General features: G+C 56.5%; 51 protein-coding genes, 4 tRNA genes and 1 CRISPR repeat array (1 of these 56 running past the window's edge). Of the genes, 27 read left to right on the forward strand and 28 right to left on the reverse strand.

Going from position 1 to position 57,671, the window contains the following annotated elements; translation table 11 throughout:
- Positions 1–5 precede the first annotated feature (5 nt).
- A CRISPR array of direct repeats spans positions 6–400; the repeat unit is 29 nt; unit sequence GTGTTCCCCGCGCCAGCGGGGATAAACCG.
- A gap of 36 nt (positions 401–436) precedes the next feature.
- The 5 genes from DXX3274_RS03785 to DXX3274_RS03805 all read right to left on the reverse strand — a co-directional run bounded on the left by DXX3274_RS03785 (position 437) and on the right by DXX3274_RS03805 (position 4,359).
- Complete coding sequence (locus DXX3274_RS03785; protein WP_042858648.1) at positions 437–862, reverse strand: GNAT family N-acetyltransferase; 426 nt, start codon at positions 860–862, stop codon at positions 437–439.
- A 13-nt stretch (positions 863–875) separates the two neighbouring features.
- Positions 876–1,634 carry an amino acid ABC transporter ATP-binding protein gene (locus DXX3274_RS03790; RefSeq protein WP_042858649.1) on the reverse strand — a complete coding sequence of 253 codons (759 nt, stop codon included), beginning with the start codon at positions 1,632–1,634 and terminating at the stop codon, positions 876–878.
- A complete protein-coding gene (locus DXX3274_RS03795) occupies positions 1,627–2,364 on the reverse strand; it encodes an amino acid ABC transporter permease (protein WP_042858650.1) in 738 nt (245 codons plus the stop codon). Before DXX3274_RS03795 ends, DXX3274_RS03790 begins: the two co-directional genes overlap by 8 nt.
- Positions 2,365–2,380: 16 nt before the next feature.
- The gene (locus DXX3274_RS03800; RefSeq protein ID WP_042858651.1) at positions 2,381–3,214 is read right to left on the reverse strand and encodes a transporter substrate-binding domain-containing protein; all 834 of its coding nucleotides are present in this window, start codon (positions 3,212–3,214) and stop codon (positions 2,381–2,383) included.
- Positions 3,215–3,396: 182 nt separating this feature from the next.
- Entirely contained in the window at positions 3,397–4,359 is a 963-nt protein-coding gene (locus tag DXX3274_RS03805) for a glutathione S-transferase family protein (RefSeq protein WP_042858652.1), read from the reverse strand.
- A gap of 388 nt (positions 4,360–4,747) precedes the next feature.
- On the opposite strand from DXX3274_RS03805, the gene deoC reads away from it, so the two are divergent.
- The 4 genes from deoC (at position 4,748) to deoD (ending at position 9,275) form a co-directional block, all read left to right on the forward strand.
- On the forward strand, positions 4,748–5,527 hold the full coding sequence (gene deoC / locus DXX3274_RS03810) for a deoxyribose-phosphate aldolase (protein ID WP_042858654.1): 780 nt from the start codon (positions 4,748–4,750) through the stop codon (positions 5,525–5,527).
- A 62-nt stretch (positions 5,528–5,589) separates the two neighbouring features.
- Positions 5,590–6,966, forward strand: coding sequence for a thymidine phosphorylase (gene deoA, locus DXX3274_RS03815; protein WP_050569932.1), 1,377 nt, complete (start codon positions 5,590–5,592; stop codon positions 6,964–6,966).
- A gap of 238 nt (positions 6,967–7,204) precedes the next feature.
- On the forward strand, positions 7,205–8,428 hold the full coding sequence (gene deoB / locus DXX3274_RS03820) for a phosphopentomutase (RefSeq protein WP_042858656.1): 1,224 nt from the start codon (positions 7,205–7,207) through the stop codon (positions 8,426–8,428).
- A gap of 121 nt (positions 8,429–8,549) precedes the next feature.
- On the forward strand, positions 8,550–9,275 hold the full coding sequence (deoD, locus tag DXX3274_RS03825) for a purine-nucleoside phosphorylase (protein ID WP_038662374.1): 726 nt from the start codon (positions 8,550–8,552) through the stop codon (positions 9,273–9,275).
- A 72-nt stretch (positions 9,276–9,347) separates the two neighbouring features.
- On the opposite strand, the gene DXX3274_RS03830 is transcribed toward deoD, so the two are convergent.
- The 6 genes from DXX3274_RS03830 to DXX3274_RS03855 all read right to left on the reverse strand — a co-directional run bounded on the left by DXX3274_RS03830 (position 9,348) and on the right by DXX3274_RS03855 (position 16,095).
- Positions 9,348–11,030, reverse strand: coding sequence for an ABC transporter ATP-binding protein/permease (locus DXX3274_RS03830; protein WP_042858659.1), 1,683 nt, complete (start codon positions 11,028–11,030; stop codon positions 9,348–9,350).
- A gap of 34 nt (positions 11,031–11,064) precedes the next feature.
- Positions 11,065–13,533 carry a TonB-dependent siderophore receptor gene (locus DXX3274_RS03835; RefSeq protein WP_050569803.1) on the reverse strand — a complete coding sequence of 823 codons (2,469 nt, stop codon included), beginning with the start codon at positions 13,531–13,533 and terminating at the stop codon, positions 11,065–11,067.
- A gap of 92 nt (positions 13,534–13,625) precedes the next feature.
- Complete coding sequence (locus DXX3274_RS03840) at positions 13,626–14,609, reverse strand: FecR domain-containing protein (RefSeq protein WP_042858661.1); 984 nt, start codon at positions 14,607–14,609, stop codon at positions 13,626–13,628.
- Positions 14,606–15,145, reverse strand: a complete 540-nt coding sequence (locus tag DXX3274_RS03845) for a sigma-70 family RNA polymerase sigma factor (RefSeq protein WP_042858662.1) — start codon at positions 15,143–15,145, stop codon at positions 14,606–14,608. The genes DXX3274_RS03840 and DXX3274_RS03845 overlap by 4 nt, the downstream gene beginning before the upstream one ends.
- 118 nt (positions 15,146–15,263) lie before the next feature.
- Positions 15,264–15,707, reverse strand: coding sequence for a ribosomal protein S18-alanine N-acetyltransferase (rimI, locus tag DXX3274_RS03850; protein WP_042858663.1), 444 nt, complete (start codon positions 15,705–15,707; stop codon positions 15,264–15,266).
- A complete protein-coding gene (locus tag DXX3274_RS03855; protein WP_042858664.1) occupies positions 15,676–16,095 on the reverse strand; it encodes a DNA polymerase III subunit psi in 420 nt (139 codons plus the stop codon). Before DXX3274_RS03855 ends, rimI begins: the two co-directional genes overlap by 32 nt.
- A 162-nt stretch (positions 16,096–16,257) precedes the next feature.
- On the opposite strand from DXX3274_RS03855, the gene rsmC reads away from it, so the two are divergent.
- On the forward strand, positions 16,258–17,286 hold the full coding sequence (rsmC, locus tag DXX3274_RS03860) for a 16S rRNA (guanine(1207)-N(2))-methyltransferase RsmC (RefSeq protein ID WP_042858666.1): 1,029 nt from the start codon (positions 16,258–16,260) through the stop codon (positions 17,284–17,286).
- Between the two features lie 37 nt (positions 17,287–17,323).
- Here rsmC and DXX3274_RS03865 read toward each other — a convergent pair whose 3' ends face one another.
- Complete coding sequence (locus DXX3274_RS03865) at positions 17,324–18,319, reverse strand: aldo/keto reductase (RefSeq protein ID WP_042858667.1); 996 nt, start codon at positions 18,317–18,319, stop codon at positions 17,324–17,326.
- A gap of 112 nt (positions 18,320–18,431) precedes the next feature.
- On the opposite strand from DXX3274_RS03865, the gene DXX3274_RS03870 reads away from it, so the two are divergent.
- The 4 genes from DXX3274_RS03870 (at position 18,432) to DXX3274_RS03885 (ending at position 19,845) form a co-directional block, all read left to right on the forward strand.
- Positions 18,432–19,334 (forward strand): LysR family transcriptional regulator, encoded by a 903-nt coding sequence (locus DXX3274_RS03870; protein ID WP_042858669.1) that lies wholly within the window; start codon positions 18,432–18,434, stop codon positions 19,332–19,334.
- Positions 19,335–19,450: 116 nt separating this feature from the next.
- Positions 19,451–19,536 (forward strand) — tRNA-Leu (locus DXX3274_RS03875).
- A 32-nt stretch (positions 19,537–19,568) separates the two neighbouring features.
- Positions 19,569–19,654, forward strand: a tRNA-Leu gene (locus tag DXX3274_RS03880).
- 105 nt (positions 19,655–19,759) lie between these two features.
- Positions 19,760–19,845 (forward strand) — tRNA-Leu (locus DXX3274_RS03885).
- A 117-nt stretch (positions 19,846–19,962) separates the two neighbouring features.
- Here the strand turns inward: DXX3274_RS03885 and DXX3274_RS03890 are convergent.
- Both DXX3274_RS03890 and DXX3274_RS03895 read right to left on the reverse strand, forming a co-directional pair.
- Positions 19,963–20,247, reverse strand: a complete 285-nt coding sequence (locus DXX3274_RS03890) for a DUF1435 domain-containing protein (protein WP_013316348.1) — start codon at positions 20,245–20,247, stop codon at positions 19,963–19,965.
- Positions 20,248–20,375: 128 nt separating this feature from the next.
- Positions 20,376–21,269, reverse strand: coding sequence for a LysR family transcriptional regulator (locus DXX3274_RS03895; RefSeq protein WP_042858671.1), 894 nt, complete (start codon positions 21,267–21,269; stop codon positions 20,376–20,378).
- A 111-nt stretch (positions 21,270–21,380) separates the two neighbouring features.
- Here DXX3274_RS03895 and budA point away from each other — a divergent pair, with 111 nt between their 5' ends.
- Both budA and alsS read left to right on the forward strand, forming a co-directional pair.
- Complete coding sequence (gene budA / locus DXX3274_RS03900) at positions 21,381–22,169, forward strand: acetolactate decarboxylase (RefSeq protein WP_084478686.1); 789 nt, start codon at positions 21,381–21,383, stop codon at positions 22,167–22,169.
- Between the two features lie 55 nt (positions 22,170–22,224).
- Positions 22,225–23,904 (forward strand): acetolactate synthase AlsS, encoded by a 1,680-nt coding sequence (gene alsS, locus DXX3274_RS03905; protein WP_042858673.1) that lies wholly within the window; start codon positions 22,225–22,227, stop codon positions 23,902–23,904.
- 324 nt (positions 23,905–24,228) lie between these two features.
- Here the strand turns inward: alsS and fucO are convergent, their stop codons facing one another.
- Positions 24,229–25,380, reverse strand: a complete 1,152-nt coding sequence (fucO, locus tag DXX3274_RS03915; protein ID WP_042858675.1) for a lactaldehyde reductase — start codon at positions 25,378–25,380, stop codon at positions 24,229–24,231.
- 652 nt (positions 25,381–26,032) lie between these two features.
- Between fucO and gcvT the strand changes: the two genes are divergently transcribed.
- The 4 genes from gcvT to DXX3274_RS03935 all read left to right on the forward strand — a co-directional run bounded on the left by gcvT (position 26,033) and on the right by DXX3274_RS03935 (position 31,422).
- Entirely contained in the window at positions 26,033–27,133 is a 1,101-nt protein-coding gene (gcvT, locus tag DXX3274_RS03920) for a glycine cleavage system aminomethyltransferase GcvT (RefSeq protein WP_042858676.1), read from the forward strand.
- A 31-nt stretch (positions 27,134–27,164) separates the two neighbouring features.
- On the forward strand, positions 27,165–27,572 hold the full coding sequence (gcvH, locus tag DXX3274_RS03925; RefSeq protein WP_042858677.1) for a glycine cleavage system protein GcvH: 408 nt from the start codon (positions 27,165–27,167) through the stop codon (positions 27,570–27,572).
- A gap of 153 nt (positions 27,573–27,725) precedes the next feature.
- Entirely contained in the window at positions 27,726–30,599 is a 2,874-nt protein-coding gene (gene gcvP, locus DXX3274_RS03930; protein WP_042858678.1) for an aminomethyl-transferring glycine dehydrogenase, read from the forward strand.
- A 172-nt stretch (positions 30,600–30,771) separates the two neighbouring features.
- A complete protein-coding gene (locus DXX3274_RS03935; RefSeq protein ID WP_042858680.1) occupies positions 30,772–31,422 on the forward strand; it encodes a LysE family translocator in 651 nt (216 codons plus the stop codon).
- A gap of 70 nt (positions 31,423–31,492) precedes the next feature.
- Here DXX3274_RS03935 and DXX3274_RS03940 read toward each other — a convergent pair whose 3' ends face one another.
- Entirely contained in the window at positions 31,493–32,101 is a 609-nt protein-coding gene (locus DXX3274_RS03940) for an HD family hydrolase (RefSeq protein WP_038662323.1), read from the reverse strand.
- Positions 32,102–32,311: 210 nt separating this feature from the next.
- Here DXX3274_RS03940 and DXX3274_RS03945 point away from each other — a divergent pair, with 210 nt between their 5' ends.
- The gene (locus DXX3274_RS03945; RefSeq protein ID WP_042858681.1) at positions 32,312–32,962 is read left to right on the forward strand and encodes a hemolysin III family protein; all 651 of its coding nucleotides are present in this window, start codon (positions 32,312–32,314) and stop codon (positions 32,960–32,962) included.
- A gap of 73 nt (positions 32,963–33,035) precedes the next feature.
- Here the strand turns inward: DXX3274_RS03945 and ygfZ are convergent, their stop codons facing one another.
- Positions 33,036–34,016: a tRNA-modifying protein YgfZ gene (gene ygfZ / locus DXX3274_RS03950; RefSeq protein WP_042858682.1), complete on the reverse strand. Its 981-nt coding sequence runs from the start codon at positions 34,014–34,016 to the stop codon at positions 33,036–33,038.
- 311 nt (positions 34,017–34,327) lie between these two features.
- On the opposite strand from ygfZ, the gene sdhE reads away from it, so the two are divergent.
- Together sdhE and DXX3274_RS03960 are read left to right on the forward strand one after the other, a co-directional pair.
- Positions 34,328–34,594 (forward strand): FAD assembly factor SdhE, encoded by a 267-nt coding sequence (gene sdhE, locus DXX3274_RS03955; RefSeq protein WP_023637600.1) that lies wholly within the window; start codon positions 34,328–34,330, stop codon positions 34,592–34,594.
- A complete protein-coding gene (locus DXX3274_RS03960) occupies positions 34,575–35,006 on the forward strand; it encodes a protein YgfX (protein ID WP_042858684.1) in 432 nt (143 codons plus the stop codon). Before sdhE ends, DXX3274_RS03960 begins: the two co-directional genes overlap by 20 nt.
- Positions 35,007–35,096: 90 nt before the next feature.
- On the opposite strand, the gene fldB is transcribed toward DXX3274_RS03960, so the two are convergent.
- Complete coding sequence (gene fldB / locus DXX3274_RS03965; protein WP_042858685.1) at positions 35,097–35,615, reverse strand: flavodoxin FldB; 519 nt, start codon at positions 35,613–35,615, stop codon at positions 35,097–35,099.
- A gap of 126 nt (positions 35,616–35,741) precedes the next feature.
- The gene (locus DXX3274_RS03970) at positions 35,742–37,067 is read right to left on the reverse strand and encodes an MFS transporter (RefSeq protein ID WP_042858686.1); all 1,326 of its coding nucleotides are present in this window, start codon (positions 37,065–37,067) and stop codon (positions 35,742–35,744) included.
- Positions 37,068–37,329: 262 nt separating this feature from the next.
- On the opposite strand from DXX3274_RS03970, the gene xerD reads away from it, so the two are divergent.
- The 5 genes from xerD (at position 37,330) to lysS (ending at position 43,582) form a co-directional block, all read left to right on the forward strand.
- Entirely contained in the window at positions 37,330–38,229 is a 900-nt protein-coding gene (gene xerD / locus DXX3274_RS03975; RefSeq protein ID WP_038917846.1) for a site-specific tyrosine recombinase XerD, read from the forward strand.
- A gap of 88 nt (positions 38,230–38,317) precedes the next feature.
- A complete protein-coding gene (gene dsbC / locus DXX3274_RS03980) occupies positions 38,318–39,034 on the forward strand; it encodes a bifunctional protein-disulfide isomerase/oxidoreductase DsbC (protein ID WP_042858687.1) in 717 nt (238 codons plus the stop codon).
- A 23-nt stretch (positions 39,035–39,057) separates the two neighbouring features.
- On the forward strand, positions 39,058–40,788 hold the full coding sequence (gene recJ / locus DXX3274_RS03985) for a single-stranded-DNA-specific exonuclease RecJ (RefSeq protein ID WP_042858688.1): 1,731 nt from the start codon (positions 39,058–39,060) through the stop codon (positions 40,786–40,788).
- A gap of 169 nt (positions 40,789–40,957) precedes the next feature.
- A protein-coding gene (prfB, locus tag DXX3274_RS03990; RefSeq protein WP_152495219.1) for a peptide chain release factor 2 occupies positions 40,958–42,056 on the forward strand; the annotation gives its coding sequence in 2 pieces (ribosomal slippage) (positions 40,958–41,032 and positions 41,034–42,056; 1,098 coding nt in all).
- Positions 42,057–42,064: 8 nt separating this feature from the next.
- The gene (gene lysS / locus DXX3274_RS03995) at positions 42,065–43,582 is read left to right on the forward strand and encodes a lysine--tRNA ligase (RefSeq protein ID WP_042858690.1); all 1,518 of its coding nucleotides are present in this window, start codon (positions 42,065–42,067) and stop codon (positions 43,580–43,582) included.
- 83 nt (positions 43,583–43,665) lie between these two features.
- Here lysS and DXX3274_RS04000 read toward each other — a convergent pair whose 3' ends face one another.
- From DXX3274_RS04000 to DXX3274_RS24375, 4 genes are all read right to left on the reverse strand, one after another.
- Positions 43,666–44,727 carry a ferritin-like protein gene (locus DXX3274_RS04000; RefSeq protein ID WP_238556078.1) on the reverse strand — a complete coding sequence of 354 codons (1,062 nt, stop codon included), beginning with the start codon at positions 44,725–44,727 and terminating at the stop codon, positions 43,666–43,668.
- Between the two features lie 10 nt (positions 44,728–44,737).
- The gene (locus DXX3274_RS04005; protein WP_042858692.1) at positions 44,738–46,333 is read right to left on the reverse strand and encodes a GMC oxidoreductase; all 1,596 of its coding nucleotides are present in this window, start codon (positions 46,331–46,333) and stop codon (positions 44,738–44,740) included.
- 10 nt (positions 46,334–46,343) lie between these two features.
- Positions 46,344–46,808, reverse strand: coding sequence for a hypothetical protein (locus DXX3274_RS04010; protein ID WP_042858693.1), 465 nt, complete (start codon positions 46,806–46,808; stop codon positions 46,344–46,346).
- 214 nt (positions 46,809–47,022) lie between these two features.
- Entirely contained in the window at positions 47,023–47,226 is a 204-nt protein-coding gene (locus tag DXX3274_RS24375) for an alkaline phosphatase family protein (protein WP_084478688.1), read from the reverse strand.
- A gap of 451 nt (positions 47,227–47,677) precedes the next feature.
- On the opposite strand from DXX3274_RS24375, the gene DXX3274_RS04015 reads away from it, so the two are divergent.
- From DXX3274_RS04015 to DXX3274_RS04025, 3 genes are all read left to right on the forward strand, one after another.
- Positions 47,678–48,439 (forward strand): AraC family transcriptional regulator, encoded by a 762-nt coding sequence (locus DXX3274_RS04015; RefSeq protein WP_238556079.1) that lies wholly within the window; start codon positions 47,678–47,680, stop codon positions 48,437–48,439.
- A gap of 168 nt (positions 48,440–48,607) precedes the next feature.
- Positions 48,608–49,279: a LysE family translocator gene (locus DXX3274_RS04020; RefSeq protein WP_042858696.1), complete on the forward strand. Its 672-nt coding sequence runs from the start codon at positions 48,608–48,610 to the stop codon at positions 49,277–49,279.
- A gap of 85 nt (positions 49,280–49,364) precedes the next feature.
- Positions 49,365–49,438, forward strand: a tRNA-Gly gene (locus DXX3274_RS04025).
- Between the two features lie 239 nt (positions 49,439–49,677).
- Here DXX3274_RS04025 and DXX3274_RS04030 read toward each other — a convergent pair.
- From DXX3274_RS04030 to DXX3274_RS04050, 5 genes are all read right to left on the reverse strand, one after another.
- Positions 49,678–50,967, reverse strand: a complete 1,290-nt coding sequence (locus DXX3274_RS04030; RefSeq protein WP_042861861.1) for an anaerobic C4-dicarboxylate transporter family protein — start codon at positions 50,965–50,967, stop codon at positions 49,678–49,680.
- A 113-nt stretch (positions 50,968–51,080) separates the two neighbouring features.
- The gene (locus DXX3274_RS04035) at positions 51,081–51,962 is read right to left on the reverse strand and encodes a fumarylacetoacetate hydrolase family protein (protein WP_050569804.1); all 882 of its coding nucleotides are present in this window, start codon (positions 51,960–51,962) and stop codon (positions 51,081–51,083) included.
- A gap of 100 nt (positions 51,963–52,062) precedes the next feature.
- On the reverse strand, positions 52,063–53,457 hold the full coding sequence (locus DXX3274_RS04040) for an MFS transporter (RefSeq protein WP_042858697.1): 1,395 nt from the start codon (positions 53,455–53,457) through the stop codon (positions 52,063–52,065).
- 266 nt (positions 53,458–53,723) lie between these two features.
- Positions 53,724–54,653: a dihydrodipicolinate synthase family protein gene (locus DXX3274_RS04045; protein WP_042858698.1), complete on the reverse strand. Its 930-nt coding sequence runs from the start codon at positions 54,651–54,653 to the stop codon at positions 53,724–53,726.
- Between the two features lie 248 nt (positions 54,654–54,901).
- Positions 54,902–55,936 (reverse strand): LacI family DNA-binding transcriptional regulator, encoded by a 1,035-nt coding sequence (locus tag DXX3274_RS04050; RefSeq protein WP_042858699.1) that lies wholly within the window; start codon positions 55,934–55,936, stop codon positions 54,902–54,904.
- A gap of 504 nt (positions 55,937–56,440) precedes the next feature.
- Here DXX3274_RS04050 and DXX3274_RS04055 point away from each other — a divergent pair.
- Positions 56,441–57,671, forward strand: partial view of an MFS transporter gene (locus DXX3274_RS04055; RefSeq protein ID WP_042858700.1) — the 5' portion only. Its footprint extends 167 nt past the window's final position; 1,231 of the gene's 1,398 nt are visible here — the first part of the coding sequence; the start codon lies at positions 56,441–56,443; its stop codon lies off the right edge, out of view.

Raw genomic sequence — 57,671 nt, forward strand, 5'->3', positions numbered from 1 at the left:
CATATGTGTTCCCCGCGCCAGCGGGGATAAACCGGGACGGCCAGGACCATTGATTTCGTACTCGGCGTGTTCCCCGCGCCAGCGGGGATAAACCGGCCACGGTGGATATGGCGTTTAATGCTGTTTCGTGTTCCCCGCGCCAGCGGGGATAAACCGGTTTCTATATCAAAACAAGCTCCGGTAAAGCAGTTTTCCCCGCGCCAGCGGGGATAAACCGCTCGAAGGCGAAATCAAGTGGAACAGCTTCTAGTGTTCCCCGCGCCAGCGGGGATAAACCGTCGATGGTAAAAAACACGATGAGTGATATCGGGTGTTCCCCGCGCCAGCGGGGATAAACCGACATCGGCGCGATGTTGCAGGCCCAGACAGTGGTGTTCCCCGCGCCAGCGGGGATAAACCAGATCGGCAGACTGGAGAAAAGAAGGCTGGTGCAGCATTAAATAAATGCCATTGCTGCCAGTTCCGCCAGGGTTTCGTCACGGTATTTGGCCATGCCGGTTTTCATTTTCCTGAAACCGAAATGTTCATAAAGGCCGACCGTGTCGGGGTGGGTGTATAAGATGATGTTGCATTGCGCTACGGTATCAATCAGTGACTGGATAATCACCCTGCCCAGCCCTTGCCCGTGGTAGCGTTTGTCCAGCGCGACATTGTATATGGCCGCCTGGCAAACGCCGTCAGAGAGAGTACGACCTACGCCGATAAGGGTATTCTGATCGAACAGGAACACGACAGAAAAACTGTTCTTGAAGATCTTTTCCTGCACGGCGGCGGCGTCTTCGCTTAAACCGTAAAATGCCAGCAGATCGGCAACACTCTGCCAGGGGATATTATTGGTGGTGGTTTCTATTCTAATCGTCATCGGGAAGCTCGTGTCAGATCGAATATTCCGGTTCATAACGCTTATAATAGCGTGACAGAAATTCTCTGGTTCTTTCCATTTTCGGGTGTTCGAAAACCTGCTGTGCTGTGCCATCCTCAATGACTTTTCCTTTATCCAGAAACAGGACGCGATTGGCGACTTGACGTACAAAGTCCATTTCATGAGAGACGATAAGCATGGTATTCCCCTCGCGCGCGGCTTGCCTGATGACATCCAGTACTTCATCAATCAGTTCGGGATCCAGGGCGGAGGTCGGTTCGTCTAGCAGTAGCAGTTGCGGTTCCATCGCCAGTGCTCTGGCGATCCCCACCCGCTGTTGCTGTCCACCTGATAGCTGCCTGGGATAATAATCCACCCTGTCGGGTAACCCGACTTTTTTTAGCTGCTGGTAGGCTATCTTCCTTGCCTTTTCTTTGGGGTATTTTTTGACGATCAATAACCCTTCCATGACATTTTCCAGTGCAGTTTTGTGTTGAAACAAACTGAACTGTTGGAAAACCATTGCGGTATTTTTTCGTAGTCTGATTATATCCCGGCGACGAGGATGAGTAAGGTTGAAGGCGGTGCCATCAATCGTAATTTCCCCGGACTCGGGTTGTTCTAATAGATTAATACAACGGAGCAGTGTTGATTTCCCCGCTCCGGAAGAACCAATGATGGCCACAACGTCACCTTTTTGTATTGTCAACGAGATATCATCCAAAATAATGTTGTGGTGAAATTTTTTCGACAAATGGTTAATTTCAAACATGACGTTTTTTCTCTGGTTTTATCAGTGGTGTATCCGGTACGGTGACCCTTTTTTCGATTACCCCAATGGTTTTCTCAATAATAATGGTTAATGCCCAATAAATAAGCGCAAGGGAAATATACACCTCGAAATAGCGATAACTACTGCTGGCGAGGATTTTCCCCCTGGCTGTTAACTCTATCACTGAGCAAACAAACGCCAGTGATGTGCCTTTCAACAGGCTAATCAATGTATTGCCAAGAGTGGGTAACGCGACGACAAACGCTTCCGGAATGGTAACCCGCCATAATACCTGAAGCGGCGTCATGCCCAGAGATTGTGCTGCTTCTATCTGTTTTTTATCTACCGATAAGATGGCGGCACGGATACTTTCTGAGTTATAAGCCGCTTCATTGAGTGAAAATGCCAGCAGAACAAATAAGATCGAGGGGATGCTGTTAACGGTATAATCCGTCTGATGGTAGTAATTATAATATTTCAGTAAAATGGGAAGACCATAGTAAGAGAGATACAGCTGAACAATCAGTGGTGTTCCACGGATAAAAGAGACAAATATGCTGGCGAGCTGATCAAGGAAAAATATTTTTTTGATGCGGATAGATGCAATGATGAATCCCAGTATTACCCCTATAATCATGGAAATGGCTGTGATAGCCAGCGTTACTGGCAAATACTCCAGTAACGCCGGGATGAGAGTGAAGACAAGATTTATATCAAATATGTTCGGCATTCAACATTATTCCTTTTTACTTCGGTGCGTAGTCCCCGTCAAAATATTTAATGCTTATTTTTGACAAGGTTCCGTCGGCACTTAATTTTTTTATTTGAGTGTTGATATCGTTTGTTATTTTTTCACCTTCGGCATTTTTTGAAATCAGAAAGTAACTATAAGGGCTGCCGATTAAACTACTGTCTTCTTTACTCAGTGGCGTTACCTTCAATTTTAGATGGTATTCTCTGATATATTGCTCCAGCATGGATTTATCAATCAAGACAAAATCCGCCTTTCCGCTTTCCAGATTTTGCAATACAGTTAACTGTTCCGCTTCTGTGTACTGTAATTTCACCGGGTTGTCTTTATGTTGAAGATTTAGTTTCTCCAATGCCGTGGTGAAGTTAACCCCTGGGTTGACCTCCGTGGTTTTCCCCAGCAGGTCGTTAAAGTTTTGGATGTTATTGTTCTTTTCATTCGTGGCGATAACAAATTGGTTTTCGAAAATAGGCTGAGAAAATAAGTATTTTTCTTTTCTTTCCTTATTCTCTGCGAAGTTGTTGGCGCCAAGCTGAAAACGCCCGGCATCCAGCCCCGCCAGAATGGATGTAAATTCAGTGGTGACAAAAGAAATTTTATATTGCGGCAGATTTTCAAAGATGGCTTTAGCGACGTCAATATCATATCCGGCAAGCTGATTGTTTTTGTCGAAATAGGTAAATGGGCGCGGGTCGGCACTGGTGGCGATAACAATAGTCTGTTCTGTGGCGGCCTGCGCTTTATTCATTACGCTATAACCAGCGGTAACGGTTACCATCCCCAGAAGAAAGTAAGTGGAGAGCGTTTGCTGTGTGTTGCGCGTTTTCATTTTTATTTTCCTGTCAATGGGCATTATAAATAAATGTAGATATCAGTTTCCGGCGATTTGTCTGGTTGCTGTGTTATAAGGTGATAATAATCCTTGAACCTGGAAGGGCCAGCGCCTTGCACTATTCAACACGTAAACGTTTTTTCCTGTCGCGCGAATTGCTTTGGGTATAAGTATGAATATCAAGCCCGGTGGTGGGGAGTGTGCCAAATTGACACATCAGGCCCTTTCGCCAATATCTGATAGGGGTTGAAACTGGTGTCGCCCAGATGATAACCACGCTTAATGGCTTCAAAATCAGTGGTATCGCCAAATCCTGGCGTTTGGTATAAATCGCGTGCGTAACCCCATAGGTTGGGGAAATCGATCAAGCGGTTGCGGTTGGCACGAAAGACGCTGTAATAAGCCACATCAAATCGCGCCAGTGTAACGTATAAACGAATATCGGAATCGGTAATGTTGTCACCAAACACATAACGTTGTGTAGATAAACGCGCTTCCAACTCGTCCAGACGTTGAAACAACGTATGCCAGGCTTGTTCATACGCGCTCTGGGAATGGGCAAATCCTGCTTTATAGACACCATTATTGACGTCGTGGAACAGCCTTTCATTAAATGCATCGATATCTTCGCGTAATGCTTCTGGGTAAAGATCCGGTGCGTCCGGTTTATGGAATTCTTTGAAGGCGACTTCAAAATAATGTGTTAGTTTAAAATAGTCATTATTCACTACAATGCCTTTTTTTATATCTACGATAGTCGGTACAGTAGCGCGGCCGGTGTAATTCTTATCACTTTTGGCATAAATTTCTGGTAAATAACGAATGCCTAATACTGGATCAACGCCGCCTTCATCTAATGAAAATTCCCAACCCTGTTCGGTTCTGACAGGATTAGCCGCACCAAGGCTGATCACCTCTTCCAGACCCAGCAATTTTCTGACAATGACCGCACGATGCGCCCAGGGGCAAACGGCAGCCCATAATAAACGATAACGATCTTTTTCTACCGGTAATTCTCCTGGGTTATTGCCGAACGGAGTAGTGAAACGATTTTTTTGCCGGACAAACGCACCATTCTGTGAAATTTCATGGGCCTCTTCAGAGGTGGCAATACGTCCTTTTTCCACCAGGGTTGTGCTCATAATATATATCCTTGTTAATGATGTTTTAAAATAACGTAAAGGTTGCTTCTATAACTTGATTATTTATTTTTTATTATGCGCTTGACGAAAATTAAAGTTAAATGAGGAAAGTGGATATGCTTAGTCTAAATAAGACCAACATAATTCAGGTTGCAGTGGTATCGCACTCTCGCCTTCACGCTGCATTGAATAAGAGCGAGACACGAACTTTTGAGTCGCGGGTGCATGCACTCGCCGTATTGTCCCTTTTTGTGTGATAATATTCACATTGATGGTGATTTATGTGTGTAAGATTTCTTTTTGGTGTGAATAAAATCACATAACAGAGTGCGTTATCAGGGTGAAATGCCCGGAAGCGCAATAGTGTGGCTGAGAGCGGGAGTGTTGTATGAGTGATTTGACTGCGGCGGCGCAACGCGCGCTGGGACTGATGGATTTAACCACCCTGAATGACGACGATACCGATGAGAAGGTGATTGCCCTGTGTCGTCAGGCGAACAGCCCGGCGGGAAAAACCGCCGCCATTTGTATCTACCCGCGTTTTGTGCCGTTGGCGCGCAAGGTGCTGCGCGAGCAAGGCACGCCGGATGTCCGCATCGCTACCGTGACCAATTTCCCGCACGGCAACGACGACATTGACATTGCGCTGGCGGAAACCAATGCGGCTATCGCTTACGGCGCCGACGACGTGGACGTGGTGTTCCCCTATCGGGCGCTGATGGCCGGCAACCGTCAGGTCGGTTTCGAGTTGGTGAAAGCCTGTAAGGCGGCCTGTGCCGCGGCGGGCGTGCTGCTGAAAGTGATTATTGAAACCGGCGAGCTGAAAAGCGATGAACTGATTCGCGAAGCCAGCGAGATTGCCATCGACGCCGGGGCGGATTTCATCAAAACCTCTACCGGCAAAGTGGCGGTGAATGCCACGCTGCATTCCGCCGAAGTGATGCTGAGCGTGATCCGCGATAAGGGCGTGGGCGAGCGCGTCGGTTTTAAACCGGCCGGCGGCGTGCGCACGGCGGAAGATGCCGCGCATTATCTGCAACTTGCCGACACTATCATGGGCGACGGCTGGGCGGACGCCCGCCATTTCCGATTCGGCGCGTCCGGCTTGCTCGGTAGCCTGTTGACCACGCTGGGCCACGCCGCCGGGCAGGCGCGCAGCGGCTACTGATGCGGTTCGCGCCTGACGGGCGCGATACATCGGTACTCATGGATTATGCAGGAGAACGCACCTTGTTTCTGATTCAGGAAATTATCCGCAAAAAACGCGACGGACATCCGCTCAGTGCGGAGGAAATTCGCTTTTTCATCAACGGTGTGCGCGATAACACCGTGTCGGAAGGGCAGATCGCCGCGCTGGCGATGACCATCTTCTTTCACGATATGAACATGGATGAACGGGTGGCGCTGACGCTGGCGATGCGCGATTCCGGCACGGTGCTGGACTGGTCAGGGCTGAACCTGAACGGCCCGCTGGTGGACAAGCACTCGACCGGCGGCGTCGGCGATGTCACCTCGCTGATGCTGGGGCCGATGGTGGCGGCCTGCGGCGGCTATGTGCCGATGATTTCCGGCCGCGGTCTGGGCCACACCGGCGGTACGCTGGACAAGCTGGAGTCGATTCCGGGGCTGGACATCTTCCCGGAGGATGACGTCTTCCGGCAGATCATCCGTCAGGTTGGGGTGGCGATTATCGGGCAGACCAATTCTCTGGCGCCGGCGGACAAGCGTTTTTACGCCACCCGCGATATCACCGCCACGGTCGATTCCATCCCGCTGATCACCGCCTCGATTCTGGCGAAAAAGCTGGCGGAAGGGCTGGACGCGCTGGTGATGGACGTCAAAGTCGGCTCCGGCGCGTTTATGCCGACCTATGAACAGTCGGAGCAACTGGCGCAGGCGATTGTCGGCGTGGCCAATAATGCCGGTTGTCGCACCAGCGCGCTGTTGACCGACATGAGTCAGGTGCTGGCTTCCAGCGCCGGTAACGCGCTGGAAGTGCGCGAAGCGGTGCGCTTTCTGACCGGCGAACAGCGTAACCCGCGTTTGTTCGAGGTGACGATGGCGCTGTGCGAATCCATGCTGCTGGCGGGTCATCTGGCGCGCGATGCCGCCGAGGCACGGGCGAAATTACAGTCGGTGCTGGACAACGGCCGGGCGGCGGAAGTCTTTGGCCGTATGGTGTCGGCCCAGCACGGCCCGGCGGATTTTGTCGAACATTACGATCGCTATCTGTCGCCGGCCACGCTCAGTAAACCGGTATTCGCCGAGCGCGACGGCTTTGTCAGCGCGATGGATGCGCGTGCGTTGGGTATGGTGGTGGTGGCGTTGGGTGGTGGTCGACGTCAGGCCAGTGATATCATTGATCACAGTGTTGGGCTGAGCGACATGGTCAGTCTGGGTGATCGGGTGGATGCGCAGCGTCCGCTGGCGGTTGTCCACGCCAGAACCGAGTCGGACTGGCAACTGGCCGCGCAGGCGCTGCGCGAGGCGATTCGCCTTGATGATCAACCGCCTGCGCCTTGTCCGTTGATTTATCGTCGTCTGGACGCTGCGGACATCTATACCCAAAATAATTCGAGTTGCAGGACAAAACGTATTGCGTTTTGAACAACGCGAAGCGTTGGCCCTTCAGGGCAAGGCTCATGTGAGCCTTGTAACGCGGCAAGTGAGTGAATCCCGATGAGCTTACTCAGGTAAGTGATTCGGGTGAACGAACGCAGCCAACACACCTGCAACTTGAAGTATGACGGGTATAACCGCATTGTCGCCGCCCGGCCTTACGTACACCGATGCTTTACGTTTTACGTATAAGCTGTGCCTTACGCACGACGCAGGAGATAACAACATGAAACGTGCATTTATTATGGTTCTCGACTCGTTCGGGATTGGCAGCGCCGCTGATGCCGAACGGTTTGGCGACGCAGGTTCAGATACGCTGGGCCATATCGCACAAGCCTGCGCACAAGGCAAGGCCGATGTCGGCCGACAAGGGCCGCTGCGGCTGCCGAACCTGAGCCGTCTGGGGCTGGGTAAGGCGGCGGAAGGTTCCACCGGGCAGTTCCCGCCGGGACTGGATGAACAGGCCGATATCATCGGCGCGTACGCGTATGCCAGCGAAATTTCCTCCGGCAAGGACACGCCGTCCGGCCACTGGGAAATCGCCGGGGTGCCGGTGCTGTTCGACTGGGGCTATTTCCTTGACGAACACAACAGTTTCCCGCAGGCGCTGCTGGACCGACTGGTCGAACGCGCCGGGCTGCCGGGTTATCTCGGCAACTGCCATTCCTCCGGCACCGTGATCCTCGACCAGCTCGGCGAGGAACACATGAAAACCGGCAAACCGATTTTCTATACCTCGGCGGACTCGGTATTTCAGATCGCCTGCCATGAAGAAACCTTCGGGCTGGAGAAACTGTACGAGCTGTGTGAAATCGCCCGCGAAGAGCTGACCGACGGCGGTTACAACATCGGCCGGGTGATCGCTCGTCCGTTCGTCGGCGACAAAGCGGGTCAGTTCCAGCGCACCGGCAACCGCCACGATCTGGCGGTCGAGCCGCCGGCACCGACCATGCTGAAAAAGCTGGTGGATGAGAAAAATGGCACCGTGGTGTCAGTGGGTAAAATCGCCGATATCTACGCCAACGTCGGCATCACCAAAAAGGTGAAAGCCACCGGCATTGATGCGCTGTTTGACGCCACCTTGAAAGAGATGGAGCAGGCGGGCGACGACACCATCGTGTTCACCAATTTTGTCGATTTCGACTCGTCCTACGGCCACCGCCGTGATGTGCCAGGCTATGCGGCGGCGCTGGAGCTGTTTGACCGCCGCCTGCCGGAGATGCTGGCGCGCGTGACGGGCGACGATATCCTGATCCTGACCGCCGACCACGGCTGCGACCCGAGCTGGCCGGGCACCGACCACACCCGTGAACACGTGCCGGTGCTGATTTACGGGCCGGGCGTAGCGCCGGGCGACCGCGGTCATCGCACTACGTTTGCTGATATCGGCCAGACGGTCGCCCGCTACTTCGGGCTGTCGCCGATGGATTACGGCACGCCGATGTTGTGATAGGCCGATGTTGTGATAGGTCAATGCGGTTACAGGTCAATGCTGTGACACGGACCGGCGACGGACGCTATAATTTATCATCATCATGATTTCACACTGAATTTAAGAAGGAAGAAAAAGGATGGCTACGCCACATATCAATGCAGAAATGGGTGACTTCGCGGACGTGGTGCTGATGCCGGGTGACCCGCTGCGCGCCAAATACATCGCGGAAACCTTTCTGGAAAATGCGGTGGAAGTGAACAATGTGCGCGGCATGCTGGGTTTCACCGGCACTTACAAAGGTCGCCGCATCTCCGTAATGGGCCACGGCATGGGTATTCCGTCCTGTTCCATTTACACCAAAGAGCTGATCACCGAATACGGCGTGAAGAAAATTATCCGCGTCGGCTCCTGCGGCGCGGTGCGTGCCGACGTGAAACTGCGTGACGTGGTGATCGGCATGGGCGCCTGCACCGATTCCAAAGTGAACCGGATGCGCTTTAAAGATCACGACTTCTCGGCGATTGCCGATTTCGATCTGCTGCGTCATGCGGTGGACGCAGCCAAAGCGCGCGGCATCAACGCCCGCGTCGGCAACCTGTTCTCCGCCGATCTGTTCTACACCCCGGACCCGCAGATGTTCGACGTGATGGAAAAATACGGCATTCTGGGCGTGGAAATGGAAGCGGCCGGTATCTACGGCGTGGCGGCGGAGTTTGGCGCTAAAGCGCTGGCTATCTGCACCGTGTCCGACCATATCCGTACCCACGAGCAGACCACTGCGGCCGAGCGTCAGACCACCTTCAACGAGATGATCGAGATCGCGCTCGAATCGGTGCTGCTGGGCGATAAAGCAGACGCCTAATCCCTCTGGCGGCCCGATATTCTTCGGGCCGCTTTCTTGGGTTTATTTCCTTCCGATATTTTTTCCTGTCGCTCAGGCTGCGTTCGCCCGCCCGGCTGTCGTCGTGGTCAGCGTGGTATCGAACAGCTCCGCCAGCACCGTTTGATGCGTCACCGCCAGCACGATGGCGTGCGGCAACTGATGACGCAATTCCCGCATTAGCAGATACGCGCTGTCATCGTCCAACTGGCTGGTGGCTTCATCCAGACACAACAACGCCGGTTTTTGTAACAAGGCGCGCGCCAGCGACAGCCGCTGTTGCTCGCCGCCGGACAGACGCATCGACCAGGGGTGCTCGCAGTCCAGCAACGGGACGAGATGAGGTAACTGCACCTGTTGCAGTACAGCCTGCAACTGATCATCGTGCGGCGTGTGCGGCGACGGATAGCTCAACAGCTGACGTAGCGTTCCCTGCGGCAGATAGGGTTTTTGCGGCAAGAACAGCACTTCGCCGGCGGGGTGGATCACCGGTCCGGCGCTGAACGGCCATAACCCGGCCAGCGCCCGCAGCAGGGTGGTTTTGCCGCTGCCGCTCGCGCCCTGCAACTGGCACCAGTTGGCCGGTTGCAGGCATAGCGACACCGGCTCCAGTAAGGCATGCCCTTGTGGATCGCGCAGTTGCAGGCGATCGGCGATAAGCGCCTCGCCCCGGCGCTGCGGCGTCGGGCAGGGCGGCAACTGCTGCAACTGTTGTTGCAGTTCCCACAATCGGCCGACGGTAGCCGACCAGCGTGCCAGTTCCCGGTAGCTGTCGATGAACCAGCCAAAGGCGTCCAGCACGTAGCCAAAGGCGGCGCGCGCCTGCATGATGGCGCCCAGCGAGATCTGTTGCAGCAGGTAGAGCGGCAGCACCGCGAACACCGGAATAATCAGGCTCAGGCGGAAGTAGCTGGTGGTGAAGCTTTCCAGCCGAAACTCGCGTCCCATCAGTTGAAAGGCGTTGGCGACGATAGCGCCGAAGTGCCGTTGCATCCGCTGGCGTTCCGCCGTTTGTCCCTGATAAAACGCGATTTGCTCGCTGTGGTCGTGGATACGCAACAGCGTGCCGCGATAGCCGGCTTCCACCTGTTGTAGCCGGGCATTGACGCGGTGCAGCGGCGCGCCGAGCCAGTGTGTGACAGCGCTGCCGAAAAGCGCATACCCCAGCGCAATCCAGACCAGATACCCCGGCACGGTCAGGCGCCAGTCGCCCAGCGTGATGGTCTGCACGCCGGAGATTTGCCACAGGATGGCAAGGAAGGAGAACAACCGGGCGGTGTTTTTCAGCAACGACAGCAGCAGCGTCAGGCTCTGTTCCGTCAGCAGGCGGATATCCTCGGCGATGCGCTGGTCGGGGTGATCCGGGGCGCCGTCGGGCATCAACTGTAGCCGATAGTGCGCGTGGCGCTGCAACCATTGCTGTTCGAACTGCCGCGTCATCTGTTCGCGCCAGCGTAGCATCAGCAGTTTTTTCAGCCAGTTGCCGCACACCACCACGGCGACAAACAGCGCGGTGTAGCCGAGATAGCTCAGCGCCAGCGCGCGGATCGACGCATGGCGGAAGTAGTCGGCCAGCGCATCGTAGAAGGCTTTGCTCCAGTTGTTGTACTGTACGCTGATCCACACTACCGACAGCGTCAGACCGATAACCGCAAACAACAGCAGCCATAACCATAACGCGCCGCGGCTTAGCCACAGCGGCGCGGCTAGCTGGCAGAAACGCCGCAGGCTGGTCATGGCTCCCTCCGGCGCCAACGGTTTATCGCCGCCATCAGAAGGCCCATTTGGCGGTTAGCATCACATTGCGCGGGTCGCCGTAGAAGTTGTTGCCGCCGCGATGACGGTTCGACACGTTCACGTAGTACACCTTGTCGGTCAGGTTATACCCGGCCAGGTTGAAGCTGAGATGCGAGTTGTACTGGTAGTTCACGTTAGCGTTGAGCAGCGTATAACCTCCCTGCGTCACCCCCCGGCTGGTGGTGGTGTCGGTTTGCGCGGTCAGCCCGGCGCCTACCGTCCATTGATTCAGGCTGCCGGGCAACTGATAGCTGGTGTAGAGCTTGAACTGATGCTGCGGCGTATTGAGGCTGTAGCGGCGCCCCTGCGTGCTCTCGTCGGATTTCAGGTATTTGCTGTTGGTCAGCGTATAGCCGGCGGACAACTGCCAGCCCGTCGCCAGTTTGCCGGCCGCTTCCAGTTCCATTCCCTGGCTTTCCACCTTGCCGTCGGCGCGGTAACAGGTGGTGGAAACCTGACAGTCGATATCTTCGACTGCCCGATTTTCCTGCACGATGCGGAATAGCGCTGCCGAGGTGTTCAGCGCGCCGTCGAAGAATTCGCCTTTCACCCCGGTCTCGTAGTTTTTCCCGGTGACGGCGGGCAGCAGATTGCCGCGGTTGTCGATATTTTCCTGTGGCTTGTAGATATCGGCGTAGCTCAGATACCAGGTGTAGTGATCGGCGAAGTCCCACAGCAGGCCGCCGTACGGCGTCCATTGTTCGTTGGCTTTAAAGTGGGTCTGGGTGGCGGAGCCGCTGCTGAGATTACGCAAATTGTTGGTATAGCTGAAGTTGCTGTAGCGGGTGCCGACAATCAGCTTCCAGTCGTCCGCCAGCGTAAAGCGGGCGGTGGTGAACAGGCCGCGCTGGTAGAGATCGTAGGTGTAATTGTTGCTGTAGGCGGGCCAGGCGGGTTCCGCCAGTGCGTCGGGGTTCCAGTCATACACGTTCACGACGTTGGTGTTGATCACCCGGCCGAACAGGTTGTCGAAGTTTTCTTTCTGGTAATCGCCGCCCACCACCAGCTCATGGCGACGTCCGAGCAGTTCGAACGGCCCGTTGAGCGTCAGGTTATAGCTCCATTGATCGGCCTGATTATCCCGCGCCAGCATGTTGTTGAGTCGCCCGGTGCCGCTGCTGCCGACGCCGCTGGTGCCGTTGCCGAAAATACCGGTAAAGCGCCCGACGGCGGTGGAGTGGGTATAGTTGAGCGCGCTTTTCAGCGTCCAGTCGCTGCTGAAGCGGTGTTCCAGTTCGGCGAACGCGTTGATTTTCTCGAAGGTGATCCGGTTCCAGCTGGCGCCCAGAAAGGTAGATCGCGGCAGGTTCAGGCTGGCGTAATCAGTGGACATCGGTACGCCATAGAGATCCGGCACGGTGCGGGTTTTCTGCCAGTTGACGCCGGTGGTGACGGTGGTGTCGCTGGTGAGATCATAGGCCAGCGTACCGTACATGACATGGCGTTCGCTGTGTACCTCGTTGACAAAGCTGTCTTTTTTCTGGGTGACGCCGACAAAACGGCCGCGCAGCGAACCGTCGCTATTGAGTGGGCCGGACACATCCGCTTCCTGACGGTAATGATCCCAACTACCTGCGCTGGTGCTGAGCGTGCTGCGAAAATCGTAGGTGGGTTTCTTGCGCACCAGATTGACGGTGCCGCCCGGCTCGCCGTTGCCCTGCAACAGCCCGGACGCGCCGCGCAGAATTTCCAGTCGATCGTAGATCGCCAGATCGGGCGACTCGCTGGAGGATTCCGCCGAGCCCATGCCCGATACGCTGTTCTGGAACGAGCTGCCGGAGCCGTCTTCCTGCACGTTATCCATCATGAAGCCACGGGACTGGAAGCGGGTCTGATACGAACTCTCTTTCACCACGGTGACGCCGGTGGATACGGCCATCGCGTCTTCCAGCGAAGTCATGTGCTGGTCGTCCATCTGCTGGCGGGTGACCACGCTGACCGATTGCGGCGTTTCGCGCGGCGAAAGCGTCATCCGGGTGGCGGTGCTCAGATTGCGGGTGGTGTAGGCGCCGGTGTCTTCGGTCGGGCCGTTCAGGCTGGGTTGGCGGATAACGTACATTTCCTCGCCGTCCGCCGGCTTTCTCAACACGTAGCTGCCATCCGCCTGGCGCGATGCCGTCAGTCCGCTGCCGGTCAGCAGGCGGCGTAGCGCCTCATCCACCGTGTAATCGCCCTGCAACGCCGGGCCGCTCAGCCCCTGCGTCAGGTTGGCGTCGGCGGCGAGATAGATGCCGGCCTGCCCGGCGAGCTGGTTCAACTGGTTGCCAAGCGGACCGGCGGCGAGCGTGTAATGGCGCGTCGCCGGGCTTTCCTGCGCGGCGCTGGCTGGAACGACGTACGGCAGCGACAGGCTGAGCAGGGCGAGGCGCAGCGCGACGACCAGCGGTTTTTGTGGGCGGATAATCTGGCGCAGGCCAGCGCGAGCAGGTGTAGTGAATGTCATGATGAATGCCTTGTATCCCAGAGTAAAAGAGCGTGCTTTTAGTAGGAATCGAACGAGCGGCGCAAAAAGGGAACCGGCGGGCGATAATTTTTTCAGGCAGGTTCGACGGTGATCCACCAGTCGAAACGGCGGTGGATGCGCACCGGCAGCACCCGGCTCAGCATGGCGAGCGCCTGATCGGTATCCATCAGCGGGAAAGTGCCGACCACGCGCAGCGCGGCGACATTCGGCGCACAGGCCAGATGACCGTGGCGGTAGCGGGCCAGCCGCGCCACCACGTCGCCCAGCGGGGTGTCGCTGGCGTGCAGCATTCCCTGACGCCAGTCGGCATCCTGCGCGCTGATGCGTGTTTCGAACCCGGCGCCGCTGGCGTCAAATCGCCACTGTCGACCGGCGTCGATCTGGCGCAGCGGGCCTGTCTGCCGCGGCGTGACCGCCACGCTGCCGGCGTATACGGTCAGTTGGGTGCTGTCTGCCAACTGACGCACGCTGAAACGGGTGCCGAGCGCCTGCATGCTGCCTTCCCGGCTGGCGACAAACAGCGGTCGCCGCTTGTCGGCGGCGGTGTCGATCAGCGCTTCGCCGGCGATCAGGTTCAACTGGCGACGGGTATCGGTGTAGCGGACATCAAGCGCGGATGCGGTATCAAGCCAGAGCCGGGTGCCGTCGCTGAGTGTAAAATCGCGGATTTCGCCGGTGCCGGTGCGGTAGTCGGCTGTCAGCGCCAGCAGGCTTTCGCGCACCGGCGTGTGGCGCCAGGTCAGCCAGGACAGCAGCGAGCCGGTGGCAAGCAGTGCGCCAAGGCGCAGGGTATGGCGGCGGGTGAGCGGTGTAGACGGTTGCAGCAGCGTCTGCGCCGTCAACGGCGTGACGTCGCCGCGCAACGGCTGAAAGCGTTGGCTGACGGTTTCCACATACTGCCAGGCCAGACGGTGCGCGTCGCTTGCCGACAGCCACTGTTGCCAGCGGGCATGCAGCTCGCTGTCGTGGGCGGAATCCAGCAGTTGGGCGTACCAGTCGGCCGCCTGTTGCAGCGCCTGATAATCCGGTGGCGACGCCGGCGCCTGTCGGTTCAACGCTGCATCGCCTCATGGCCGTGATGCTCCGCTTCCAGCAGGATGCAGTGCAGCATCGCCTGCGCCATGTATTTTTTCACCATCCGCTCACTGACGCCGAGCGTGATGGCGATCTGCGCGTAGGTCTGCCCCTGAATCTGCGACAGGATAAAGGCGACGCGCACGTTGTCCGGCAACTGACGCAACATGGCGTCGACCTGATACAAGGTTTCCAGAATGATGGTGTGTTGCTCGGCAGACAGCGCATACACTTGCTCGCAGTCGCTCAGTGACTGCCGCCAGGCCTGTTCCAGCGCCCGGCGACGCCACAGGTCGACGCACAGGCCCTGCGCCATCACGCTGAGGTAGGCGCGCGCGCCTTCATGGCTGTCGAAGTGACGCGGGCGGGTCAGCAACTGTACGAAAATGTCGTGCGCCAGATCGGCGGCGTCGCACAGGTTGCCCAGCCGTTTGCGCAGCAGCCCCTGCAGCCAGCCGTGGTGCTGCTGATAAAGCTGCTGAAGGTCGCAAGGGCTGGCGGTGTTGACGGCGGACATAACGGGTTCCTGAAAACGGAAAGCGCAAAATATCGCCGCATATTAATTGAGAATGATTTCCATTTCAAATTATTGACAACCGAAAGGAAACGGTCGGACTGATGGAAAAAGCACGCCGTCAGCCCAGCGGCAGCGCCATGATAATGGCGTCTTCCCGGCCGCCGGTGGTCGGGTAATAATCCCGCCGCACCGACACTTCGTTGAATCCCATGCTTTGATACAGCGCGATGGCGCGCGCGTTGGAGGCGCGTACTTCCAGCCACAGCGTCACCACATCGCTGCGCTCCAGCTCGGCGATCAGGTGTTCCAGCAACTGACGCCCGTAACCGTGGCGCTGATGGTCGGGGGCGACGGCGATGTTGAACAGCGTGGCTTCATCCAGCACCACCTGGGTGATGGCGTAGGCCACCAACTGCTGGTCATGGCACAGTTTCAGGTTGAGGTAACGCTCGCCCTGATTGCTGATGAAGGTTTTTTCGCTCCACGGGAAGGCGTGGCTTAAGCATTCAATCTCAAACGCCCGCGGCAGGTCAGCCGTGGTCAGGGTGGAAATCATGTTCATGGTGACAAATCTGTTGCCACAGGGCGCGTTTCGCCCCGGCGTTGTGATAAAGCTCGGCCAGGGCCGGGCTGGTCAGTTGCACGCCGTCCAACGCCAACGGGTCGGCGGCGGGCTGCCCAAGCCACCAGCTGTGGCAGCGAGTGTGTTCCGGCAGCATCTGCGCCTGACGCGGCGTCAGGCTGACTATTTGCTGCGGGGCGAGATTCAGGCTGCGCACCACATCCTGCAATAGCGGATCGTCGCTGGCGGGCAGCGGATCGGCGATGATCAGCAGCCGGGCATCGGGCGGCAGACTGACGGCGATTTCGCCTTTCAGCACCGACGGACGACGCAAAGTCCACTGGGTGATCCCCAGTTGCTGCAACAGCCAGTCCCGTCTTGATGTCATGCCTTAACTCCGCGCGCGATAACCGCGATACGATAACCGCGATACGATCATCGCGATAAATAATAGTGGCGCACGATTGTGCGGCGCTATGCTAACAAATCGCTGAACATGCGCCAACAAACCACTATAATCCTCGCTCAGTTTATTGAGGAGCCAGACCTGATGTCAGCATTAACCCCCGCCAGTGAAGTGATACTGCGCCACAGTGATGAATTTGTTTCCCGCCGGGTGCTGTTTGCCGGCGATCTGCAAGATACGCTGCCCGCTCATTTTGACGCAGCCGCCGTCACCGTGCACACCACGCAGTATCATCACTGGCAGCAGTTGCAGCCCGTACTGGGCGACAACGTGCATTTCTCGCTGCTGGCGCAGGCGGAAACCGTAGCCGGGTGCGATACCCTGATCTACTACTGGCCGAAAAGCAAACAGGAAGCGCAGTTCCAACTGTCCAACCTGCTGTCGCTGTTGCCGGTGGGCTGCGATATTTTCGTCGTCGGCGAGAACCGTAGCGGGGTACGCAGCGCCGAAGGCATTCTGGAGCCGATCGCCGCCATCAACAAGATCGACAGCGCTCGCCGTTGCGGCCTGTATCACGGTCGTCTGGAAGCACAGTCTGCTTTTGCACTGGAGGACTGGTGGCTGGAGTATGACGTGGATGGCGTGCCGGTACACACGTTGCCGGGCGTATTCAGCCGCGAGGGGCTGGACACCGGCAGCCAGTTGCTGCTTTCGACGCTGGAGCCGCATCGCAAGGGCAAGGTGCTGGATCTCGCCTGCGGCGCTGGGGTGCTGGCGGCGTCGTTTGCCCGCATATCGCCGAAAATCCGCCTGACGCTCAGCGATGTCGGCGCCGCCGCGCTGGAAGCGAGCCGGTCGACGCTTGCGGCCAACGGCCTGGAAGGGCAGGTGATCGCCAGCAACGCGTACTCGGATATTCAGGGGCGTTTTGACCTCATTATCTCCAACCCGCCGTTCCATGACGGCATGCAGACCAGCCTGCACGCGGCGGAAGTGATGATTCGCGGTGCTGCCTCGCACCTGAACATGGAAGGCGAATTGCGCATTGTCGCCAACGCTTTCCTGCCGTACCCGGCGCTGCTGGACGAAACCTTCGGCAGCCATGAAGTTATCGCCCAGACCGGTCGTTTCCGCGTTTACCGCGCAGTGCTGCGCCGCAATAAAAAACGTTAACTGAGCCGCCCGGCTTTCGCCGGGCGCGATGCGACGCTTAGGCGTTATCGAGCGTCGCCATGCCTTCCTGTCCGTAGCGCGCGCCTGCGGCGATCTCCGGCGGGAAGATGGCGTTAATGTCATCCAGCTCGCGCGGCGTCAATGAAACCGACAGCGCGCCGACATTTTCCTCCAGATAGCGACGGCGTTTGGTGCCGGGAATCGGTACGATGTGCTCGCCCTGCGCCAGCACCCAGGCCAGCGCCAGCTGTGATGGCGTTACCGCTTTTTCCTGCGCCAACTGCGTGATTTTGTCCACCAGCTGCAGGTTTTTAGCCAGGTTTTCGTCGCTGAAGCGCGGGTTGGCGCGTCGGAAGTCGTCCGCGGCCAGATCGTCCCGTCGTTTGATGGCGCCGGTCAGAAAACCACGTCCCAGCGGGCTGTAAGGCACAAAGCCGATGCCCAGACGGCGGCAGACGGGCAGAATCTCCGCTTCCACATCCCGCGTCCACAATGAGTATTCGCTTTGCAGCGCGGTGATAGGGTGAACGCGGTGCGCGCGTTCCAGCGTGGCGGCGGAGGCTTCGCTCAGGCCGATATAACGAATCTTGCCTGCCTTAACCAGATCGGCCAGCGCGCCGACGCTGTCCTCAATCGGCACCGCCGGATCGACGCGGTGCTGGTAATAAAGATCGATGACCTCGACGCCCAGACGTTTCAGACTGCCTTCGACCGCCTGACGGATATACTCCGGCCGGCCGCAGACGCCACGCAGGTTCGGGTTGGCCGGGTCGCGCAGAATGCCAAACTTGGTGGCCAGAAACACCTGGTCCCGTTTGCCTTTGATGGCTTTGCCCACCAGCATTTCATTGGTGTGAGGGCCGTACATATCGGCGGTATCCAGCAGGGTGACGCCCAGTTCCAGCGCCCGGTGCAGGGTGGCGACCGCTTCTTTTTCATCCTGCCCGGTGGAATAGAAATCGCTCATGCCCATACAGCCGAGGCCCAGTGCAGATACCGTTGGCCCCTGCGGGCCTAGTTTTCGCTGTTGCATGTTGTTGCTCCGTGTTATTAACCGCGCTTTTTAGTGTGGTTGTTTGAATCAAAAAGATAAATTCGCAGTTTTATGCAACACTGTTTGTAAAATGCAAACAATGGAGCCGGTGATGGATCAGGTTCAGGCGATGCGGGTGTTTGTGCGCATTGTGGAAGCGGAAAGCTTTAGCCGGGCGGCGGAAAAGCTGGGGCTGCCGCGGGCGACCGTCAGCCAGACGCTGAAACGGCTGGAACTGCGGCTGGGGGTGCGTCTGTTGCAACGCACCACCCGTCAGGTGCAGGTGACGGACGAAGGTTTGCTTTACTATCAGCGCTGCGTGCAGTTGCTGGCGGAAATTGAGGAAACGGACGCGCTGTTTTCCCGTCAGCGCCAGCAACCCAGCGGGCGGGTGCGGGTCGACATGCCGCATTCGCTGGCCCGGCAGGTGGTGATCCCGTCGTTGCCCGCGTTTTATCGCCGCTACCCGCAGATTTCGCTGGTGCTGAGCGCCAATGATGCCGCCATTAATGTGATGCGCGAAGGCGTGGACTGCGTGCTGCGCGCCTGGCAGGTGGATGATGATTCGCTGGTAGCGCGTTCGCTGCCGCCGCTGCCGCAGATAACCTGCGCTTCCGCGGCTTATTGCGCGGAATACGGCGTGCCCGACACGCTGGAGGCGCTGACGTCTCACCGTATGGTGAGCTATTTTTCACTGCGCACATCGCAGCGTTACCCGCTGGAGTTTATGCAGCAGGGGCAAGTCATTACCCGCTCGCTGCCCTGTCTGGTGGAAATCAACGGTGCCGATGCCTATATCGCCGCCTGTCAGGCCGGAATGGGGATTATTCAAGCGCCTCGCTACGGTCTTGCGCCGTTGCTGGCGAGCGGGGAACTGGTGGAGATCCTGCCGCAGTTACCGCCGCCCGATATGCCGCTGTATGTGATGTATCCCTCCGGGCGCTTTCTGGCGCCGCGCATCCGGGTGGTGATTGAGTGGCTTCAACAATGCTTCCAGCAGACCCCGCTTGTCTGAATGCTGTTTTTTACAGCAAACGCCGTAACGACATGGAAATAATGATTGACGTTGGTGCGAAAATCTCTAGAATTCGCCTCCGTGGTGACATTGTGTGACGTAATGTTGCTTGGTTTGCGAAGGTGGCGGAATTGGTAGACGCGCTAGCTTCAGGTGTTAGTGTCCTTCGGACGTGAGGGTTCAAGTCCCTCTCTTCGCACCAAAATCACCACAGATTTGTATTTCACAGTACCTGCGAAGGTGGCGGAATTGGTAGACGCGCTAGCTTCAGGTGTTAGTGTCCTTCGGACGTGAGGGTTCAAGTCCCTCTCTTCGCACCACTGGGATGCAAATCAAGATGCAGTAGCAGTATCGTAGTAAGTAGTATCGTAGTAAGTAGTATCGTAGTAAGTAGTATCGTAGTAAGTAGTATCGTAGTAAACAGTGCGAAGGTGGCGGAATTGGTAGACGCGCTAGCTTCAGGTGTTAGTGTCCTTCGGACGTGAGGGTTCAAGTCCCTCTCTTCGCACCACTCTCCATACCCTTATCTTTTTGCTTCAACACAGCAATCCACTCCCATCATAAAATAACTATTCTTTTTTTCTTTTTTCTTTCCTGATTCAATGGGTTATGCCTGTTCGGGTTGGCGTTACCATCCCTTCAGCGTAAGCGACAGCGCCGCCAGACCGCCTGCCAGCGCAATGCAGGACGGCAACAACAGATAGTGGCGCATACGGCGATGGAACAGCATGCTCAACGTGAGCAGCATCGCCAGCGCGCAGATGTACTTCAGATGGGTCAGGTTTAGCTCCGGCAGGGCCAACAGCGGCATCAGCGCCGCCGGCAGCAGAACGCCCCAGGCGCTGGACAGACGCTTGCCAAAATACCAGCTTATTCCCCATAGCCCGCAGGCGGCGATCATGGCGGTCAGCATTGTGGCTTCTCTTGTTGATAATGATAACTAATATCATATATAAGATTTGCCGCTATACAACCGGTGCCGCGTGATTTTTGTATGACCTGCCGTTTAACGACGGCAGGTTTTTGGATGCCTGAGGACGATCAGGCGCTGTGCAGATAGCCGCGCACCAGCTGCAGCATGTTCAGCAGCGTGGCGGAGCGGTCATGTTTACGCCAGATAACCGCAATCTGCGTGGTGAGATGCGGCGTGTTGGTGTCGTGATAAGTCACATTGCCGGTCTGGATGCTGGCCAGCGATTCGGGGACAAAGGTCACGCCAAAACCGGACGCCACCATACTGATGGTGGCGGTGATATGCGGCGCCAGCGGGTTGATTTTGGGCTGGTAGCCCGACAGGTAGCAGGCGCGGATAATCAGGTCGTGCAGACTGGGACAGAGTTCGCGCGGAAAGATGATCAACGGTTCCTGCCGCAACTGCCCCAGATTGATTCGCGTTTGATCGCTGAACGGATGGTTTTCCGGCAGCACCAGCCGCATCGGCTCGTCCGCCAGTAATTCGCCTTCAAACTCCTCGCCGATATCACATGGCAGGCGCACAAACGCGATGTCGGTGGTGCGGTTGCGCAGGCTCTCCAGAATCTCATTGATGTGCTCTTCCCGCGGCCGCAGTTGAACGCTGGGATAATGCTGCCGGTAACGGCGCAACAGCGCCAGCACCGTGGGGTGAAACGTCACTGCACAGGAGAAGCCGATGTTGATCGCGCCGCTCTCCCCGCGGGCGATGCTGCGCACTCTCTCCACGGCCGATTCGGCCAGCTCCAGAATATGGCTGGCGTCCTGATACAGCGCTTCGCCAGCTTCCGTCATCTCCACGCCACGGGTCAGCCTCTTGAACAACGGCGTCCCGATTTCCCGCTCAAGTTTTTGAATCTGCTGGCTTAACGGCGGCTGTGATATGCCGAGAATTTCCGCCGCACGGGTGAAATGCCGGGTTGAGGCCACTGCGACAAAATAGCGCAGGTAACGTAATTCCATATATTTTCGATCTCCAAATGGCCACATCTCTGTATTGGAACTTTGGTGTGACGGAGGTCAATATTCAAGTGAAACATTAAATAAATTTAAGTTGATCATCGTCAGAAGGGAATGGATATGAAAGATGTTAACTGCGTCGACTCCTGTGTCAGGGAACTGGCCAGCTTTGCACTTCATCATCAGAAACAGCATCCAGAGTGCGTTATTTATCAGACGTCATTAATGAGCGGGCTTATTAATGGCGTTTATGAAGGTAACATCACCATGGAAGAACTTCTGAAACATGGCGATTTTGGATTAGGGACGTTTAATGATCTCGACGGTGAACTGGTGGCGCTTAACAGTCGCATTTTCCAGCTCCGCGAAGATGGCAGCGCGCGTGCAGCGCTGCCGTATCAAAAAACCCCCTTCGCGGTAATGACCTTTTTCCGCCCGACGGAGCAAATCCATTTCGGGCAGGCCATCAGCCGCGAAGCGATTCATCAACGCATTAATGACTTGATTGCAACAGATAATCTGTTTTGTGCCCTGCGGATAGATGGCCGCTTTAGCCACGTGGAAACCCGTACGGTACCTCGCCAGGAACGCCCTTATAAACCGATGCTGGAAGCGATTGCCCAACAACCCACGTTCCGTTTCGAACAGTGTCAGGGCAGCGTTATCGGTTTCCGTAGTCCTGCCTATGTTCAGGGGATTAATGTTGCTGGTTATCACGAGCATTTCATCACCGATGACCGCAAAGGCGGCGGGCATATCCTTGATTATCGACTGGAAGAAGGCGTATTGACCTTTGGCTCTATCGCCAAACTGGTTATTGACCTTCCCCGCGACAAGGATTTCCTGAAAGCCAATTTATCCCCTGAAAATCTCGATAGCGTCATTCACTCCGTGGAGAGCTAAGGCGTCGAGCAGGTACTTAAAGCAAAAGCACACTGTTATGCAGAGGATAAACATTATGGAAAATATGGATGGTCAACAGCATTGGTCTAGCGGTGCGGAGCTGATCGTAAAACATCTTGAGCAGCAAGGCGTCAACTATGTCTTCGGCATTCCTGGTGCAAAAGTAGATCGTGTGTTTGATTCGCTGGTGGATTCGTCGATCCAGACCATTCCCGTACGGCATGAAGCCAATGGCGCCTTTATGGCGGCCGCCGTCGGCCGTCTTACCGGTAAGGCAGGCGTGACGCTGGTGACGTCGGGGCCTGGCTGTTCGAATCTGGTGACCGGGCTGGCGACCGCGACGGCGGAAGGCGACCCGATGGTGGCGCTGGGAGGCGCGGTCAAGCGCGCCGACCGCCTGAAACTGACCCACCAGAGCCTGGATACCGTCAGCCTGTTTCAGCCGGTGACCAAATACAGCGCTGAAATTACGGTGTCGTCCGCTATTTCAGAAGTGATGGCTAACGCCTTTCGCGCCGCTGAACTCGGGCGGCCGGGCGCGGCGTTCATCAGCCTGCCGGAAGATATTGTCAATGAACCGGTAGACAGCCCGATTCTGGCGCGTACCTCGTTGCCAACCCTCAATAGCGCGCCGCGTGCGGATGTTGAACGGGTGGCCGGGCTGATAAAGAAAGCCAAAAATCCGATACTGTTGCTGGGGCTGATGGCCAGCCAGCCGAAAAACGCCGAGGCGCTGCGCCGTTTGTTGCACCATAGCCAACTGCCGGTGACCAGCACCTATCAGGCCGCCGGGGTGATTGACCAACAGCATTTTGACCATTTTGCCGGACGGGTCGGGTTGTTCAACAATCAGGCCGGCGACAAGCTGCTACAGCAGGCCGACCTTATCGTCACGGTCGGTTACAGCCCGGTGGAGTATGCGCCGGCGCTGTGGAATTCTGGTAATGCCACGCTGGTGCACATTGATGTATTGCCCGCCGAAGTAGAAAACGCCTACCGCCCGGATGTGGAACTGGTTGGCGACATCAGCATCACCATTGATACGCTCAATGAGCAACTGAGTTCGCCGATCGTGCTGTCGTCCCAGTCAGTGGCGATTCTGGAGGAGCGTCGTCAACTGCGTCATGAACTGGCGACCCGCGCCATCAACATGGACGGCTTCGCTATCCATCCGCTACGGCTGGTGCGGGTGATGCAGGATCTGGTCAATAAAGACGTTACCTTGTGCGTGGACATGGGCAGCTTCCATATCTGGCTGGCGCGTTATCTCTACAGCTTCCGCGCCCGTCAGGTGCTGATGACCAACGGTCAGCAGACCATGGGGGTAGCGTTGCCGTGGGCGATCGCCGCCGCGCTGGTGAACCCGCAGCAGAAGGTGGTGTCGGTGTCCGGAGATGGCGGTTTCATGCAGTCCAGTATGGAACTGGAAACCGCGGTGCGGCTGAAGTCCAACATTTTGCACATCATCTGGGTGGATAACGCCTACAACATGGTGGAAATCCAGGAAGAGAAAAAATATCACCGCGCTTCCGGCGTCAAATTCGGTCCGATTGACTTCAAAGCCTATGCGGAAGCCTTCGGCGCTAAAGGTTTCGCCGTGGAGTCCGCCGCCGAACTGGTGCCGAAACTCTGGCAGGCGATGGATGTGGACGGCCCGGCGGTGATCGCCATTCCGGTGGATTACTCCGACAACCATTACCTGATGGAGAACGTGAATATCAGCCAACTGATCTGAGCGTGATACGCTCGGTTCAGGTGCTACGATCCTACCTGCTGCAAGGCTTTGCAGCCTTTTGAGCCGTGTTCGCCGGTGACGAATATTCCAGCGTAAATGCTGCATTGCGAATGCTGAATGTTCGTCACCGGCGCTGGTTGCTCCACGCGTCCTGAAGCCCCGATAGTAATACGGGCTTGACCGGCCTGCCGCGGCGTTTGACGCGGCAGTTCCGGTTCACTCTTGGCAGGACGCGCGTTTTTTGTCACTTCCCGTTATGCATCGACAAATCGCACGCTCCGCAGTTTGATCATCACTCGGTTCGATGACCACCTGGTTTGATTATCAGTAGATCGACAGATACAACGCCTCAATCTCCTTCACGCTGGCCGGGCGCGGGTTGCCGCCGGTGCAGACATCGTCGAATGCCGCCTGCGCCAGCGCCGGAATATCCTGCTCTTTAACGCCGACCTGACGCAATTGCGCCGGGATATCCACATCCTGCGCCAGCTGCCGCACCGCCTGAATCGCCGCGTTTCGCGCCTGCGCCAGTGTCATGGCATCCACGCCTTTTACCCCCATCGCCACGGCGATGGCGCGGAACTTCTCGCCGGTGTATTCCGCGTTCCAGGCCATGATATGGGGCAGCAGAATCGCGTTGGCGACGCCGTGCGGGGTGTTATAGAACGCGCCCAGCGGATGCGCCATACCGTGCACCAGCCCCAGGCCGACGTTGGAAAAACCCATACCGGCGATGTATTGCCCCAGCGCCATCGCTTCCACGCCCTGCGGTTTGCCGGCCACCGAGTCGCGCAGCGAACGGCTGATGATTTCGATGGCTTTGAGGTGCAGCATGTCGGTCAATTCCCAGGCGCCCAGGGTCGTGAACCCTTCGATGGCGTGGGTCAGGGCGTCGATGCCGGTGGCGGCTTTGAGTGAGGCGGGCATACTGCTCATCATGTCCGCGTCGATAAACGACACGATGGGGATATCGTGCGGGTCGACGCAGACGAATTTACGCCGTTTCTCTTCATCGGTGATGACGTAGTTGATAGTGACTTCCGCCGCGGTGCCGGAGGTGGTAGGAATGGCGAGAATCGGCACGCTGGGTTTGCGGGTGGCCGCGACCCCTTCCAGACTGCGCACATCGGCGAATTCCGGGTTGTTGATGATGATGCCGATGGCTTTACAGGTGTCCTGCGGCGAACCGCCGCCAATAGCGATCAGGTAGTCGGCGCCAGACGCCTGAAAACGTTCGACGCCCTGCCGGACGACGGCGATGGTTGGATTGGGAATCACGCCGTCATAGACGTCATAAGGCAGGCCCGCGTTGTCCAGCAGCGCGGTTACTTTACCCGCTACGCCGTACTTCATCAGTTCCTTGTCCGTCACCACCAGCGCCTTGCGAAAGCCGCGTCGCTGCACCTCTTCGGTCAGGTGGGCGATGGCGCCGCTGCCAAAATAGGACGTTTCATTCAGTATCATTCTGTGTGCCATGATTTATCCTTAACGCATTGATTTTTAATCATTGAGGCGTGTCGGTTATCCATCTGCGCCAGTAGTCGGTGTGGTTAATAGTTAATCTAGTCGTGTACCGCGCAGGGCGAGACGAAAGCTCGCTTCCGGTTGATAAAAGTCAAACCTTTGTCAGATGGATCACCCGCCGATGAACCCAGTGTGAAACCGGTCGGGACTCGCTGCCTTCTTACGGTTGCCATCAGCAGCGTCGTACTGTCGCTGACGGGAAGGTGTCCACGACGGCGATCACAGAATAGCAGTGTGAAGACAATGGAAAACGGGCGTCGGCTTACCTGAAATAATCTAATTTTAGGGTTTTTTCGCATTATTTAATCTAATTTAACTCGTGGCTGTCTCTTCTGACATCAAACCAGAAATTCATGCATTAATAATTTTTGGTGTTGGTTTTATTTTTTAATTTGGTATTAATTTTTTATTATGAAATTTTTTACAGATTTATATCCTGATTGAATGGTTGGGTAATTCAAGGATGGTTTGGCTTTTTATATAGATAAACTTATGGTTGCGGGAGTGGTGGAACGCGCGCTTCGGTGGTAAGTTCTGGGGCAGGATAAACGTTTGCGTCGTGGGGCCTGGCGTCACAACGCGCGGCTAACGTAGAGAGAAAAGAATGGCAAACCACACTCCGTTGTATCAACAGCATCTGGCCGATGGCGCCAAAATGGTGGACTTTCATGGCTGGATGATGCCGCTGCACTACGGCTCTCAGCTGGACGAACATCACATCGTACGCAACAGCGCCGGCATGTTTGATGTGTCGCACATGACCATCGTGGATCTGCGCGGCGTCCGCGTGCGTGAATTTTTGCGTTATCTGCTGGCGAATGATGTCGCCAAACTCACCCAGCCCGGCAAAGCGCTCTATACCGCGATGCTGACGCCCTCCGCCGGCGTGATCGACGATCTCATCGTCTATTTCCAGACTGAAGACTATTTCCGGCTGGTGGTGAACTCCGCCACCCGCGAGAAGGATCTGGCCTGGATCACCGAGCATGCCAAACCGTTCATGGTAGAGATTACCGAACGTGAGGACCTGTCGCTGATCGCGGTGCAAGGGCCGCAGGCGCAGGACAAAGTACGCAGCCTGCTGAGCGATGCCCAGCGTGATCAGGTAGCCAGCATGAAACCTTTCTTTGGCGTACAGGCGGGCGACCTGTTTATCGCCACCACTGGCTATACTGGCGAAGCAGGCTATGAAATCGCGCTGCCGCAGGAACAGGCGGTCGGCTTCTGGCAACAGTTGCTGGCGGTCGGTGTCAAACCTTGTGGACTGGGCGCGCGCGACACGCTGCGTCTGGAAGCAGGCATGAACCTGTACGGTCAGGACATGGATGAATCCATCTCGCCGCTGGCGGCCAACATGGGCTGGACCATCGTCTGGCAGCCGGAAGACCGTCAGTTCATCGGCCGTGAAGCGCTGGAGCGTCAGCAGGCGGAAGGCACCGAACAACTGGTTGGCCTGGTGATGACCGAAAAAGGCGTGCTGCGTCACGGTCAGCCGGTCCGCTTTACCGATAATCATGGCGTCATGCAGGAAGGGGTGATCACCAGTGGGTCGTTTTCGCCCACGCTGGGCGTCAGCATCGCCCTGGCACGTGTTCCCGCCGGTATCGGCGAACAGGCTATCGTGCAGATTCGTAATCGCGAGATGCCGGTGCATGTGACCAAACCCAATTTCGTCCGCGCCGGCAAGGCGCTGGTTCAGTTTTAATTTTTGGCGTTAATGGAAGGAGAAGGTGGCAATGAGCAATGTTCCGGCAGAATTGAAATATACCTCATCCCATGAATGGGTGATGGCGGAAGGCAATGGCGTTTACAGCGTGGGCATCACCGAGCACGCGCAGGAATTGCTGGGCGATATGGTGTTTATCGATCTGCCGGAAGTCGGCAGCACGGTCAACGCCGGTGATGACTGCGCCGTGGCGGAATCCGTCAAGGCCGCGTCCGACATCTACGCGCCGATCAGCGGCGAAGTGGTGGAAATCAACGAAGAACTGGAAGGCGCGCCGGAACTGGTAAACAGCGCGCCGTATGCCGAAGGCTGGCTGTTCCGCATCAAGGCGTCTGATGAAGACGAGCTGAACGAATTGCTTGATGCCGCTGGCTATCAGGCGCTGCTGGAAGAAGAAGACGGCGACGACGAAGAATAAGCCTGACGCCCCGTTCGCTCCCCGCGACGGGGCGTTTTTATTGTCCGCTTGTTTTTGTGATTTGTTTGCCTGTTTTGTGAATGGTTTGCTTGTTTTCTTAAATTGTTTAATTGCGCTGTACATCACTGTGCTAAATGCAGGAAATTCCCCCACATGACCCAGACTCTCAGTCAGCTCGAACACGGCAGCGCCTTCACGGAGCGCCACATCGGCCCGTCGGCCGCTCAACAACAGCAGATGCTGGCCGCTATCGGGGCGGATTCGCTGGACGGGCTCACCCGCCAAATCGTACCCGCCGATATCCAGTTGCCTCACCCGCCGGCGGTAGGCGACGCCGCCACCGAGTATCAGGCGTTGGCCGAACTGAAGGCGATCGCCGGCCGCAACCTGCGTTACAAAAGTTACATCGGCATGGGCTACCACGCGGTGCTGACGCCGCCGGTGATTCTGCGCAACGTGCTGGAAAACCCAGGCTGGTATACCGCTTATACGCCGTATCAACCGGAGGTGTCGCAGGGACGTCTGGAAGCGCTGCTGAATTTCCAGCAGGTGACGCAGGATCTGACCGGTCTGGAGCTGGCTTCCGCTTCGTTGCTGGATGAAGCGACCGCCGCCGCGGAAGCGATGGCGATGGCCAAACGTGTCAGCAAACTCAAGCAGGCAAACCGTTTCTTCGTCGCCGACGACGTGCATCCGCAGACGCTGGACGTGGTGCGCACCCGCGCGCAGACCTTCGGCTTTGACATCGTTACCGGCAACGCGGCTGACGCGGTGAAGTATGACGACGTCTTCGGCGTGTTGCTGCAACAGACAGGCACCACCGGCGAGCTGCATGACTATCGCGCGCTGATGTCTGAGCTGAAAAACCGCAAAGTGATCATCAGCGTGGTGTCGGACATCATGGCGCTGGTGCTGCTGGATGCGCCGGGCAAACAGGGCGCCGACATTGTGTTGGGGTCCGCCCAGCGTTTCGGCGTACCGATGGGCTACGGCGGCCCGCACGCGGCGTTTTTTGCCTGCCGCGACGAATACAAACGCGCCATGCCGGGCCGTATTATCGGCGTTTCGCGCGATGCCGCCGGCAACACCGCGCTGCGCATGGCGATGCAGACCCGCGAGCAGCACATTCGCCGCGAAAAAGCCAACTCCAACATCTGTACCTCGCAGGTACTGCTGGCCAACATTGCCGGCATGTACGCGGTGTATCACGGGCCGCAGGGGCTGAAACGCATTGCCGGGCGCATCCACCGTCTGGCCGACATTTTGGCCGCCGGGCTGACCCAACGCGGTCTGACGCTGCGTCATCAGCACTGGTTCGATACCCTGACCGTTGAGGTCGCCGATAAGGCGGCGGTACTGGGCCGCGCGCTGAGCGCCGGCATCAACCTGCGCGCCGATCTGGATGGCGCGGTCGGCATCGCGCTGGATGAAACCACCAGCCGCTACGACGTGCTGGCGTTGTTCGCCGTGTTGCTGGGCGACGATCACGGGCTGGATATCGATACGCTGGATGCGGCGGTCAGCAGCCAGTCGGCGTCGATCCCGGCGGCGTTGCTGCGCGGTGATGACATCCTGACTCACCCGGTATTCAACCAGTACCACAGCGAAACCGAAATGATGCGCTATCTGCATCGTCTGGAAAGTAAGGATCTGGCGCTGAATCAGGCGATGATCCCGCTCGGTTCCTGCACCATGAAGCTCAACGCGGTGGCGGAAATGCTGCCGATTACCTGGCCGGAATTCGCCGAGCTGCACCCGTTCTGCCCGACCGAACAGGCGCTGGGTTACCGTCAACTGATCACGCAGCTGTCCGACTGGCTGGTGCAACTGACCGGCTATGACGCGGTGTGTATGCAGCCGAACTCCGGCGCACAGGGCGAATACGCCGGTCTGCTGGCGATCCGTCGTTATCACGAAAGCCGTAACGAAGGCGAGCGCAACCTCTGCCTGATCCCCAGTTCCGCCCACGGCACCAACCCGGCTTCCGCCCAGATGGCGGGGATGCAGGTGGTGGTGGTGGCCTGCGACAAGCAGGGCAACATCGACCTGCACGACCTGCGGGAAAAAGCGCAGCAGGCCGGCGATAAGCTCTCCTGCATCATGGTGACTTACCCGTCCACCCACGGGGTGTACGAAGAAACTATCCGCGAAGTGTGCCAGATCGTGCATCAGTACGGCGGCCAGGTGTATCTGGACGGCGCCAACATGAACGCGCAGGTAGGCATTACCTCGCCGGGTCACATCGGCGCGGACGTGTCGCACCTCAACTTGCACAAAACGTTTTGCATTCCGCACGGCGGCGGCGGTCCGGGCATGGGACCGATCGGCGTGAAAGCGCATCTGGCGCCGTTTGTGCCGGGTCACCAGGTGGTGGCGATGGACGGCGTGCTGACTCGTCAGGGCGCGGTTTCCGCTGCGCCGTTCGGTAGCGCTTCCATCCTGCCGATCAGCTGGATGTACATCCGCATGATGGGCGCGCACGGTCTGAAACAGGCCAGTCAGCTGGCGATCCTGAACGCCAACTACGTAGCGACGCGCCTGAAAGACGCGTATCCGGTGTTGTATACCGGCCGCGATGGTCGCGTGGCGCACGAGTGCATTCTGGATATTCGTCCGCTGAAAGAGAGCACCGGCATCAGCGAGATGGATATCGCCAAGCGTTTGATCGACTACGGTTTCCATGCGCCGACCATGTCGTTCCCGGTGGCGGGTACGTTGATGATCGAGCCGACCGAGTCGGAAAGCAAAGTGGAACTGGACCGTTTCATCGACGCGATGCTGGCGATCCGCACCGAGATCGATCGTGTAGCGGCGGGCGAATGGCCGCACGAAGACAATCCGCTGGTAAACGCGCCGCACACCCAGACCGAGCTGGCAGCCGACTGGTCGCATCCGTACAGCCGCGAGCTGGCGGTATTCCCGGCCGGACAGACCCACAAGTACTGGCCGGCGGTGAAACGCCTGGATGACGTGTACGGCGACCGCAATCTGTTTTGCTCCTGCGTGCCGATGAGCGAGTATCAGTAAGCGCGGTTTTTACACGGTGAATAATCGGGAGGCGGTTCAAGATCCTCCGGATACAAGCGGGTGCGGCGTGAGCGGCGCCCGTTTTTTTTGTCCGGCATGGTAGAGTGGGTGGCTTCTCCCCCTGAAAAATGAAGCGGGAGGCGAGGCAGAATTAATAGATGGCGGGAAAATCATGTTAGGCATTCACGATATTTCACTGTTTATCCTGTCCGGCATTTTGCTCAACATCATGCCGGGGCCGGATTCGTTGCTGATTATGACCAAGAGTTCGTCGCAGGGATGGCGCGCGGGCTCGGCTGCGGCGTTGGGCATTGGTTCCGGCACGCTGGTGCATGTTCTGGCCGCGGCGTTGGGGCTGTCGGCCATTCTGGCCACCTCGGCCACCGCGTTTACGGTGGTGAAAGTGCTGGGGGCTGTCTATCTGGTGTATATGGGCGTGCAAGCGTTACTGGATAAATCCGCTCACCGCGCCAATGCCGACAGCAATGTTCTGCCGGTCAACCGGCCTGTGCTTTCCATGCGGAAAATCTACTGGCAGGGGTTCCTCACCAACGTGCTAAACCCGAAAGTAGCGTTGTTCTTTCTGGCGTTCGTGCCTCAGTTTATTGACCCGCAGGCGCCGCAGAAAGCACTGGCGTTTATCGTTCTGGGATTGATCTTCAATTTCAACGGCATGCTGTGGTGTCACTTTCTGGCCGCGTCGACCGCGCTGGCCAGCAGCAAGCTGAAAGTCAGCAAAGTGGTACGCTTCTGGCTGAATAAAACCATTGGCGTGCTGTTTATTTCACTGGGCGTGAAGCTGGCGATGACGGCAAAAAACTGACCGATACAGACATTTTTGTTCGCCGATATGAGCGGCCTCTGGCGCCGCTCATGCGGTTGGCGACCGTCGGCTATTTCAACCAGCCCTTCGCCTGCGCCTGTTCCAGGTGCTGTTTCAGATAGCTCCACAGCGCTGGGTTGACGTCGCTGATAAAGGCGTTGCGGCTTAACACCTGCTCCAGCCGGATACCGTGCTCCACCCAGCTTTGGCCGCCGTTGTGCAGGTTCATCAGCACCGGCATTACGCGGTCGATCATCAGCGCGAAACGCGCTTCGGCGGTATCTCCGGCTTCGTATTCGTGCCATAACGCCAGAAACTGGTCGCGCTGCGGTTGCGGCAGCAGGCCGAAAATACGCGCCGCGGCGGCTTGCTCTTGTTCCTGAATGGCTTCGCGGGCTTTCAGGTCATACACCAGCACGTCTCCGGCGTCGATCTCCACGATGTCGTGAATCAGTGCCATTTTCAGCACGTGGGTGATGTCGATACCGTCATCGGCATAAGGCGCCAGGCTCATCACCGCGACCGCAAAATGCCAGCTGTGCTCTGCGGAGTCTTCCTGACGATCGGTGCCAATCACCTTGGAACGGCGCTGAACGCTCTTGAGTTTGTCGATTTCCATCAGAAACCGGACGACATCGGTCATGGGGCCGAAATCCAGTACGGGTAAAGCGAACGACATCCGTTAATCTCCTGCAATAAAGAGGCTCTATTGTAGGGGATGCGCCATCAGATGAACATGCCGGAATACCGTCTGAAAGCCGCTGATTTTTATTTTAGCGTACAGGTGTACACTGGAATTATTCTCAGTTAAGCTGCTCAAAGCTTGCTCAGCGTGGCAGGGAAGACCGCCGGTGCGAGCGTATGGGTAAGTGTGGGACAAGAGGTTTGCATGAAGAAAAAAATGGGGGAATCGGGGTATACGCTGGCGGAAGAAATCGCCAACAGTATCAGCCATGGAGTCGGTTTTATCTTTGGGATTGTCGGGCTGGTGTTATTGCTGGTGCAGGCGGTGGACAACGGGGCCACATCTCTGGCTATCACCAGTTACAGTTTGTATGGCGGCAGCCTGATTTTACTGTTTCTCGCATCGACGTTGTATCACGCCATTCCTCATCAGCGCGCAAAACGCTGGCTGAAGAAATTTGATCACTGCGCTATCTATCTGCTGATTGCCGGAACCTATACGCCTTTTCTGCTGGTGGGGCTCGACTCGCCGCTGGCGCGCGGACTGATGATCACCATCTGGAGCCTGGCGCTGCTGGGCGTCATATTCAAGTTGGCGTTTGCGCACCGGTTTAAAATGCTGTCGCTGATGACCTATCTGGTGATGGGCTGGCTGTCGCTGATTGTTATTTATCAACTGGCGATGAAACTGTCCGTCGGCGGAGTGACGCTGCTGGCGATCGGCGGCGCGGTATATACGCTGGGCGTGGTGTTTTACGTCTGCAAGCGTATACCTTTCAATCACGCCATCTGGCATGGATTTGTGCTGGGAGGCAGTGTGTGCCACTTTTTGGCGATCTATCTGTACGTGGGATAACCGGTACGGATATCGCCGTCAGTCGGATAAGCATCAGGGAGCCGTAGCATCCCCGATGCTTTTGCGGGACCGGTTACTCTTCCAAAGAATAAGGCAATGGCTGAATGGCGAGCTGGCTGCCGCTGTCGTCGCGCACCCGCAGCACGCTGTCGGCCTCCAGATCGTTGTTCAACACCGCCTGAACCCACAGCGTGCCGTCATGCAACTGGCTGGCCGCCAGCACGGTGCCGGTACGGCGCCAGTTATCGCCGAGTTTCAGTTCCAGCTCATCGCCTGTTGCGGGGGCCTGCGCGCCAATGCCCGCCAGCCAGTACAGCGCGCGTTTGTTGGCGCCGCGGTATTTGGCGCGCGCGACCATCTCCTGACCGGCATAGCACCCTTTGGTGAAACTAATGCCTTGCAGCGCCTGTAAGTTGGTGGCTTGTGGAATGAACTGCGCGCTGTTGGCGCCGTCAATAATGGGCTGCCCGGCCGCGATATCCAGCGCCTGCCATTGGCGGCTGTCGTTGAGTTTGACGCTGGGTTGCAGCGTTTCGACGAGTGCGGCGGCGCGTTGCGCATCCAGCACCAGCAGGAAACGTTCGTCGGGGTGAGCCAGATGCAGCAGCGTCGCTCCCGGTTGCTGTACCACGGCGTTATCGGCGTCGGGCAGCGTATCGAACAGGGGAGCCAGATGCGTACGAATGTCGAGGCCCGCCGCGCCCAGCAGCACAACGTTGTCGTCGGCTGCGATGGTGGTTTTGGAGAAGACCGCGTATTTTTTCAGCTCCGCCAGTTGGGTATCCCGCACGCTGCGGCGCTCCAGATAAGCCAGTCCGTCGCCATAATGGAACAGGCGCACATTGCTCCACATCTTCCCTTTGGCATCGCAGTGGGCGCACAGCACGTGCTGACCAGCCTGCAAGGCATCGACGTCGGCCGTAAGCTGGCCCTGAAGGTATTTGACCGTGTCCGGTCCGGTCAGGGTGACCAGCGCCCAGTCATCCAGCGATATCAGGGTGGCGGGGAGTTGAGCAGAAGAAAACAGCGGTTGTGCGGTAAACGGATGAGCCATATTACAATCCTGCGATGCGTAATGTCAGCGAATGACCCAATGGTAAAAGAGCGACAACGGTTTGCAAGCAGTTTAGGCTGTGTTCCGCCATAAGGCGGCGAACGGTGGAACAGAAGGCGGAGGGCGAGAAGGCAAAATGAATGGTCTAATCGTGCGATATGCCGCGCATCCGTGAAATAGTACACGCGATAATACGCGAAAATATGTCAAAGTGTTACTATTAGTCGAAGGCCATCAGGTAGAATAGGGTTACACCGACGGTCACCATCAACCTGCGCGGATAACCATACAGAGAAGTGGGCGAAATGAACATGGACATCAATAACAAATCACGTATTCACTGGGCGTGCAGACGCGGAATGCGTGAACTGGATATCTCTATCATGCCGTTTTTCGAGCATGAGTACGACACGCTGAGCGACGACGACAAGCAGCATTTCATCCGTCTGCTGCAGTGCGACGATCCCGACCTGTTCAACTGGCTGATGAACCATGGCGAGCCGGTGGATCCGGAGCTGAAGCGCATGGTTTCCCTTATTCAGACGCGAAATAAAGACCGTGGCCCAGTGGCAATGTGATTTGCGCGTATCCTGGCGCATGCAGTTGTTTTCTCTGCTGACGCACGGGTTTCTGGTGCTGATGATCCTGCTGGCGCCCTGGCCGGACGGCTATGCGCCGCTATGGCTGGGGCTGGTGACGCTGGTGGTGTTTGGTTTCGTGCGCAGTCAGCGCATCATCAAGTCGCGTCAGGGGGAAATTTCCCTGCATGGGGAAAACCAACTGCACTGGCAGCAGCGTGACTGGCAGATAACCCGGCGGCCGTGGGTGATGCGCAACGGTGTGTTGCTGTCGTTGCGGGCGACGACTGGCAAAGGGCATCAGCGCCTGTGGCTGGCGTCAGACAGTATGGGCAATGAAGAGTGGCGGCTGTTGCGCCAGTTGTTGCAGCAGCACCCGCTGCAGGGAACGGAATCCTCCCGCCATCATTAAGGCTGCCGGCGGGAGCCGCATCGAATCGGCATCAGGCGTTGCATTAATCTCACGCGCGCAACGTCTGAACGCTACTCCTGGCGTAGCGCGTCAGAGTAACTCCGCCATTTCGTGCAGGATCTGCTCGCACCACTGTTGAATCCGCTCGTCGCTCATGTCGTACTGATTCACGTCATCCAGCGCCAGCCCAACAAAGTGCTTACCATCTTCCGTAACCGGTTTCGGGCTGGTGAAATCGTATCCTTCGGTCGGCCAGTAGCCGATAAAACGCACGTCTAGCGGTTTGAGCTGGTCATGCAGCATGCCGAGCGCGTCCAGAAACCATTCGCCGTACCCCAGCTGGTCGCCCATGCCATAGAGCGCGACAATCTTGCCTTTCAGGTTCAGCGTCGACAGTTGCGCCCAGACGGCTTCCCAGTCTTCCTGAATTTCACCGAAGTCCCAGGTGGGGATGCCAAGAATCAGCATCTCGTAGTTTTCCATTTTCTGGGGCGCAACGTCTTTCACGTTGTGCAGGTCTACCAGTTCCTCGCCCAGAATGTCGCGGATTTTCTCCGCCGCCATTTCGGTGTAGCAGGTGCTGGTGCCGTAAAAAAGTCCTATCTTCATAAGGTTCTGATCGTGATTGCATCAATAAAGGCTATATCGCAGTGCGCCTAGCCTAGCGGAATATCACAGGGTCGTACAGGGCGGGAGCAAGGGGAAGGGGGAAGGCAGTGCCTTCCCCCGAAAGCGTTAACCGAGCGACTGGTGACGGGTTTCCTTCGTCAGCAACAAGGCGATCAGCGTCAGTGATGCCATCGCGGCGAGGTAAACGCCTACATAGAACAGCCCGTAGTGGCTGGTCAGCCAGGCGGCGATGTACGGCGCCACGGACGCTCCCAAAATAGAAGAGACGTTATAGGAGAATGATGCTCCGGTATAACGTACTTCGGTCGGGAACAGTTCCGGCAGCAGCGCGCCCATCGGGCCGAAAGTCAGCCCCATCAGGCTCAGGCCGCATACCAGAAACGCCATGATCAGCATCTGGTTGCCGGAGCCCAGCAAAGACGGGAACGCCATCGCGAACACCAGCATGATGCAGGTTACGGTGATCATGGTCTTGCGACGACCAAAGGCGTCGGCCAGATAGCCCGCCACCGGAATCGTCAGACCGAAACCGATCACCGCCATCATCAGCATCCACAGGAAGTTGTTGCGCGGAATGCCAAGCCCGACCGGCGCCGGGGTGGTGCCGTAGGTCATGGAGTAGACGGTCATGATGTAAAACAGCGTGTAGGTCGCCAGCATGATGAAGGTGCCAAGAACGGTGGCTTTCACGTGTTTGCTCAGCAAGGTGCCCAGCGGCACGCGCACCTGTTTCCCTTCTTTGGCGACTTTGGCGAATACCGGCGATTCGTGCAGCGATACGCGCACGTACAGACCGATGATCACCAGCACGGCGGAGGCGATGAACGGCACGCGCCATCCCCAGCTCATGAATTGCTCGTTGGTCAGCATCCAGGACAGCAGCAGGAAGGTGCCGTTGGCGAAGAAGAAGCCGATCGGCGCGCCCAACTGCGGGAAGGAACCGTACAGCGCGCGTTTGTTGGCCGGGGCGTTTTCGGTCGCCAGCAGCGCCGCACCGCCCCATTCGCCGCCGAGGCCAAGCCCCTGGCCGAAGCGGGCCAGCGCCAGCAGCAGCGGAGCCAGCACGCCGATGGTTTCATAGCTCGGCAGCAGGCCGATCAAGACGGTGGAAATACCCATGGTCAGCAGCGACGCGACCAGCGTCACTTTGCGGCCGACACGGTCGCCGAAGTGGCCGAATAGCGCGGAGCCGATCGGGCGCGCCACAAACGCGATGGCGAAGGTCGCCAGCGATTGCAGCGTGGCGGCGGTGGCATCACCCTGCGGGAAGAAGATGTGCGGAAATATCAGCACGGCAGCGGTAGCATAAATGTAAAAATCGAAGAATTCGATGGCGGTGCCGATCAGCGAGGCGACCACCACTTTATTGCGCGAGTTTACCGGCGCATCTGGTGTTTGATTATCAATAGTGGATGAGATGGAGGCTTGCATAGTTTTTTGCTTTTTTGTAACACACGGACCCGCATTCTATGCATAGAAAAAAGTTCTTTTCAAACCAGCGCCGCGACTGACGCCGGCCCTTGCGGCAAAGGCATTCCGGGATACGCTGGAATAAGAAAATATAATCCCTTCCGCGCTTCGTTTTGCCACAGGATGTGATGAAGTTGAGAATGATTACCGAATTGTACCCCGAACATACTCTGTGAGGCATAATGGCGGGATGGAGCCGTTGGCGGCATGACGGGAGAGAGTGATGCAGAAACAGGATCAGACGTTAATCGAGCAGTTTCTGGATGCCCTGTGGCTGGAGCGCAATCTGGCGGAAAATACGCTGTCGTCCTATCGCAACGACCTGCGCTCGCTGGCGGACTGGCTGGCTCATCACGACAGTAGCCTGTTGCAGGCGCAGCCATCGGATTTGCAGGACTTTCTGGCTGAACGCCTGGAAGGCGGCTACAAGGCCACCAGTTCAGCTCGTTTGCTGAGCGCGATGCGGCGCTTGTTTCAGTACCTGTACCGGGAAAAGCAGCGAACCGACGACCCGAGCGCGCCGCTGTCGTCGCCCAAATTGCCGCAGCGGCTGCCGAAAGATCTGACGGAAGCGCAGGTGGAAGCGCTGCTGGCGGCGCCGGTTACCGATCAGCCGCTCGAACTGCGCGACAAGGCGATGCTGGAACTGCTGTACGCCACCGGCCTGCGCGTATCGGAACTGGTGGGGCTGACCATCAGCGATGTCAGTCTGCGGCAGGGCGTGGTGCGCGTGATAGGTAAGGGCAACAAGGAGCGGCTGGTGCCGCTGGGAGAAGAAGCGGTGTACTGGTTGGAGCAGTATCTGGAGTACAGCCGCCCCTGGCTGCTGAACGGCCAGACGCTGGATGTATTGTTCCCAAGCAACCGCGCCCAGCAGATGACGCGCCAGACGTTCTGGCACCGCATCAAGCACTATGCGACACTGGCGTCTATTGACAGCAATAAACTTTCTCCGCATGTTTTGCGTCATGCCTTTGCAACCCACCTGCTGAATCACGGTGCGGATTTGCGAGTGGTGCAGATGTTATTGGGCCACAGCGATCTGTCCACTACGCAGATTTATACCCACGTTGCGACGGAGCGGCTGAGACAACTGCATCAACAGCACCATCCCCGGGCATGATGTCCGGCGGGCTGACAGGATGTCATGGCGGGTTCCCCGCCAATGATGGATAAGCACGGCGCTTGCGCCCTGATAACAGGATAATTCCATGAAAAAACGTGTAGTACTCTTTTCATTGCTAACTCTGGCCCTAAGCGGCGTGGCGCGCGCGGATGACGCCGCAATCAAGCAGACGATAAACCGTCTGGGCTTGCAGAACGCGGAAGTGAAGGATTCCCCTATCAGCGGGATGAAAACCCTGCTGACCGAGAATGGCGTGCTCTACATCACCGAAGACGGCAAGCACCTGCTGCAGGGGCCGCTGTATGACGTCAGCGGCAAGAACCCGGTGAATGTCACCAACCATATTCTGAACGAGCGTCTGGATGCGTTAAAAGACCAGATGATCGTCTATAAAGCGCCGCAGGAAAAACATGTCATTACCGTGTTTACCGATATCACCTGCGGTTACTGCCACAAACTGCACGAGCAGATGAAAGACTACAACGCGCTTGGCATTACCGTGCGTTATCTGGCGTTCCCTCGTCAAGGCATGAGCTCTCAGGCAGCGAAAGACATGCAGTCGATCTGGTGTGTGGCGGATCGCAACAAGGCGTTTGACGCCGCGATGAAAGGCGATGACGTGTCGCCCGCCACCTGTAAAACCGACATCGGCGCCCATTATCAACTGGGTGTGCTGTTTGGCGTGCAGGGTACGCCGGCGATCGTGTTGGAAGACGGCACGGTAGTGCCGGGGTATCAGCCGCCCAAAGAGATGAAGGCTATGCTGGATGCGCACCAAGCCTCGCTGAAATCAGGCGGTTAATTGAATCGAGTGGTTAATCAAGCGTGAATGTTGTTACCCAACTCCGTCGTCGCCCGACGACGGAGACAGAGTTACCCGACTCCCTCCCCGCATTGCTGCGTCGTTTATACGCCCAGCGCGGCGTACGACAGATGCAGGAACTTGAGCGCAGTCTGCGCGGCCTGCTGGATTACCGTCTGCTTGGCGGCATCGAGCAGGCGGTTGAGGTGTTACGTCAGGCGCTGGCGGACAACCGCCGCATCGTGATCGTCGGCGATTTCGACGCCGACGGCGCCACCAGCACCGCGCTGACGGTGCTGGCGCTGCGCAGTATGGGCGGCCGTGAGATTCAGTATCTGGTGCCCAACCGGTTTGAGGATGGTTACGGGCTCAGCCCTGAGGTGGTGGCGCAGGCCGCCGCCAAAGGCGCGGAGCTGATCGTGACCGTCGATAACGGCATTTCGTCGCACGCCGGGGTGGACGATGCGCACCGGCGCGGCATCGCGGTGGTGGTGACCGACCACCATCTGCCGGGGGAAACCCTGCCGGCGGCCGAGGCGATGATCAACCCCAACCTGTCGGATTGCGCGTTTCCGTCGAAAGCGCTGGCGGGCGTCGGGGTGGCGTTTTATTTAATGATGGCGCTGTTCGTGCGCCTGCGCGACGCCGGCTGGTTTGCCGAACGCGGTCTCGCCGTCCCCAATCTGACGGAACTGCTGGATCTGGTGGCGCTGGGCACGGTGGCGGATGTGGTGCCGCTGGATGCCAACAACCGTATTCTGGTTTCGCAGGGATTGAGCCGGATCCGCGCCGGCAAATGTCGGCCGGGGATTCGCGCCCTGCTGGAAGTGTCCAACCGCGACGCCGTCCAACTGGTAGCGAGCGATCTGGGCTTTGCGCTGGGGCCGCGTCTTAATGCCGCGGGACGGCTGGACGACATGTCCGTCGGCGTGGAGCTGTTGTTATGCAACGACATCGTGCAAGCGCGGATGCTGGCCAGCGACCTGGATGCGCTGAACCAGAGTCGCCGTGAAATCGAAGCCGGCATGCAGGTGGAAGCGTTGCATTTGTGCGAACAGCTGGAGCGCAGCCGCGACACGCTGCCGCTGGGGCTGGCGATGTACCACCCGGAGTGGCATCAGGGCGTGGTGGGGATTCTGGCGTCGCGCATCAAGGAACGCTTTCACCGCCCGGTGATCGCGTTTGCGCCTGCGGGCGACGGTATTCTGAAAGGTTCCGGGCGCTCTATCGCCGGCTTGCATCTGCGCGACGCGCTGGAGCGCCTTGATACCTGTCACCCCGGTCTGATGTTGAAGTTCGGCGGCCACGCGATGGCGGCGGGATTGTCGCTGGTGGAAGACCGTTTTGACGAGTTTCGCCAGCGTTTTGCCGATCTGGTGGGCGAGTGGCTGGATGCGTCGCAACTGGAAGGCGTCGTTTGGTCCGACGGCGAACTGGCGATCCCTGAACTGACGCTGGGCACCGCCGAAATGCTGCGTGAAGCCGGGCCGTGGGGGCAGGCGTTTCCGGAGCCGACCTTCGACGGGCGTTTTCGTCTGTTGCAGCAACGACTGGTCGGCGAGCGCCATCTCAAGGTGATGGTGGAACCGCTGGGCGGCGGCCCGCTGCTGGACGGCATCGCTTTCAACGTCGACACCTTGTTGTGGCCCGACAGCAGCGTGCGTGAAGTCGAGCTGGCTTACAAACTGGACGTCAACGAATTCCGCGGCAAACGCTCGGTACAACTGCTGATCGAACAGCTGTGGCCGTTGTAGTATGCAGGTGCTGAAACACCTACGCCGGGTTTCCCCCGGCGTTTTCTTTTCGCTATGCGGCGCATCCCGCTAAAATCGGTAAAAAGCTATAAACCACGGCGCGGATCCGCTACAATTCGCCGTTTACATGCATTCTGTCATCGACAAACAACATTAAGATCCTAACACCATGTTTGAAATCAATCCGGTAAAAAACCGCATTCAGGACCTGTCTGAACGGACAGCTGTTCTGAGGGGGTATCTTTGACTATGACGCCAAGAAAGAGCGTCTGGAAGAGGTAAACGCCGAGCTGGAACAGCCCGACGTATGGAACGAGCCTGAACGCGCGCAGGCGCTGGGGAAAGAGCGTTCCTCCCTGGAAATGATTGTCGACACCATTGATCAGATGGTTCAGGGGCTGGACGATGTCTCCGGTCTGCTGGAACTGGCGGTGGAAGAAGACGATGAAGACACCTTCAACGAAACCGTTGTCGAGCTGGATCAGCTGGAAAACAAGCTGGGTCAGCTGGAATTCCGCCGTATGTTCTCCGGCGAGTACGACAGCGCGGACTGCTACCTTGACCTGCAGGCCGGTTCCGGCGGCACCGAGGCGCAGGACTGGGCCAGCATGCTGCTGCGCATGTATCTGCGCTGGGCGGAAAGCAAAGGCTTCAAGACTGAAATCATTGAAGAGTCCGAAGGCGAAGTGGCCGGCATCAAATCAGCCACCATCAAGATCATAGGCGACTATGCATTTGGCTGGCTGCGTACCGAAACCGGCGTACACCGTCTGGTGCGTAAGAGTCCGTTCGATTCCGGCGGCCGTCGTCACACCTCGTTCAGTTCCGCTTTCGTGTATCCGGAAGTGGACGACGACATTGATATCGAGATCAATCCCGCGGATCTGCGTATCGACGTATACCGCGCGTCCGGCGCCGGCGGTCAGCACGTTAACCGTACTGAATCCGCGGTGCGTATCACCCACATTCCCACCAATATCGTTACTCAGTGCCAGAACGATCGATCCCAGCACAAGAACAAAGATCAGGCTATGAAGCAGCTGAAAGCCAAGCTGTATGAGTTTGAAATGCAGAAGAAGAACGCTGAGAAACAGGCGCTGGAAGACAACAAGTCCGACATCGGCTGGGGCAGCCAGATTCGTTCTTATGTGCTGGATGACTCCCGCATTAAAGACCTGCGCACCGGGGTGGAAACACGTAATACCCAGTCGGTGCTGGACGGTGATCTGGACAAGTTTATCGAAGCAAGTTTAAAAGCGGGGTTATAAGGAATCTCATGTCTGAACCACAAAACCAGGGTGCCGAGCAGGCGCTGGATCTTAATAACGAACTCAGAACGCGCCGCGAGAAGCTGGCGTCGTTGCGTGAAACCGGCGTGGCTTTCCCGAATGACTTCCGCCGTGACACCACTGCCGATCGGCTGCACGCCAGCTACGACGAAAAAGATAACGAAGAGCTGGAAGCGCTGGGTCTGGAAGTGAACGTGGCCGGCCGCATGATGACCCGTCGTATCATGGGTAAAGCGTCGTTCGTTACGTTGCAGGACGTGGGCGGCCGCATTCAGCTGTATGTGGCGCGCGACGATCTGCAGGAAGGCGTTTACAACGAACAGTTCAAGAAATGGGACCTCGGCGATATCGTCGGCGCGCGCGGCAAGCTGTTTAAAACCAAGACCGGCGAGTTGTCGATCCACTGTACCGAACTGCGTCTGCTGACCAAGGCGCTGCGCCCGTTGCCGGACAAGTTCCACGGCCTGGCGGATCAGGAAACCCGTTACCGTCAGCGCTATCTGGACCTGATCGCTAACGACGAGTCCCGCCACACCTTCCGTGTGCGCTCGCAGATTCTGGCCGGTATCCGCCAGTTCATGGTCGGCCGCGACTTCATGGAAGTGGAAACCCCGATGATGCAGGTGATCCCCGGCGGCGCATCCGCGCGTCCGTTCATCACCCATCACAACGCGCTGGATATCGACATGTACCTGCGTATTGCGCCGGAACTGTATCTGAAGCGTCTGGTGGTAGGCGGTTTTGAACGTGTGTTCGAGATCAACCGTAACTTCCGTAACGAAGGCGTGTCGCCGCGTCACAACCCTGAGTTCACCATGATGGAACTCTACATGGCGTACGCGGACTACAAAGATCTGATCGAGCTGACCGAGTCGCTGTTCCGCACGCTGGCGCAGGACGTGCTGGGCACCACCGAAGTGCCGTACGGCGACCAGGTGTTCGACTTCGGCAAGCCGTTCGAGAAGCTGACCATGCGTGAGGCGATCAAGAAATACCGCCCGGAAACCAACATGGCGGATCTGGACAGTTTCGACGCGGCGAAAGCCATCGCGGAATCTATCGGCATCAAGGTTGAGAAGAGCTGGGGTCTGGGCCGTATCGTAACCGAGATCTTCGAAGAAGTGGCGGAAGCGCATCTGATTCAGCCGACCTTCATCACCGAATACCCGGCGGAAGTCTCTCCGCTGGCGCGCCGTAACGATCAGAACCCGGAAATCACCGACCGCTTTGAATTCTTCATCGGCGGACGTGAAATCGGCAACGGTTTCTCCGAGCTGAACGACGCTGAAGATCAGGCGCAACGCTTCCAGGATCAGGTTGCGGCGAAAGATGCCGGCGATGACGAAGCCATGTTCTACGACGAAGACTACGTCACCGCGCTGGAGCACGGCCTGCCGCCGACCGCCGGTCTGGGCATCGGTATCGACCGTATGGTCATGCTGTTCACCAACAGCCACACCATTCGCGATGTGATCCTGTTCCCGGCGATGCGTCCGCAGAAATAATTCTGTCTGGCGATGGTCGCACGATAAAAAACCGGTGCCTGCTGGCACCGGTTTTTTTACGGCTGCAACTTGCGCCGGGCGCGCTAGGGCGTAAACCAGCTGAATGTCGGCGTACCGTGACGCTGATCGGCGTCGCCGGGTATCGGCTGGCTAGCCATATTGATGGCGATGGGCACCATGCCGTGCATGCCGTTCATGATCGCGGTATACAACGCTTTCGGATGGCCGCTAAAGGCCTGCTGCAATTGCAACAGCATCAGCGTGTATTGCCGGTTAAATTGTTCGTTGAGCGTCGCCAGCGGCGTGTCCGGCGCGTAATCGCTTGCCACCGGGTTGGTCTTGATCGGGTACACGGCCTGATAGTCGACCGGAAAAGACTCGCCGTTGGGCGGTTGATGCGGCTCGTCGCCGGGCTGGTAATAGCGGGCGAAATAAATCTCCCTGAACCGATAGAAATGCGCCAGTTCCACCGGTTGCCCGAAGGTAAGGTGGTCATCGTCATAGATACTGGTGGATGACCCTTCACCCTGTTCGATAATGGTAGTAATCGCTTCCCGGGCGCTGGACAGATTGGTGATCACGATCGGTTTGCCGCCGCTGGACCAGTAATAATCCTGGCTGATCTGCAAGGCGAGGTCGCCGCAAAAAACGGCGCTTTCGCCGTACTTGCCGCACAGTTCTTCCAGTTGATGCAGGATGTTGAGGTAAAAGTCGCCAATCGTCAGACCGTCGATATCCAGTTCGTCGGCGGCCATCAGCATTAACGGCTCCCGTTCCGCCCAATCGGAAGGCAGCTCAATCATCATAAAGATTTCGATCGCCTGCGGGCTGAACGCCTGCAGGTTGACGTCAAACTTCCGGTCTTTGAAGCGCTTTCCTCTGAACTCCATCGCCAGCGGATAGCTCGGCAGCGAGTCCGGACCGAGGTCGACCCGGCCGCCCAGACTGTTGATCAGGTTACCGACCAGCGTCATGTGCAGCATCTCTTCAATCATCACCGCCCTGATCAGATCGGCGGGTACCCGGTTTTTATCCGGGTGCAGGCTGACCAGCGCCATCATGTAAGGCGGAATGGTGCCGAACTCCAGCGTCATGGCGGTTTTCAGCCAGTCAAGCAGCTCGGTCTTTTGGGTTTCAAGGCTCATGTTCAACTCCTTACAGGCCACGATGGTGGAGGTGATCCGCCAGACGCAGAGACAGAGCCGTCAGCGTCAGGGTCGGGTTGATGGCGCCGGTGGAAGGGAACACCGCATTCGAACAGACGTAAACATTGTCGGTGCCATGAATGCGCAGGTGCGGATCGACCACCCCCTGTTTTTCGTCGTGGCTCATTCGGGTCACGCAGGCCGCGTGGTCGGCGCGCCAGGAAATGCTGGGTTTGCCGGCCAGCGTGGCGCCAATTTTCCCGAACAGTTGATTAACATGGGACTGAATTTCCATCATCCGCTGGTCGAAGGTTGCATCCTTGGTGTAGTCGACAAGGGTTTCCTCCATTCCCAGATGATTGATCTTGTTAAAGTTAAGGATGCGGTTGTCATAGCGTGAAAACACTTCGAGCATGCCGTGCAACTGAATTTGCATCGGACCGGAAACATAGGCATCCATCTTTTCGCGCGTCAGGCCGTTTTGCATCTGCTGCGCCAGATTGAGCAGCGGGCTGCCGGGCGGATTGATCAGCATGAACTTCCCTTTGGCCTGCTCTTCCGGGCTGTCGAAATGGCGGGAGCACAGGGTGGGGAAATTCATCTCCGGCTGTAGCGCCTGCGGGTTGTCCGGCAGGTTGGCGGTGAAGATGAAATAAGGGTGGGTAATAAAATTCCGACCGACCAGGTCATGCTGGTTGCCAAGCCCGCCGGGCCAGTTTGTCGAGGCTGAACGCAACAACAGTTTGGCGGATTCGATGGTGCCTGCCGCAACGATAATACGTTTGGCGTGGATAACTTCCGTCTGGCCGCTCTCTTTATCCACGCATTCCACGCCGGTTGCCGACTGTTTGCCGTCCATCAGGATTTTCCCAACGATGACGTTGGTGCGGATATGGAAGTTTTCGTGGTTTTCCCATGTCTGCATATCGTTGAGGAAGTTGGTGGCGGCGTAGCGGGCGCCGAACGGGCAGTACTTGCAGGTGCCGGTCGTCTGGCACGGCGCATGGCGAGACACGGTATCCGTGATGCCGTGGCGGGCGATCGGGACGTGACTATAGCCGATGCCGAGCGATTCCATCGCCGTCGCCATCGGTTGGTCTTCCAGCGTATAGGGGAAGGCCGGGAACGGATAGCCCGCGCTGCGCGGTACGGTGGGGTCGTGGGAGTCGCCTGAGACGCCGATGTAATGCTCCGCGGCGCAGTAATAGGGCTCAAGTTCGTGGTAATCGAACGGCCAGTCGATCGACTCGCCGGTATTGCTGTGCAGGAAAAAATCTTCCGGTTTGAGACGGAAGGACCAGCCGCCCCAGTGGATGGTCGAGCCGCCGTAGGTTAGCGCTCGCGCGCCGGCCAGCGGGATTTCCGTACCGCCGGCATTCAGGTTTTCTCCCGGATGATCCCGTTCCGGGTAAGGGAGATCGTAGTACTTTTCATAAGGCAGCTTGCCGTTGACCAGATAGGTCGTCCAGGTGTTGTAATCCTGCATTTTCACCCTGCCGCCGGCTTCCAGCAGCAGGATGGAGGCATGGGGATCGTGATCCAGCAGACGCTGCGACAGGGCGGCGGCGGCGATGCCGGAACCAATAATCAACGTATCGACACGCATGATGGAGCCCTCAGAATGAACGATAGGGGGCTGGAGCGCCGGGAACGTTGGCGCCGCCAAAGTACCCCGGATAGTTCAGCGCGCCGCCGAAGGATTTGAAGCCGCCCAGCGATAACTGTAGGGCGACGAATTCATTGGAGACTTTCTGCCGGGTAATGGTCAGCGGCGTCAGGGCCGGGGGCTGATTGGCGCTCGCGTCGGTAAACAGGAAGGTATAAGCGCTTTCCTGACCATGTTCCTGTATCAACTGCGCGATCACCGTCTGGGCGGTGGCGTAGTACTGCTGGTACAGCGGGTCGATATCAATACGGTTTGCCATGAAGGAGTACAGCAGCGGCTGATAGGTGGGCGAGTCGTCCAGATTGCGCCAGAACTTGCCGATGTGCACAAACAGTTGCCACATGGCGTCCAGCGTGGTTGTACCCAGAGGCGCCAGTTGGGCGCTAAGGTAATGCTGTGTGTTGATGTCAGACATAGGTCCTCACAGAAATGCGCAGGAGAAAGAAAAACAGCAAGGTTTGAAGCGTTGCGGGTGAAAACCTTGCCAAAACACAGCGGGGACGCGGGCCAAGCGGTAGCGCCCCGCTGATTCTGTCGTCCGATCCCGGTCTGGCCGGGAAACGGTTAACGGGAATTCAGCCAGTCTTGTGTGCGCTGGCGGATGTAGTCGGCGTACTCGGCCGCGGTGGTCATATCGGGCATCTGATGGTGCATTCCGCCTTGCCGTTACTGTCTGGATTGGTTTCATTTCCGGTTAAACCGGCGAAGGGATGCCCGAGCGGAGAAAGGTTATTCCGGTCGGCGTAAAGAAATCCCAACATATGATCAAAAGATCGGTTTTCCAGCATTAATACGACAATATGCTCAATATTCGATAATCCAGTATTGGCCATGACAACCTCTCAGCGGATTTTGATATATACCCTAAATAATTCGAGTTGCAGTAAAGCCAACGCACCTGCAACTTGAAGTATGACGGGTATAAAAGTTATATATTAATGTGTTGGTAGCTGTGCCTGGGTTCTCGGCCTGGTGGGGATGTCATGAAGCCAATTGATACAAGGGCGGGAATAAAGGATTTTATGCGTGTTATGTATCGATAATTTAGTCCGGCTGTTTATTCTGTCAAATTAAAAATAAATGACATACCGAAGTGTCTATTTTTAATATAAATGTTTTTTTGACGGGAATGGATAGAGGGTAAAATGATTAATTCGCTTACTTTACCTAAGGGAATTAACGCAGAATGATCATTACCGGGGGATGCCGGTGATGGAAAGGCGGGCATCGCTTCTTTCTGCGATAGCCGCCGTGTTATCGTCGGTATGTTGTTTCTCACCGGGGATGATGATGATCACGTACCGTAACGATGCGTTCGAACTGGCGTTGCTGACCAACGGTAAGCGTTTCCCTCGTCACAGTCATGACGAATTCGTCATCAGCGCCAATCTGGGCGGGTTGGAGCAGGTGTGGCTGGATGGCGACATCTTTGTTGCCGACACGTCAATGGTCACGACCTATAATCCCGGCCAGTTGCAGGGCAGCGAACACAGCCACGACCGCTGGCAATGCGCGTCGCTGTACGTGCAGCCACGGGCGTTCGAAGACTATTTCCAGCAATCGTTCCTGTTTTCACGTCCGGCCAGCGTGTCTCCCCGGCTGGCCCGCCAATTGACGCAATTGGTGACGGCGGTGATGACGCCCGCGCAGCGCGAGGAGCAGATCGTGATGTGGTTGTCTGAACTGATGACGCAAGCCCGCAGCGCTTCTGCTCCCCGTCCCATACGGGAGCCGGCCCGTATCCGCCGTATCAAGGCCCGGCTGGCGAGCGATCTGGCCGAGATTCCAACGCTGTCCGAACTGGCGCGGCAGGAGGGCATTTCCGCCGCCCATCTGGTGCGCGGTTTCACCCATGCGGAAGGTATCTCGCCGCTGGCATGGCTGATGCAGGTGCGTATGCGCCGTGCGCGAATCTGGCTGCGTCAGGGGATGCCTATCAGTCAGGTAGCGCTGGCGCTGGGATTTGCCGATCAGGCGCACTTCACCAAGGCGTTCGGCCGTTATAGCGCCATGACGCCGGGACAGTTTCGCGATATCAAATTTTGACAATACAGACGGTGAATATCGCCGTAAGCTCGTCGCACATTATTTACCGGAAACACGCACTAATAACCGGAAACACACACTAATGACCGGAAACACACACTAATGACCGGAAGCGCGCAAGGGTGACCGGAAAAACGTTACCGGAAAAAAGAATAACTGAGGGAAGCTATGTTACTGGTGATGCTGAGCGGCTTGCTGTTGTCGTTGTCGCTGTGTCTGGATTTGGGGATCGTTAATACCGCCATTATTAATCGCGGCGTCCGGGATGGCGCAGGCACCGCGTTTTTTATCGGCCTGGGGTCTTGCTTCGGCGATCTGATTTACGCCACGCTGTCGGTGCTGGGGATGGCGGTGATTTTCAACTATACGCCGGTACGATGGCTGTTGTGGATAGGCGGCGGCGGTGTGCTGCTGTGGCTGTCGTTCAGCATGGCGCGCAGCGCCTGGCGCGACTACCGCCAGCATCGCGGGTTGCCGATCGATACCGTTACCGTGTTTTCACCGCGCGCGTCGGCGTCGGCTCACCGCGATTTTATCAGCGGAATGGGAATGGCGCTGGCGTCGCCCAGCGCGTTGCTGTGGTTTGCGGCGGTCGGCGGGACGTTGATTGCGCAGGCCACCGACGGCTCCGCCAGACAGGTAGCGCTGTTTCTGGGGGGATTCTTTATCGGCGGCGTGCTCTGGACGCTATTCATGGCGCTGTTGATCCAGTACGGACGCGGCGCGTTGAAAGGCCGACTGTCGTTTTATTGCAGCGTGTTATCCGCCGTGCTGTTCGCCGTGTTCGCCGCACAGGTGATCGTTAACGGATACCAAACGCTGCTGACGCCGGCCGGCTGAATCGACTGCTTAAAACGCGCGCAGTCAGCCGGTGTTTTGTCTTGCCCGCCAGACAGATGACGCTATAATGCCAGTCACTTTCGACGCGGGCGTAGTTCAATGGTAGAACGAGAGCTTCCCAAGCTCTATACGAGGGTTCGATTCCCTTCGCCCGCTCCAGATTTTTTCCTATATCCAACTTTGAATCCCTAAAACGTACGGTTTATAGCTTTTCTGCAGAGCGATTTACTGTAAGCCGCCTTGCAACCCTATCGCGTATGCAGACACCTGATTTATTTTCAAAGCCATCCTACCTAAAGCTGGCCGCCGTGTTGACGTGTCTGAAAGGCTATGCTGGCGTTCAGGGTTTGGCATCACAACAGTCCAGTCTGTAGTCCGTATAGCGGGGCGATCATTTTTCAGGTGATCAGCTGGCTAATTCCCGTGGCGAACAAAATGGAAAACAGCATTGCCACCAGACCAGGCACTAAAAACGGATGATCGATGATGCGTGTGCCCAATTTTGTTGAACCTGTATCGTCCATTGCAACCGCTGCCAGTAGCGTCGGGTAATTCGGCAAAATAAACAGTGATGCGGTTGCCGGGAAGCTGGCTACCAGAATAGTTGGCGCCACGCCCAGACTTAGGGCGACCGGAAAGAGAATTTTTGTCGCTGCCGCCTGTGAATAAAGAAAACAGGAGGCCAGCATGATAATGATTGTCAGTAATACCGGCGAGTCCAGCAGATATCTGGATGCCATGCTCTGTAACCAGACCTGGTTGCTGTCCATAAACGTGGAGCCTAACCAGGCCACGCCAAGGATGCAGATACAGGAGGTCATCCCGGTTTTAAATACGGATGTTGAAGGGATATTATGTACGTCTACCCGACAAAATATCGCGATGGCGAGCGCTACCGCCATCATCACCGAAATACGAGCCTGGCCGCTATCCAGAATCGGGTGGGCGATGATCCCCAGCTTCGGGCTGATCACGATCGCATAAACCAGCACCGCGGTAAGCCCGGTAATAAAGATCACCACGGAACGTTTTGCTCCGGGACGCGGCGCAGCCAATGTGGGGCGGCTATTGTTGCTGAAAGACTCGTCTAGCCTGTCGTTTTGTCTGAAGCGATCCCAGAACAGGTAGAAGACCGAGGTGCATAACAGGGCTAGAAATGTTGACGGCACAGAGACTGCAATGAGTTCAAGGTAGCCCCATCCCTGATGGCTTTTTTCCAGTATGCCAGAGAAAAAAATCACTGCGGCGGAAATAGGAGACGCCACAATACCCAGCAATGAGGCGGCAACAGAAATGGCCAATGCCCGGGTGGGGCGGATCTGATTCTCTTTAGCAACGCCGACGATGACGGGCATACAGGCAAATGAAACCTGCCCGGTGCTGGCCATCATCGTCAGCAGCCATGTGGATAGCGGCGCAGTAATCACCAGTAAACGTGGATAGCGCTGCAGCATACGCTCAGTCAGCCCGACCAGATATTCAATACCGCCTGCTTCCTGCATGGCTGCAATCGCTATGATCACAACCATGATAAATACGATGACCAGCATTGGCAGATCGCCGGGTGTAGCTCCAAGAGCGCATAACACCATTACACCCGCACCACCGGCGAATCCTACGCCAATACCACCGACCCGCATTCCCAGAAACAGGAATAACAGAACGATAAGAAATTGCACCAGTATCATCATCAATACTCCTTTCTGTGCAGGCAATCTGTATGCGTCATTAAATACGGCAGGCAATGGGGCACGTGGACGTCTTGTGGGGATAACGTCGTGACGGCTGGCAATCAATAAAATCAGTAAGCCTGAGAAAAAGTGGGGGTTGAGAAACGCTGGTTATCGATTTCATCGCCAACCACCTGATTTATAAGGCAGCCTATATGTGAAATTTCCACTTCCACAACGTCTCCCGGCAACATGAACAGCGGCGGATTACGTTTTTTGCCCACCCCGCCCGGAGAGCCGGTAAGGATGACGTCACCGGGCGACAGCGCGCTGAATGTGCTGATATAGGCGATCAGGTCACTTATCGAGTGGACCATGCTGTGGGTATTATCACGCTGAACCTCACTACCATTTAAACGGGTAATGATCTCCAGATTCTGAGGGTCTGGAATGTCATCCGGCGTGACCAGCCAGGGACCGAATCCGCCGGTAGCCGGCCAGTTTTTACCGGCGGTAAACCAGGTATGCTGCCAGTCCCTTACCGAACCATCCATATAGCAGCTGTACCCGGCGACATAGTCGAGCGCGTCTTCTCGAGCAATATGAGAACCAGGGCGCCCGATCACTAAAGCTAATTCGCCTTCATAGTCAAATTCATTACTTTGTGAGGGTTTTATTAGCCCGCAACGATGCCCGGTTTGTGAATCGGCAAAACGAATAAAGAGAGTCGGGTCAGGATCGTCTTCATTAAATTCCACCCGTTTTTCGCTGTAATTCATTCCCGCACAGATGATTTTGTTTGGTCGTGTTATGACGGGTAAAAAGGTGACCTCATCAAAACAGTAATCGGCTTTTTTGCCGGCGAATATCCGGCTGTCTAATTGATTAATGCAGGAGAGGAAAGCCCGCAAGTCAGGATATTGTGGAAAAAATGCGTGTAAATCGATAATTCCATCCTGGTTGACCAGGCCATATCTCTCGTGGCCGTTAACAGAAAAACTCAGTAATTTCATGATGCACCTTACATAAACGTTGATATTTGCCTTTTTATGCTGACCAGCAGCGAGAAAACAGCCGGCCAGTTTCCGGTGATGTGATGCTGTTGTGACGGCGCTAAGGCGAAAGCTCTTCCAGAATGGCGCCTTTGGTTTCAATGCCGAAAAGCATCGTAATTCCCCCGCCAGCCAGTGAGACAACGGCAAATAAATAGAACACATATTCCACCCCGAATCCGGCCACGATCAGCCCGACGAGCAGCGTACCCAACGAGGAGCCGGCACGAAGCCAGGCGCTGCCAAAGCCGGTTCCAATCGCCCGTAGCCGTGTCGGATAAAGTTCAGCGGAATAGAGGTAGAGTGAAAATGTGATGGTTTGCATTATGGCGTAAGCAAGGCTGGCGAAAATCAGCACCTGTATGGCGGCTGAGGCGCCACTCATACCGAGAAGGAACAGTGACAGCGCGCAAAGACAAAATGCCGCGCTATACCAGCGTTTGCGCCCCGTTTTATCGATGAGTAATGCACAGGCGAGCGATGCCGCCACTCCCGCTGCGGACGTGACCCAGCCATAGGCAAGACTGCGTGGGAGCGACAGATGAAAAGCGCTGCGGTATAGCGTCGGCAGCCAGGTGATCATACCGTTATTCACCAGATAGGCACTGACCCACAGCCCCCAAAGCATCAGGGTTCTTTTCCGGTATATTCCCGAAAACAGCTCGCGCCATCCCTGGTCCGAATGCGGTGCTTTCTGGAACATTCTGACGACCGGTTCTTCCAGGTTGCCGCCGCGGTTTATGACTTCGTCTTCCAGACTTCTGACAATCTGTGCGGCTTCATCAAGGCGTCCTTTACCAATCAACCAACGTGGCGATTCCGGCATCAACCAGCGTAACGGTGCGGCAATCATCGGCGGAATAAGACCAACCCAAAACATGGCTTTCCAGCCATACAGCGGAACCAGAAAATAGCCAATGATTCCGGCGAACATTAGACCGACCGGAAAGATGACTTCATATAACAGGAAGAAGCGACCACGCTTTTTAGAGCCGATAAATTCATTAATGTAAGCGCTGGCTACCGGAACTTCAGCGCCAATTCCAATGCCTTGCAAAAAGCGAATAATCAGCAAAGACCAGCCGCTCCAGGCGAATAAACAGGCTGCGCTCATGGCGACAAACATAATGATGGTAATTTTCAGTACACCCAGACGTCCTATTTTCTCTGCCAGTGATCCAAAAAATATGGCGCCGACTAATTGTCCGGCATAGCTAGCGGCAATGATTATGCCGACGAAGAAAGGCGTCAGATTCCATTCGCCGATCAGCTCCGGCATGGCAAAGGCAATAGCCAGGACGGTATAAGAATCGAAGAAAGTGGAAATACCGGTGACGATACGAATGAATATTAATTTTCGGGTAATAGGGATACGTTCTATGCGGGCAACCAGTTCAGCGGAGCTTGTCGCGGTATCGGCGGCAGAGCGACTGGCATTCAAGACCAATGTAGACATGGTTTACCTTCCTGAATGACCGGGAAAATAAAACAGCTATGCTATTTTCTCCGGATATACAGAGCTGTCGTCTGATTTATATTTTTTTGGTAAAACCGATATGACCCATCAAAATAAGGAGAGTCGCCACCTTATTTTCTAATTCATAACGAAGTGGCGCTCGCGGACCAGAAATACATTGATGAGTCATGTTCAGGAACGCAGCATACCTATCTGAACGGTGAAAACGGAATACTGCGTTCGTATACGGATCTGGTTTCCGTTAATCAGCCTACACGGCTCAGTTCAGCGGCACGGATAGCGGCATGGATCTCTTCTTCTGCGCCTTGTTCAAGCGGCAGCAGTGGCGAGCGTACGGTAGCGTGTTCCAGAATACCGCGAGCCACCAGCGCGTGTTTCAGCGCGACGGTCCCTTCCATGTGAGAGCCACGGTGATAGACGCTTTTGGTCACCGGCAGCAGGCGATCATGGATTTCGCGCGCTTTTTTGTAATCACCGGCTTTACCGGCCTTGATCATTTCGATCAACGGTTCTGGTGCGATATTGCCATAACCTACCAGGAAGCCATCAATGTCAAACGCGGTGTGCAGCAGGTATTCATCGTGGCAGCTCAGGATCTGCAAATTCGGGCGTTCGCGGCGGATTACCGGAATTTCAGTATCCCAGCGACGCATGTTACGAACACCATTTTTCATCGCAAATACGCCCGGCTGAGCGGAGATATCGAGTAGGGTTTTCAGGTTATAGGTGGCTTTGGTCGCGTCAGGATATTGGAACAGGATCAGCGGCAGGCCGCTTTCTTCATAGACCACACGGTAACGATCCTGCGGGGCGCCGTCCTGGTAGCCGAAACGTAGCCAGCCATGAGACGGATAGAGCAGACCAGCGGAGGCCCCCGCTTCCACTGCGCGTTTGGCTTCCAGTGCAGCCACTTCAGTACCTTCACCGGTGATACCCGCGATGATCGGCAGCTTGCCGTCGACGGATTTCACAAATGCGCGGATAACAGCGGCTTGTTCATCCTGAGTCAGAAATGTCCCTTCGCCTGCGTGACCCAGCACCACCAGTCCTTTCACGCCATCAATGCTGCCCAGCCAGCTACCCAGACGTTGGATAGCGTCAAAGTCAACGCGGCCATCGCGTGTGAATGGGGTAACCGGAGCGGGAGTTAAACCTCTGAGATCGATGTTAATCATGATTATCTCCTTGATAATTTGCATAATTTTTTGTTGGTGATGAATTTCTGAAACGGATATGAAATCGTTTCTGCAATCGTTTTCACGTGATTGAATTTGAACCTGAGAAATCAGTAAGTCAACTGGCTGGCGTTTATAAGTGCAGCAGGGGTCACAAAATCAGATGATGAAAGCGGAGTGACTGCGATCAGGATCGCAGATTGCGATCGCTACATTATTTTAGGCACTGTAGCGATCGAGGAGGCTTGTTATTTCCTGGGAGAGGATGTGGATTTGCGGGGGATGAGGGTAGGGATGACGACGCGCAGGCGCATGTCGTCATCGCCGCCATTAATCAGCATGTCGACAGCATTACTGGCAATGTGCTCAAGCGGTGTGCGTACCGATGTTAATGCTACCGGCAAACGACTCACCAGAGGGATATCGTTGTAACCGACCAGAGACAGCTCCTGACCAATGGTGATACCCAGATGATGCGCCGCTGCCACAACGCCGATAGCGATTTCGTCGTTGACCGCGAAAATCGCGCTGGGGCGGGGTGAAGCGCTGAGGATTTTCATTCCCGCCTCCTCACCCGCCTGAATATTAAAATCTGATGGACAGCACCACTGTGGCTGGATTTTGAGGCCGACTTCGTTCATGGCTCGTTCAAAGCCTTTGCGGCGATTGATGGCATTTGAGGCAAAATCCGGCCCGCCAATGAGACCGATATCTTTGTGGCCTAAATCGATAAGATGACGGGTAGCCAGATAGCCCCCCAGTTCATCATCACCCACGGAAGACAAACTGATCCCGTCAGTACGTAGCGCCAGTACATGTGGAACATCACGTTCGCGCAGTTCCCTGGGCAGAGGGTCATCCAGCCGGCAAGTGGACATGATCAAGCCGTCAACACGCCTGTCGAGCAGTGATTCGACGGACTGACGCTCCTGCTGCTGGCTGTCGCCGCAGGTGGAAACTATTGCAAAATAACCACGTCGCGCCGCTGCGCTGGCGATTTCCTCGAACAACATGGCAGTCACGGCATCTGTCAGACGCGGTACCAGTACACCCAGCGTGCCCGTGCCGCCGCGGCGTAAGCTGGAGGCGACGTAATCACGTCGGTATCCCAGCTCGCGTGCCACCTGACGTACTTTTTCCGCGGACCCGCTTTTAGACGCCGGGAGTCGTTCATCCAGAATACGTGAAACGGTTGACACGCTGACGCCAGCGGCCTGAGCCACGTCACGCATGGTTATCAGCCTTTTATCTGATTGATCTCTACCTTCGCTTTCCCGGTCCATATGTTGCTCCAGATAATGTCATTGCCAGAAAGGCTCCATCTACAACAAGCCAGAAACACCAGCAACGGATAACGCACTTGACGAAATGTTACGGCAATTCTCTGTACGACAAAAGAAATGACGATTTTTTTACCACCTTAAGCAACCAATAACATTTTAATTTATGGCGATTTCTGATGGTCAACCATCGCGATTGCCGTTCACTGCCCACCGCTCTTTGGACTTTCAAACTGAAGTCACATTTCTCCAGGTTCCACTATCAGGAGTGTGAACTGGTTATCAATTGTTCGCTCTGCGCGATTGACTTCACACATCATTACGTCAACGATTATTAAATGAAATCGATTGCAGAAACGTTTTCATAATAAATTATTTTTTGCCGTTTTCGCAGTTTTATTTAATTAACCGCAAGTGAGTGCCTTCCCGCATTTATGCGTACCTATAGGCGGGGGAATTCGTTGTCTTGCGTGTATGCCCAGGTAAATCAATCAACAGGGTATCACTATGTCAACTCAGGTTATTACTTCCGATCGTGTTGTAACCCGCCACTCTGAAACCAAATCAGCAGAGTTGCTCGCCAGGCTCGAAAGGCTGCCTATTACCCGGCGCCTGATGGCTATCCGTGTGGTTGTCGGTCTTTCCACCTTTTTTGATGCGTACACCATTATTGCTATTGCTTTTGCGTTGCCTCAACTCACCCAGGAGTGGGGATTAACGCCCACGTTCGTCGGGCTTATTATTGCTGCCAGCTATCTCGGGCAGTTATGCGGAGCGTTATTTTTTGGCTCGCTGGCTGAAAAAATCGGCCGTATCGGCGTGTTGCGGATCACTATCGTCATGTTTGTGATAATGGATGCAGCCTGCCTGTTCGCCTGGAATGGATGGTCGATTCTGGCTATTCGTTTTCTGCAGGGGTTAGGGATCGGTGCGGAGGTTCCGATCGCCAGCGCCTATATCAATGAGTTTGTCGGGGCGAAGAAACGTGGCCGCTTCTTTCTGCTATATGAGGTCATTTTTCCAATCGGTATGATGTTTGCCGGGCTGGTCGGTTTTTTCCTCGTCCCTGTTTATGGCTGGAAGGTCATGTTCCTCATCGGGCTAATACCTTCTGCGCTGACCGTACCGCTGCGCTGGCTGATGCCGGAATCACCGCGCTGGCTGGTCTCAAAAGGACGTCAGCAGGAAGCTGAAAAAGTCGTGGCTACGTTTGAAGCGGAAGTGACTCGTCGTGGTATTGCATTACCGGAGCCGGTTATTAAACCTGTTGTCACACAAGTCGTTTCGGCAGGTGGGGTAAAAGAGCTTTTTTCAGGTATGTACAAGTCACGGACATTTATGCTGTGGGGACTCTGGCTAACGGTCTATACCGTGAATAACGGTATGATAACCTGGTTCCCGACGCTCTATAGAACCTGGTTCAATTTACCACTGGAAACCAGCCTCGCCTATGGATGGCTGACCTCTTCCTGCGGCGTGGTTGCCTCGATCATATGTGCGCTGTTAATTGATAAAGTCGGCCGTAAGCGCTGGTATACGTGGGCGTTTATGCTGGCCATCATTCCATTAATCACACTCTGTACGTTGGGCGCTAAATCGGCGATAGAGATTCTGATTCTGGGCAGTATGACCTATGCTATTTTGCAGACGATTGCCTTTTCGCTGTATCTCTACTCCGCGGAGCTTTATCCGACACGTTTGCGCGCCATAGGTACCGCTTTTTCCAGCGCCTGGCTAC

Origin of the sequence: Dickeya sp. NCPPB 3274 (assembly GCF_000406205.1) — a bacterium.
Classification (GTDB): domain Bacteria; phylum Pseudomonadota; class Gammaproteobacteria; order Enterobacterales; family Enterobacteriaceae; genus Dickeya; species Dickeya fangzhongdai.

Coding starts and splice junctions, on each gene's coding strand:
- DXX3274_RS03785 (WP_042858648.1), bottom strand. CDS start 862: ATGACGATTAGAATAGAAACCACCACCAATAATATCCCCTGGCAGAGT.
- DXX3274_RS03790 (WP_042858649.1), bottom strand. CDS start 1,634: ATGTTTGAAATTAACCATTTGTCGAAAAAATTTCACCACAACATTATT.
- DXX3274_RS03795 (WP_042858650.1), bottom strand. CDS start 2,364: ATGCCGAACATATTTGATATAAATCTTGTCTTCACTCTCATCCCGGCG.
- DXX3274_RS03800 (WP_042858651.1), bottom strand. CDS start 3,214: ATGAAAACGCGCAACACACAGCAAACGCTCTCCACTTACTTTCTTCTG.
- DXX3274_RS03805 (WP_042858652.1), bottom strand. CDS start 4,359: ATGAGCACAACCCTGGTGGAAAAAGGACGTATTGCCACCTCTGAAGAG.
- deoC (WP_042858654.1), top strand. CDS start 4,748: ATGAGTGATTTGACTGCGGCGGCGCAACGCGCGCTGGGACTGATGGAT.
- deoB (WP_042858656.1), top strand. CDS start 7,205: ATGAAACGTGCATTTATTATGGTTCTCGACTCGTTCGGGATTGGCAGC.
- deoD (WP_038662374.1), top strand. CDS start 8,550: ATGGCTACGCCACATATCAATGCAGAAATGGGTGACTTCGCGGACGTG.
- DXX3274_RS03830 (WP_042858659.1), bottom strand. CDS start 11,030: ATGACCAGCCTGCGGCGTTTCTGCCAGCTAGCCGCGCCGCTGTGGCTA.
- DXX3274_RS03835 (WP_050569803.1), bottom strand. CDS start 13,533: ATGACATTCACTACACCTGCTCGCGCTGGCCTGCGCCAGATTATCCGC.
- DXX3274_RS03845 (WP_042858662.1), bottom strand. CDS start 15,145: ATGTCCGCCGTCAACACCGCCAGCCCTTGCGACCTTCAGCAGCTTTAT.
- rimI (WP_042858663.1), bottom strand. CDS start 15,707: ATGAACATGATTTCCACCCTGACCACGGCTGACCTGCCGCGGGCGTTT.
- DXX3274_RS03855 (WP_042858664.1), bottom strand. CDS start 16,095: ATGACATCAAGACGGGACTGGCTGTTGCAGCAACTGGGGATCACCCAG.
- rsmC (WP_042858666.1), top strand. CDS start 16,258: ATGTCAGCATTAACCCCCGCCAGTGAAGTGATACTGCGCCACAGTGAT.
- DXX3274_RS03865 (WP_042858667.1), bottom strand. CDS start 18,319: ATGCAACAGCGAAAACTAGGCCCGCAGGGGCCAACGGTATCTGCACTG.
- DXX3274_RS03870 (WP_042858669.1), top strand. CDS start 18,432: ATGGATCAGGTTCAGGCGATGCGGGTGTTTGTGCGCATTGTGGAAGCG.
- DXX3274_RS03890 (WP_013316348.1), bottom strand. CDS start 20,247: ATGCTGACCGCCATGATCGCCGCCTGCGGGCTATGGGGAATAAGCTGG.
- DXX3274_RS03895 (WP_042858671.1), bottom strand. CDS start 21,269: ATGGAATTACGTTACCTGCGCTATTTTGTCGCAGTGGCCTCAACCCGG.
- budA (WP_084478686.1), top strand. CDS start 21,381: ATGGATATGAAAGATGTTAACTGCGTCGACTCCTGTGTCAGGGAACTG.
- alsS (WP_042858673.1), top strand. CDS start 22,225: ATGGAAAATATGGATGGTCAACAGCATTGGTCTAGCGGTGCGGAGCTG.
- fucO (WP_042858675.1), bottom strand. CDS start 25,380: ATGGCACACAGAATGATACTGAATGAAACGTCCTATTTTGGCAGCGGC.
- gcvT (WP_042858676.1), top strand. CDS start 26,033: ATGGCAAACCACACTCCGTTGTATCAACAGCATCTGGCCGATGGCGCC.
- gcvH (WP_042858677.1), top strand. CDS start 27,165: ATGAGCAATGTTCCGGCAGAATTGAAATATACCTCATCCCATGAATGG.
- gcvP (WP_042858678.1), top strand. CDS start 27,726: ATGACCCAGACTCTCAGTCAGCTCGAACACGGCAGCGCCTTCACGGAG.
- DXX3274_RS03935 (WP_042858680.1), top strand. CDS start 30,772: ATGTTAGGCATTCACGATATTTCACTGTTTATCCTGTCCGGCATTTTG.
- DXX3274_RS03940 (WP_038662323.1), bottom strand. CDS start 32,101: ATGTCGTTCGCTTTACCCGTACTGGATTTCGGCCCCATGACCGATGTC.
- DXX3274_RS03945 (WP_042858681.1), top strand. CDS start 32,312: ATGAAGAAAAAAATGGGGGAATCGGGGTATACGCTGGCGGAAGAAATC.
- ygfZ (WP_042858682.1), bottom strand. CDS start 34,016: ATGGCTCATCCGTTTACCGCACAACCGCTGTTTTCTTCTGCTCAACTC.
- sdhE (WP_023637600.1), top strand. CDS start 34,328: ATGGACATCAATAACAAATCACGTATTCACTGGGCGTGCAGACGCGGA.
- fldB (WP_042858685.1), bottom strand. CDS start 35,615: ATGAAGATAGGACTTTTTTACGGCACCAGCACCTGCTACACCGAAATG.
- DXX3274_RS03970 (WP_042858686.1), bottom strand. CDS start 37,067: ATGCAAGCCTCCATCTCATCCACTATTGATAATCAAACACCAGATGCG.
- xerD (WP_038917846.1), top strand. CDS start 37,330: ATGCAGAAACAGGATCAGACGTTAATCGAGCAGTTTCTGGATGCCCTG.
- dsbC (WP_042858687.1), top strand. CDS start 38,318: ATGAAAAAACGTGTAGTACTCTTTTCATTGCTAACTCTGGCCCTAAGC.
- lysS (WP_042858690.1), top strand. CDS start 42,065: ATGTCTGAACCACAAAACCAGGGTGCCGAGCAGGCGCTGGATCTTAAT.
- DXX3274_RS04000 (WP_238556078.1), bottom strand. CDS start 44,727: ATGAGCCTTGAAACCCAAAAGACCGAGCTGCTTGACTGGCTGAAAACC.
- DXX3274_RS04005 (WP_042858692.1), bottom strand. CDS start 46,333: ATGCGTGTCGATACGTTGATTATTGGTTCCGGCATCGCCGCCGCCGCC.
- DXX3274_RS04010 (WP_042858693.1), bottom strand. CDS start 46,808: ATGTCTGACATCAACACACAGCATTACCTTAGCGCCCAACTGGCGCCT.
- DXX3274_RS24375 (WP_084478688.1), bottom strand. CDS start 47,226: ATGGCCAATACTGGATTATCGAATATTGAGCATATTGTCGTATTAATG.
- DXX3274_RS04015 (WP_238556079.1), top strand. CDS start 47,678: ATGATGATGATCACGTACCGTAACGATGCGTTCGAACTGGCGTTGCTG.
- DXX3274_RS04020 (WP_042858696.1), top strand. CDS start 48,608: ATGTTACTGGTGATGCTGAGCGGCTTGCTGTTGTCGTTGTCGCTGTGT.
- DXX3274_RS04030 (WP_042861861.1), bottom strand. CDS start 50,967: ATGATACTGGTGCAATTTCTTATCGTTCTGTTATTCCTGTTTCTGGGA.
- DXX3274_RS04035 (WP_050569804.1), bottom strand. CDS start 51,962: ATGAAATTACTGAGTTTTTCTGTTAACGGCCACGAGAGATATGGCCTG.
- DXX3274_RS04040 (WP_042858697.1), bottom strand. CDS start 53,457: ATGTCTACATTGGTCTTGAATGCCAGTCGCTCTGCCGCCGATACCGCG.
- DXX3274_RS04045 (WP_042858698.1), bottom strand. CDS start 54,653: ATGATTAACATCGATCTCAGAGGTTTAACTCCCGCTCCGGTTACCCCA.
- DXX3274_RS04050 (WP_042858699.1), bottom strand. CDS start 55,936: ATGGACCGGGAAAGCGAAGGTAGAGATCAATCAGATAAAAGGCTGATA.